General features: G+C 62.0%; 34 protein-coding genes (2 of these 34 cut by a window edge). 9 read left to right on the forward strand and 25 right to left on the reverse strand.

The genetic code is table 11. The annotated features are described in order from the left end of the window. From YQ44_RS21430 to YQ44_RS21505, 16 genes are all read right to left on the reverse strand, one after another. A protein-coding gene (locus YQ44_RS21430) for a hypothetical protein (protein ID WP_071325123.1) crosses the window boundary here: on the reverse strand, positions 1 to 179 show its beginning. The gene continues 286 nt to the left of window position 1, outside the view; only the first 179 of its 465 coding nucleotides appear in the window; it begins with the start codon at positions 177 to 179; its stop codon lies beyond the left edge, outside the window. Beyond that, the gene (dusA, locus tag YQ44_RS21435; RefSeq protein WP_071325124.1) at positions 179 to 1,174 is read right to left on the reverse strand and encodes a tRNA dihydrouridine(20/20a) synthase DusA; all 996 of its coding nucleotides are present in this window, start codon (positions 1,172 to 1,174) and stop codon (positions 179 to 181) included. Before dusA ends, YQ44_RS21430 begins: the two co-directional genes overlap by 1 nt. A 118-nt stretch (positions 1,175 to 1,292) precedes the next feature. Then, on the reverse strand, positions 1,293 to 3,125 hold the full coding sequence (gene typA / locus YQ44_RS21440; RefSeq protein ID WP_071325125.1) for a translational GTPase TypA: 1,833 nt from the start codon (positions 3,123 to 3,125) through the stop codon (positions 1,293 to 1,295). Between the two features lie 342 nt (positions 3,126 to 3,467). Further along, on the reverse strand, positions 3,468 to 4,403 hold the full coding sequence (truB, locus tag YQ44_RS21445) for a tRNA pseudouridine(55) synthase TruB (RefSeq protein ID WP_071325126.1): 936 nt from the start codon (positions 4,401 to 4,403) through the stop codon (positions 3,468 to 3,470). A gap of 2 nt (positions 4,404 to 4,405) precedes the next feature. Next, positions 4,406 to 4,822 carry a 30S ribosome-binding factor RbfA gene (gene rbfA / locus YQ44_RS21450; RefSeq protein ID WP_071325127.1) on the reverse strand — a complete coding sequence of 139 codons (417 nt, stop codon included), beginning with the start codon at positions 4,820 to 4,822 and terminating at the stop codon, positions 4,406 to 4,408. A gap of 116 nt (positions 4,823 to 4,938) precedes the next feature. Further along, positions 4,939 to 7,806, reverse strand: coding sequence for a translation initiation factor IF-2 (gene infB / locus YQ44_RS21455; protein ID WP_071325128.1), 2,868 nt, complete (start codon positions 7,804 to 7,806; stop codon positions 4,939 to 4,941). Positions 7,807 to 7,852: 46 nt separating this feature from the next. Next, a complete protein-coding gene (nusA, locus tag YQ44_RS21460; RefSeq protein WP_071325129.1) occupies positions 7,853 to 9,418 on the reverse strand; it encodes a transcription termination factor NusA in 1,566 nt (521 codons plus the stop codon). After that, positions 9,415 to 9,903, reverse strand: a complete 489-nt coding sequence (gene rimP / locus YQ44_RS21465) for a ribosome maturation factor RimP (RefSeq protein ID WP_071325130.1) — start codon at positions 9,901 to 9,903, stop codon at positions 9,415 to 9,417. The genes nusA and rimP overlap by 4 nt, the downstream gene beginning before the upstream one ends. A gap of 342 nt (positions 9,904 to 10,245) precedes the next feature. Next, positions 10,246 to 12,312, reverse strand: a complete 2,067-nt coding sequence (gene rluB / locus YQ44_RS21470) for a 23S rRNA pseudouridine(2605) synthase RluB (RefSeq protein WP_071325131.1) — start codon at positions 12,310 to 12,312, stop codon at positions 10,246 to 10,248. Next, positions 12,305 to 13,093 (reverse strand): SMC-Scp complex subunit ScpB, encoded by a 789-nt coding sequence (scpB, locus tag YQ44_RS21475; RefSeq protein ID WP_071325132.1) that lies wholly within the window; start codon positions 13,091 to 13,093, stop codon positions 12,305 to 12,307. Before scpB ends, rluB begins: the two co-directional genes overlap by 8 nt. Positions 13,094 to 13,487: 394 nt before the next feature. Next, entirely contained in the window at positions 13,488 to 14,507 is a 1,020-nt protein-coding gene (locus YQ44_RS21480; RefSeq protein WP_071325133.1) for a glucokinase, read from the reverse strand. Between the two features lie 375 nt (positions 14,508 to 14,882). Continuing rightward, complete coding sequence (locus tag YQ44_RS21485; RefSeq protein ID WP_071325134.1) at positions 14,883 to 15,845, reverse strand: VTT domain-containing protein; 963 nt, start codon at positions 15,843 to 15,845, stop codon at positions 14,883 to 14,885. Positions 15,846 to 15,872: 27 nt separating this feature from the next. Then, positions 15,873 to 17,564 carry an ABC transporter ATP-binding protein gene (locus tag YQ44_RS21490; RefSeq protein WP_071325135.1) on the reverse strand — a complete coding sequence of 564 codons (1,692 nt, stop codon included), beginning with the start codon at positions 17,562 to 17,564 and terminating at the stop codon, positions 15,873 to 15,875. Positions 17,565 to 17,573: 9 nt separating this feature from the next. Then, entirely contained in the window at positions 17,574 to 18,683 is a 1,110-nt protein-coding gene (locus YQ44_RS21495) for an ABC transporter permease (protein WP_071325136.1), read from the reverse strand. 9 nt (positions 18,684 to 18,692) lie between these two features. Then, complete coding sequence (locus tag YQ44_RS21500; protein WP_034760169.1) at positions 18,693 to 19,631, reverse strand: ABC transporter permease; 939 nt, start codon at positions 19,629 to 19,631, stop codon at positions 18,693 to 18,695. Positions 19,632 to 19,659: 28 nt separating this feature from the next. Beyond that, positions 19,660 to 21,495: an ABC transporter substrate-binding protein gene (locus tag YQ44_RS21505; protein WP_083411994.1), complete on the reverse strand. Its 1,836-nt coding sequence runs from the start codon at positions 21,493 to 21,495 to the stop codon at positions 19,660 to 19,662. Between the two features lie 621 nt (positions 21,496 to 22,116). On the opposite strand from YQ44_RS21505, the gene YQ44_RS21510 reads away from it, so the two are divergent. From YQ44_RS21510 to YQ44_RS21520, 3 genes are all read left to right on the forward strand, one after another. Continuing rightward, on the forward strand, positions 22,117 to 24,897 hold the full coding sequence (locus YQ44_RS21510; RefSeq protein ID WP_083411995.1) for a TonB-dependent receptor: 2,781 nt from the start codon (positions 22,117 to 22,119) through the stop codon (positions 24,895 to 24,897). Between the two features lie 179 nt (positions 24,898 to 25,076). Next, positions 25,077 to 27,755: a TonB-dependent receptor gene (locus YQ44_RS21515; protein ID WP_083411996.1), complete on the forward strand. Its 2,679-nt coding sequence runs from the start codon at positions 25,077 to 25,079 to the stop codon at positions 27,753 to 27,755. 376 nt (positions 27,756 to 28,131) lie between these two features. Further along, on the forward strand, positions 28,132 to 30,933 hold the full coding sequence (locus YQ44_RS21520) for a TonB-dependent receptor (RefSeq protein WP_198043794.1): 2,802 nt from the start codon (positions 28,132 to 28,134) through the stop codon (positions 30,931 to 30,933). A gap of 75 nt (positions 30,934 to 31,008) precedes the next feature. Here YQ44_RS21520 and aroG read toward each other — a convergent pair whose 3' ends face one another. Continuing rightward, on the reverse strand, positions 31,009 to 32,073 hold the full coding sequence (gene aroG, locus YQ44_RS21525; protein ID WP_071326664.1) for a 3-deoxy-7-phosphoheptulonate synthase AroG: 1,065 nt from the start codon (positions 32,071 to 32,073) through the stop codon (positions 31,009 to 31,011). A gap of 523 nt (positions 32,074 to 32,596) precedes the next feature. Between aroG and YQ44_RS21530 the strand changes: the two genes are divergently transcribed. Continuing rightward, positions 32,597 to 35,452 (forward strand): TonB-dependent receptor, encoded by a 2,856-nt coding sequence (locus tag YQ44_RS21530; RefSeq protein WP_083411997.1) that lies wholly within the window; start codon positions 32,597 to 32,599, stop codon positions 35,450 to 35,452. Between the two features lie 205 nt (positions 35,453 to 35,657). Here YQ44_RS21530 and tldD read toward each other — a convergent pair whose 3' ends face one another. The 3 genes from tldD to YQ44_RS21545 form a co-directional block, all read right to left on the reverse strand. Further along, on the reverse strand, positions 35,658 to 37,118 hold the full coding sequence (tldD, locus tag YQ44_RS21535) for a metalloprotease TldD (protein WP_071325139.1): 1,461 nt from the start codon (positions 37,116 to 37,118) through the stop codon (positions 35,658 to 35,660). Positions 37,119 to 37,226: 108 nt separating this feature from the next. Then, the gene (locus YQ44_RS21540; RefSeq protein ID WP_232250959.1) at positions 37,227 to 38,000 is read right to left on the reverse strand and encodes a carbon-nitrogen hydrolase family protein; all 774 of its coding nucleotides are present in this window, start codon (positions 37,998 to 38,000) and stop codon (positions 37,227 to 37,229) included. Positions 38,001 to 38,071: 71 nt separating this feature from the next. Next, entirely contained in the window at positions 38,072 to 42,232 is a 4,161-nt protein-coding gene (locus tag YQ44_RS21545) for a YhdP family protein (protein WP_335589234.1), read from the reverse strand. Between the two features lie 278 nt (positions 42,233 to 42,510). Here YQ44_RS21545 and glnE point away from each other — a divergent pair, with 278 nt between their 5' ends. The 3 genes from glnE (at position 42,511) to YQ44_RS21560 (ending at position 46,381) form a co-directional block, all read left to right on the forward strand. Next, complete coding sequence (gene glnE / locus YQ44_RS21550; protein WP_071325142.1) at positions 42,511 to 45,264, forward strand: bifunctional [glutamate--ammonia ligase]-adenylyl-L-tyrosine phosphorylase/[glutamate--ammonia-ligase] adenylyltransferase; 2,754 nt, start codon at positions 42,511 to 42,513, stop codon at positions 45,262 to 45,264. Between the two features lie 13 nt (positions 45,265 to 45,277). Then, entirely contained in the window at positions 45,278 to 46,054 is a 777-nt protein-coding gene (locus YQ44_RS21555; RefSeq protein WP_071326666.1) for a YoaK family protein, read from the forward strand. A gap of 138 nt (positions 46,055 to 46,192) precedes the next feature. Next, positions 46,193 to 46,381, forward strand: coding sequence for a hypothetical protein (locus tag YQ44_RS21560; RefSeq protein WP_071325143.1), 189 nt, complete (start codon positions 46,193 to 46,195; stop codon positions 46,379 to 46,381). Positions 46,382 to 46,439: 58 nt separating this feature from the next. Here YQ44_RS21560 and gap read toward each other — a convergent pair whose 3' ends face one another. Both gap and tkt read right to left on the reverse strand, forming a co-directional pair. After that, entirely contained in the window at positions 46,440 to 47,450 is a 1,011-nt protein-coding gene (gene gap, locus YQ44_RS21565; protein WP_046685413.1) for a type I glyceraldehyde-3-phosphate dehydrogenase, read from the reverse strand. A gap of 215 nt (positions 47,451 to 47,665) precedes the next feature. Further along, positions 47,666 to 49,663 (reverse strand): transketolase, encoded by a 1,998-nt coding sequence (gene tkt / locus YQ44_RS21570; protein ID WP_071325144.1) that lies wholly within the window; start codon positions 49,661 to 49,663, stop codon positions 47,666 to 47,668. A gap of 187 nt (positions 49,664 to 49,850) precedes the next feature. Here tkt and YQ44_RS21575 point away from each other — a divergent pair, with 187 nt between their 5' ends. Then, complete coding sequence (locus YQ44_RS21575) at positions 49,851 to 50,576, forward strand: 16S rRNA (uracil(1498)-N(3))-methyltransferase (protein ID WP_071325145.1); 726 nt, start codon at positions 49,851 to 49,853, stop codon at positions 50,574 to 50,576. A gap of 197 nt (positions 50,577 to 50,773) precedes the next feature. On the opposite strand, the gene YQ44_RS21580 is transcribed toward YQ44_RS21575, so the two are convergent. Further along, a complete protein-coding gene (locus YQ44_RS21580) occupies positions 50,774 to 53,839 on the reverse strand; it encodes a TonB-dependent receptor (protein ID WP_071325146.1) in 3,066 nt (1,021 codons plus the stop codon). 571 nt (positions 53,840 to 54,410) lie between these two features. Beyond that, the gene (locus tag YQ44_RS21585) at positions 54,411 to 55,199 is read right to left on the reverse strand and encodes a tetratricopeptide repeat protein (RefSeq protein WP_156894951.1); all 789 of its coding nucleotides are present in this window, start codon (positions 55,197 to 55,199) and stop codon (positions 54,411 to 54,413) included. A gap of 640 nt (positions 55,200 to 55,839) precedes the next feature. Here YQ44_RS21585 and YQ44_RS21590 point away from each other — a divergent pair. After that, positions 55,840 to 57,468, forward strand: a complete 1,629-nt coding sequence (locus tag YQ44_RS21590; RefSeq protein WP_071325148.1) for an NAD(P)/FAD-dependent oxidoreductase — start codon at positions 55,840 to 55,842, stop codon at positions 57,466 to 57,468. 18 nt (positions 57,469 to 57,486) lie between these two features. On the opposite strand, the gene YQ44_RS21595 is transcribed toward YQ44_RS21590, so the two are convergent. Next, positions 57,487 to 57,671, reverse strand: the final stretch of a protein-coding gene (locus YQ44_RS21595) for an ATP-binding protein (protein WP_071325149.1). 1,189 nt of this gene lie beyond the right edge of the window; only the last 185 of its 1,374 coding nucleotides appear in the window; its start codon lies off the right edge, out of view; its stop codon occupies positions 57,487 to 57,489.

The following is a 57,671-nucleotide window of genomic DNA, read 5'->3' on the forward strand; positions in this document are numbered from 1 at the left end:
TGCAGGCGCAAGCCATCGGGCGTCACCTGCAGCGCGCGGCACAGCGCATCGAATGCGGCCGGCGGCGCGACGGCTCCCAGATACTCGCAAAGAAAGGCGCTGCCGTCATCCTTCAGCGCGCTGACGGCTTGCAGGTAGCCATGCAGCTGCTGCGCATGGCCGTGGCCGTCGCCGCGCATCAGGCCGGCAACGACAGGCGCGCCGCCGCTTCCAGCAGCAAGCGCGGGTCGCCCGAAGCAAGTTTCTTCGAATCGGACAAGGTCTGGCGGAAACCGCGCGCGCCGGGCAGGTTTTGCATCAGGCCCAGCATGTGGCGCGTGACGCTGTTCAGCTTCAAGCGCCCGGCTTCCTTCTCCAGCTGCGCACTGATGTACGGAATCATCGCCTCGAGCACCTGCTCGCGCGTCTTCACGGGCGACTCGTCGCCGTAATAGCGCTGGTCGAACTGCGCCATCACGTAGGGGTTGTGGTAAGCCTCGCGGCCCAGCATCACGCCGTCGAGGTGCTGCAGGTGCAGGTCGATCTCGTCCAGGGTCTTGATGCCGCCATTGATAATGAACTCGAATTGCGGAAAATCACGCTTCAAGCGGTAGGCATAGTCATACTTGAGGGGCGGCACTTCGCGGTTTTCCTTCGGGCTCAGGCCTTTCAGGATGGCGTTGCGCGCATGCACGATAAACGTCTTGCAGCCGGCATCGGCCACGGTGCCGACGAAGTCGCGCACGAAGTCATACGACTCGCTGTCATCGATGCCGATGCGGTGTTTCACCGTGACGTCGATATCGACCACGTCGCGCATGGCTTTCACGCAGTCGGCCACCAGTTGCGGCTCGGCCATCAGGCAGGCGCCAAACGCGCCCTTCTGCACGCGCTCGGACGGGCAGCCGCAGTTCAGGTTGACCTCGTCATAGCCCCACTGCTCACCCAGTTTGGCGCTGGTGGCCAGGTCCTTCGGGTCGCTGCCGCCCAGCTGCAGCGCCACCGGATGCTCTTCCTCGTTGAAGCGCAAATGGCGTTCCACGTCGCCGTAGACGAGCGCGCCGGTCGTCACCATCTCGGTGTAGAGCCAGGTGTGGCGCGTGATTTCGCGGTGGAACTTGCGGCAATGGCGGTCGGTCCAGTCCATCATCGGGGCGACGGACAGGCGGCGGGAAGGCAAAGAGGAGGAAGTCATGGTGTCTACAAAAAACAGGGACTGCAAATGACAAACCCGCTGCGCGCCTCACCAGTGACGGTGACGCGGCGCAGCGGGCCGGAAGCGGCATGGCCCGCGGGCCATGCTCTACAACATATTACGCGTCACGCGACGCTTTTTTACGCTCGTGCTCTTTCAGGAAGCGCTTGCGCAGGCGGATCGATTTAGGCGTGATTTCCACCAGTTCGTCGTCCTCGATGAATTCGACTGCGTATTCCAGCGACATCTGAATTGGCGGTACCAGGCGCACCGCTTCGTCGGTACCCGACGAACGCACGTTGGTCAGCTGCTTGCCCTTGATCGGGTTGACGACCAGGTCGTTGTCGCGCGAGTGGATGCCGATGACCATGCCTTCGTAGACCGGGTCATTGTGCGACACGAACATGCGGCCGCGGTCTTGCAGTTTCCAGATCGCGTAGGCAACAGCGGCGCCGTCGTCCTGCGAAATCAGCACGCCGTTGCGACGGCCAGCCATTTCGCCACGGGTGTTGTCGACTGGCGCGTATTCGTGGAATACGTGGCTCATCAGGCCGGTACCGCGGGTCAGGGTCATGAATTCGCCCTGGAAGCCGATCAGGCCACGCGCCGGGATCAGGTACTCGAGACGCACGCGGCCCTTGCCATCCGATTCCATGTTTTGCAGGTCGCCGCGACGACGGCCCAGTTCTTCCATGACGCCGCCCTGGTTGGCTTCTTCCACGTCGACCGACAGGTTTTCAAACGGCTCGTGGCGCACGCCATCGACCATCTTGAACACCACGCGTGGACGCGAAACGGCCAGCTCGAAGCCTTCGCGACGCATGTTTTCGATCAGAATCGTCAGGTGCAGCTCGCCGCGGCCCGATACTTCGAAGATCGTGTCGTCGTCGGTTGGCGCCACGCGCAGAGCAACGTTGGCTTTCAATTCTTTTTCCAGACGGTCACGCAGTTGACGCGAGGTAACGAACTTGCCTTCGCGGCCAGCCAGTGGCGAGTTGTTGACCATGAAGTTCATGGTCAGGGTCGGCTCGTCGACGGTCAGCATTGGCAGCGCTTCAGGCGTGTCCAGTGCGCACAGGGTCGAACCGATGCCGATTTCGTCGATACCGTTGATCAGGCAGATGTCGCCGGCGACGGCTTCGTCCACCAGCACGCGCTCCAGGCCCTTGAAGTTCAGCACCTGGTTGATGCGGCCCTTGATCGGGGTAGCGCCTGGGCCATTGATGACCAGCACGTCCTGACCGACCTTGACGGTACCGCGGTTGACGCGGCCAATGCCGATCTTGCCCACGTACGACGAGTAGTCGAGCGAGGTGATCTGCATTTGCAGCGGGCCTTCCGGATTGTCGTCGCGTACTGGAACGTGTTCCAGGATGGCGTCAAACATCGGCTTCATGTCGCCGCCGCGCACGTCTTCGGTCAGGCCGGCATAGCCGTTCAGGCCCGAAGCGTAAATGATAGGGAAATCCAGTTGTTCGTCGGTCGCGCCCAGCTTGTCGAACAGTTCGAACGTCTGGTTGATGGCCCAGTCCGGACGTGCGCCTGGACGGTCGATCTTGTTGACGATGACGATAGGCTTCAGACCCAGTGCCAGCGCCTTGCGCGTGACGAAACGGGTTTGCGGCATCGGGCCTTCTTGTGCATCGATCAGCAGCAGAACCGAGTCCACCATCGACAGAACACGTTCCACTTCGCCGCCGAAGTCGGCGTGGCCTGGGGTGTCGACGATGTTGATGTGGGTGCCTTCGTACTCAACGGCGCAGTTCTTCGACAGAATCGTAATGCCGCGCTCCTTTTCCAGGTCGTTCGAGTCCATGACTCGGGTGTCGACCGCTTGGTTTTCACGGAAGGTGCCGGACTGACGCAGCAGCTGATCCACGAGGGTGGTTTTGCCGTGGTCAACGTGGGCGATAATGGCGATATTACGAATTGCGCGTTTTGTATTTGACATGGTCGTAGTAGTTACTGAAAAACTGCGGAGTGCGTACAAGGTGTACGAGATACCCGAATGCTAATCTATTTCCGGAACCGCGTAGTATAGCATGTTGCGTTGCAACGCTATCTAAAAATGCTGGCGGCTCCCGCAGTCGGGGACGGATTGTTTAAAAATGCGACACCGGGTTAGCAGTGTCGCTGATCAATATGACTTGACCATGACTTACCTATGACTTGACGGCACCGGACAAAACCGTCGCGAGCGGAAGTGAGTTGTGGCCAAGAAGCGCAGCCGTGCACATGCACAGTGAGCCTCGCAGGTCGCAAATCACGACGCGCAGCAGGTTTGCTCAGGTGTTCACTGATGCGCCGTGGCGATCAGACGCTCCGGCGCCAGGATGCTGTACTCCTGCAACTGGCCCGTGCCCAGCAGCTTGCTGTCGTGGTACACGCGTACCCGGCCCGGTTCGGCTGGCACGGCGACGTCTTCCTTGCCCAGCGCGATGCGCTGGCCATGCAGGAAGCGCTTGGCCAATTCTTCCGTCAGCTGCACGGCGGGAAAGCTCGACAGCAAGGCATCGACGGGCGCCAGCAAGCTCAACGGAGCGGCATGCGCCGTCAATTCGTCGAGCGTGACGACGCCGTCGAGGGTCAAACTGCCCACCTGCGTGCGGCGCAAGGCGTTCAGATGGGCGCCGCAGCCGAGCGCATGGCCGATGTCTTCGCCCAGCACGCGGATATACGTGCCCTTGCTGCACATCACGGACAATTTCAGGAACGGGGCTTCGTAGCCGAGGAATTCGAGCTTGTGAATGGTCACCGGGCGCGCTTCGCGCTCCAGGGTGATGCCCGCCCTTGCATACTCATATAAGGGCTTGCCGTCTCTTTTCAAGGCCGAGTACATGGGCGGCGTCTGCAAGATCGGCCCGCGGAACCGCGCCAGCACGGCCTCGATCTGCTCCTGCGTGACGTTGACGTCGCGCGTTTCCAGCACTTCGCCCTCGGTGTCGCCCGTATCCGTCGTCTGCCCCAGGTGCACCAGGGTTTCGTAGGTTTTATCGGCTTCCAGCAAATCCTGCGAGAACTTGGTCGCCTCGCCAAAGCACAGCGGCAACAAGCCCGTGGCAAATGGGTCCAGCGTGCCCGTATGGCCCGCCTTCTTCGCGTTCAGCACGCGCTTGGCCTTGATCAGGGCATCGTTGCTGGACCAGCCCACGGGCTTGTCGAGCAGCAAGACGCCATCGACCAGGTCGCGCACCCGCTTGATGCCGGGCGGTTTCTTCGGACCGGCCACTGTTATTGCTCGTCCGCTTCTGGTTTGACGTCCGGCTCGGCATCGGCCGCGCGCGTGGCGTTCGCCTTGTCGATCAGCAAGGACATTTCCATGCCGCGCGAGGTCGAGCTGTCGTGCACGAAATGCAGCATGGGCAGGGTGTGGATATGCAGGCGCTTGCCCAGCAAGCCACGGATGAAGCCAGCGGCGGCCATCAGGCCTTCGGTGGTGTTCTTGATGGCTTCCTTGCTGTCTTTCAACATCGTGAAAAACACCTTGGCGTGTGCGTAGTCGGGCGTGATCTGCACTTCGGTGACGGTGATCATCGTGCCGACACGGGGGTCTTTCAGTTCGTAGGCGATGATTTCAGCCAGATCGCGCTGGATCTGGTCTGCCACGCGCAAGCCGCGCGCCGGCATGGTTTTGCTATGTTTAGCCATGATAGTAAGTGCTGTCCTAAGTGCCGCAGGGCGCATGGGTCAAACGGTTGCCCGTTGACCAATGCGCCCCACGTGTTTGCGCGGACAACGATATGTCCGCGCCATTACTGCTGTGATTACAGGGTACGAGCGATTTCCTGGACTTCGAATACTTCCAGTGTGTCGCCAACCTGAATGTCGTTGTAGTTCTTCAGCGACAGGCCGCACTCCAGACCGGCGCGAACTTCTTTCGCATCGTCCTTGAAGCGCTTCAGGGAGTCGATCTCGCCGCTCCAGACCACGATGTTGTTGCGCAACAGGCGGACGGAAGAAGCACGCTTGACCACGCCATCGGTGACCAGGCAACCGGCAATCGCGCCCACTTTCGAGACCAGGATAACCTGGCGGATCTCGACCTGGCCGATGACGGTTTCGCGTTTCTCTGGCGCCAACATGCCCGACAACGCCGATTTGATCTCGTCGATCGCATCGTAAATGATGTTGTAGTAGCGAATGTCCACGCCATTCGACTCGGCCAGCTTGCGTGCCTGGGCATCAGCACGGGCGTTGAAGCCGATGATGACCGCTTTCGAGGCGACTGCCAGGTTGACGTCCGATTCCGTGATGCCGCCGACGGCCGCGTGTACCACTTGTACGCGCACTTCGGAGGTCGACAGTTTCTGCAAGGAACCAACCAGCGCTTCCTGCGAACCTTGCACGTCGGTTTTGATGATCAATGGCAAGTTTTTGACTTCGCCTTCGGCCATCTGGTCGAACATGTTTTCCAGTTTCGCGGCTTGTTGCTTGGCCAGTTTCACGTCACGGAACTTACCTTGACGGAACAGACCAATTTCACGCGCCTTGCGCTCGTCCGCCATGACGACGACTTCTTCACCGGCGACCGGCACTTCCGTCAGACCCTGGATTTCGACCGGAATCGAAGGACCCGCTTCAGCGATGGCCTTGCCGTTCTCGTCCAGCATGGCGCGAACACGGCCATACGACGAGCCAGCCAGAATCACGTCGCCGCGCTTCAGGGTACCGGACTGCACCAGGATCGTCGCGACAGGACCACGGCCCTTGTCCAGACGCGCCTCGACAACCAGGCCGCGCGCAGGCGCATCGACCGGTGCCGTCAATTCCAGCACTTCGGCTTGCAACAGCACTTGTTCCAGCAGATCGTCGATGCCCTGGCCCGTTTTGGCCGAGACCGGCACGAATGGCGATTCGCCACCGTATTCTTCCGGCACGACTTGTTCGGCAACCAGTTCCTGCGTCACGCGGTCCACGTTGCCACCCGGTTTGTCGACCTTGTTGATCGCCACCACCAGCGGCACGCCGGCTGCTTTCGCATGGGCAATCGCTTCTTTCGTTTGCGGCATCACGCCATCGTCGGCGGCAACCACCAGAATAACGATGTCGGTTGCCTTGGCGCCACGGGCACGCATCGCGGTAAACGCTTCGTGACCCGGGGTGTCGAGGAAGGTGATCATGCCGCGTGGCGTATCGACGTGGTAAGCGCCGATGTGCTGCGTAATGCCGCCCGCTTCGCCGGAAGCAACCTTGGCGCGACGAATATAGTCCAGCAGCGAGGTCTTGCCATGGTCGACGTGACCCATGACGGTGACCACCGGTGCGCGTGGCTTGGTTTCGAAGTGCGCGTGTTCGCCCACATCGGCCAGCAACGCTTCCGGATCGTCCAGTTCGGCGGCGAACGCCTTGTGGCCCATTTCTTCCACCAGAATCATGGCGGTTTCCTGGTCCAGCACCTGGTTGATCGTGCACATCTGGCCCAATTTCATCAAATGCTTGATGACTTCGGATGCCTTGACGGACATTTTGTGCGCCAGTTCGGCCACGGTGATCGTTTCCGGTACGTGCACGTCCTTGACGACGGCTTCCGTCGGTGCCTGGAAGTTCGATTCACGGTCGTCATGGTGCGTCGGGCGACGGCCCTTCGCGCCACCGCGCCAGCTGTCACGGCCGCCTGGGCCGCTGTTGCCGCGTGGCTTGGGACCACCGGTGGTGCCGCGTTTTTTCGCGTCATCGGACCAGGTGGACGACACATTGGCCGACTTGATGGATTTCTTGTCTGCAACAACAGGCTTCTTGTCTCCCGGCTTGTCGCCAGGTTTCTTGTCAGCAGGCTTATGCAGCGTGCCTTCCGGCGCCTTCGGCTTGACCGGTACCGGCACTGGCTCAGGGGCTTTGATGGCGCGGCGTGGCGCGTTCATCATGGCCTTGATCTGGGCGACTTCGTCGGCAACAGCCTTGCGTGCACGCTCGGTGGCTTCCGCTTTGTCGGCGGCTTCCTTGGCGGCAACAGCAGCGGCGGCGGCTTTTTTCTTCGCTTCTTCAGCGGCAGCGGCTTTTTTCGCTTCCGCAGCGGCGTCGTCGGCGACGGCCGGCGTGCCGGCGGCAGCGGCAGCAACCACGGTGGCGGCCTTGGCGGCGGCTTTCTTGGCTTCTGCTTCGGCTTCTTTCTTCGCGGCCAGTTCAGCCTGTTGCGTGGCTTTCGCCTGGGCTTCTTTTTCCGCGTCGAGCTTGGCCAGACGTTCTTGCTTTTCGCGCAGATCGGCTTCCTGGCGGGCGATCAGTTCTGCCTGTTTACGGGCATCTTCTTCACGGCGCGCCACTTCGGCGGGATCGATTACCGGTGCGGCAGGCGCGACCGGCTCAGCGGCGGCGACCGGCGCCGCTTCGTCACGCTGGACGAAGGTGCGTTTCTTGCGCACTTCCACCTGGATGGTGCGCGATTTGCCGGTTGCGTCAGCTTGCTTGATCTCAGTCGTTTCCTTGCGGGTCACGGTGATTTTTTTCTTTTCTGTGTCAGCCGCTGCGCCATGGGTGCGGCGCAGATGATCCAAAAGCTTGTCCTTATCATCTTTCGACAATGGATCTGACGTCGAACTTTTTTCGACGCCGGCAGAACGCAGCTGCGTCAGCAGCAAATCTGCAGGCATCTTCAGTTCGGTGGCAAATTGGGCTACGTTGTTACTCGCCATTCAGTCCTCTTTTCTATGTGTCGCGGAGATGATAAAGATACTCAAATTAAGCCTTTGCGGATTCGGCCAGACTCCATGCCTTGGCTTGCAACGCCTTGGCACGATCGTCGTATTTCGAGTCAACCAACTTCATCTCATCGTCGGTCACATCTTTAAATTCACTTGTAATCAGTTCACGCGCACGGTCCGCAGACAAGGCCAGGATTGCGCCAAATTCGTCGTATGCCAGTGCTGCAAATGCTTCAACGGTCTTGATACCAGCCAGACCCAGCTTGCCGGCGGTGACGCGGTCCATGCCTTCCAGACTCACCAACGCCTCGTCCATGCCTTCCAGACCCTCTTCCGAAGCGATCGCTTCGGTCACGAGCGCATCACGCGCACGGGTACGGAGTTCATTGACGGTATCTTCGTCAAACGATTCGATTTCCAGCATTTCGGAAATTGGCACGTAAGCGATTTCTTCCAGACTGGCGAAACCTTCTTCCACCAGAATATCGGCCACTTCCTGGTCGACATCGAGCTTTTCCATGAACAGGATGCGCACGGCAGCCGTTTCCTGGGCAGCTTTGTCGGCCGATTCTTCGGCCGTCATGATGTTGATCTTCCAGCCGGTCAGTTCCGACGCCAGGCGTACGTTCTGGCCGGAGCGGCCGATCGCGATCGCCAGGTTTTCTTCATCGACGACGACATCCATCGCGTGTTTCTCTTCATCGACCATGATCGACGAGACGTTCGCCGGCGCCAGGGCGCCGATGACGAACTGCGCCGGATCTTCCGACCACAGCACGATGTCGACGCGCTCGCCGCCCAGCTCACCGGTCACGGCCTGCACGCGCGAACCGCGCATGCCGACACAGGTGCCGATCGGGTCGATGCGCTTGTCGGCCGTGTAGACGGCGATCTTGGCGCGTACGCCGGCATCGCGGGCCGCCGATTTGATTTCCAGCATGCCTTGCTCGATTTCCGGCACTTCCAGCTCGAACAGCTTCATGATGAATTCTGGCGCGGTGCGCGACAGGATCACTTGCGGGCCGCGCATATTGCGGTCGATGCGCAGGATGTAGGCACGCACACGGTCGCCGATACGCAGATTCTCTTTCGGGATCATCTGGTCGCGTGGCAGGCGCGCTTCGATCTTGCCCGACTCGACGATGGCGTCGCCGCGTTCCATGCGCTTGATGGTGCCGGTGACGAGCGAATCGCCGCGTTCCAGGAAGTCGACCAGGATCTGTTCGCGCTCGGCGTCACGCACGCGCTGCAGGACGACCTGTTTGGTATCCTGGGCGAAACGGCGGCCGAATTCGACGGATTCGATCGGTTCTTCGATGTGATCATCGACTTCGATATCGGGAATCTGTTCTTTTGCCTCGAAATGCAGGATCTCCTGATCCGGCAATTGCAGGCCCGCTTCATCGGGCACCACGTGCCAGCGGCGGAACGATTCGAATTCGCCCGTTTCGCGGTCGATCGAAACGCGGATGTCTACCTCACCCTCATACCGTTTCTTCGTGGCTTGCGCCAACGCGAATTCGAGGGCGCCGAAGACGACATCTTTATCGACGTTTTTTTCGCGCGCCAGCGCGTCAACCAATAATAAAACTTCGCGGCTCATGCTTTGCGTCCCTTAAAAACCACCTGCGGCACCAAGCGTGCCTTATCCACATCGGCGAGCGTAAACTCCAACATCGCCGGACCATCCTTACCTTCAAATTCCAACGACAATTTATCGCCCACGGGTTCTTGCAGAATCCCCTGGAACGATTTCCGGTTGTTCGTACCCGGCATCGCCACGTTCAGCTTGACGATGATTTCCTGGCCTGCGAAACGGACAAAGTCTTCCAGCTTGCGCACCGGACGATCGAGACCCGGGGAAGAAATCTCGAGACGCTCGTAAGGAACGTTCTCTACCGTCAACACATGCGATAACTGGTGACTGACCGTGGCACAGTCTTCGACCGTGATCGGACCTTTTTCAGCGGCATCGGCGGCGCTGAAATCAATAAAGACGCGCAGCAGCCCGCGCTCGGCACGTTCGACATCAACGAGCTCATAGCCCAGACCTGTGACTGTCTTTTCAATTAATCCCAACTGCTGCAAGAAATTCTCCAGAAAAAGGCCTGTTTTTCAGCATTGCGGCACTGCAACAGCGCCGACGGCATGCAAAAGAACACGCACAAGTCATATATGGCCCCTTGCGGAGCCATTACAAACGGTTCAACAAAAAAAAAATGGGCATCTGCCCATCTTCTTGTATTTCCCCAACCAGATGAAAGCACCCCCCACCAAACAACCCTGCGGAGAACTTTTATTAGGCTGCAGATTATAACCTCTTATTAACTTCGCCGCAATGCCGCACACGAGGAGCGGCCCGGCTTACAACAGTTACAAGAGCGCGCACCCGGGGCAAATAATCGGGGGCGCGAGAAGCAATCCTCTGAATTAACCTTTGCTGCGACGGCGCGGCATGCCATCCATGCCGCCACGATCCATGCCGCCGCGCGGCTGGCCACCGGAGCGCGCCTGACCACCAGCACCGCCCGCATTGCGGCGCGGACCCGTGTTGGCGAAACCGAATGCCGTTTGCAGCGGATCGGGCTGGCGCGGACCGCGTTGCGGCGCGCGGCCTTCGCCGCCACCGGCCGGACGGCCCTGGCCTGCCGCACGCGGCGGACGACCCTGGCCTTGCGGCGCGCCTTCGAACGACGCCGACGAACGGGGCTGGCCACCCTGGAACGGACCTTGCGGCTGGCCACGGCCAGGACCACGCGCTTCGCCAGGACGGCCACTGCCGCCTGGGCGACCCTGGCCTTGCGGACGGGCAAACTGGCCTTGCGGCTGGCCACGGCGCGGCGCGACCGGGAATGGATCGGCGTTGCGGTTGCTCACATCGATGCGGTTGCCGTTCGGCTCATCGTCGCGGCTGGCCTTGCGTGCTTCGCGGCCCTTGGCGGCGCCGGCGGCACGGGGATCGCCCGAAGGCGGCATTTTCTTTTCGATGCCGTAGGCGGCCAGCAGGTCGCGCACGGTGTTTTCATCCATCTCTTCCCAGCGGCCGCGTTTAAGGCCGCTCGGCAGGGTCATGGCGCCGTAGCGGGTACGGATCAGGCGCGAAACGGTCAGGCCGATCGCTTCGAACATGCGGCGCACTTCGCGGTTACGGCCTTCGCCGATGACCACGCGGTACCACTTGTTGATGCCTTCGCCGCCGCCATCGGCGATCTTGGAGAATTGCGCCAGACCGTCTTCCAGCTCGACGCCGGCCAGCAGCTTCTGGCGCATGCCCTCTTCCAGCTCGCCCAGCGTACGCACGGCGTATTCGCGGTCGATGCCGTAGCGCGGGTGCATCAGGCGGTTGGCCAGGTCACCGGACGTGGTAAACAGCAGCAAACCTTCCGTATTGAAGTCGAGGCGGCCGACGGCCAGCCATTTGCCGGCCTTCATGGTCGGCAGGCGGTCGAACACGGATGGGCGGCCGTCCGGGTCATTATGGCTGACGATTTCGCCGGCTGGCTTGTGATACACCAACACGCGCGGCGGCTTCTTGCTGACGCGGCGCTGGATCAGTTTGCCGTTGATGCGCACATGGTCGCTCGGCAAGATGCGCTGGCCGATATGGGCTGGCTCGCCATTCACGGAGACGCGGCCGGAAATGATCAGGTCCTCCATGTCGCGGCGCGAACCGAGGCCGGCTTCGGCCAGCACCTTGTGCAGCTTCGGCGCGTCGTCGTCGGACGTCAGGTCGCGGCGCACGGCGGCTTTTTGCACGCGGCCCGTGCCGCCCTCTTCGCTGTCGAAAGCGTCGGAGGTGACGAAGGAGAACACGGCGTCAGCATCGCTGAGCTTGCCCGGCGCGGCCTGGCGGCCCTTGCCCTTCTTGCGGCTCTTGCCGGCATTCTTGCCGGCGCCCGGCACGTCGTTGCGCGGACCGCGCGGCAGGCGCGGGCCAGACACGAGATTGCCTTCGGCATCGAACACATCGGCGACGGGCGCGGCCGGTGCCGCATCGGCGGCCTGCGGCGCTTCGGCGCTGTCAACAGGCGGACGCGGCGGCTGGCGCAGCGCGCGCTCGGCTTGCACGCCACGCATCTGACGCGGACCGCGCGTCGGGCGCGCTTCGGCTGGCTTCTCGGCCACGGCTTCCGGCGCAGCTTCCGCTTCGGCGGCGGCGGCCTTGGCGGCGGCGCGGGCGCGCGGCGGACGCGGCGCCGGGGCGGCAACCGCTTCGGCAGCGGCTTCCGCCGCGTCGGCCACGGCCTTCAGGGCTGGCTTGGCGCGGGTTTTCTTGGCGGCCGGCGCGACATCGGCAGCGGCAGCATCGGCAGCGACGGGCGCATCGGCGGCCACGTCGGCTTTCGTGCGGCGCTTCGGCTTGGCGGCAACGACGTCGCCAGCAGCGGCAGCGGCTGCCGTATCGGCTTCGATCTGGGCCTTGGTGCGGCGCTTGGGCTTGGCAACGATGGCTTCGTCGCTGGCGGTAACTGTCTCGGGTGTATTCGGATTATTCATTCTTCGTTTCTTGGCTGTGCTGACCTGGCGCAGCGTCAACCGTTAGTTCTGGCGCAGGGTCGTGAGTGTAGGCTTCGTCCATGGGCGAAGCATCGGGGCCGGCATCAAGGCTTGCTGTCACATCTGTCACAGCCGTATTGCTACCTGCACCAAGCTGTAGGGCAACTTCATTCGTTGCCTTGTCAAAATTTTCTTGCAGGGCCGCTTCCAGGGCTTCAAGCCCATTGCCCTGCATTTCACTGATTTGCTGCAACGGCGGCAGCTGGGACAGCGAATGCAAACCCAGGTCATCCAAAAACTGCTTGGTGGTGGCCAGCAAGGCCGGCCGTCCCACCACGTCGCGGTAGCCGATCGCATCGACCCAGCCGCGGTCTTCCAGCATCTTGATCGTCTGCGAATTGACGGCAACGCCGCGAATTTCCTCGATATCGCCGCGCGTCACCGGCTGGCGATAGGCGATGATGGCCAGGGTTTCCAGCGTCGCCCGCGAATACTTGGGCGGCCGCTCCGGCGTCAGGCGGTCCAGATACATCTTCATTTCAGGACGGCTTTGAAAACGCCAGCCGGAAGCGAGGCTGACGATCTCGATGCCGCGTCCTTCCCACTCATCGCGCAACTCTTCCAGCAGCTGCTTGATCGTGTCGGCGCCAACACCGACGCCGCGCACGCGGCCATTCTCGTCCGCATCGACGAACAGCTTCTTCAAGCTGTGGATCGACAGCGATTCACGAGCGCACAGCAATGCGGTTTCGAGGACTTTCTTAGCCTCAATTGTATTCATAGCAATTCTGTGCGGATGTGTGTTGCAATTCGTATGCAGAGAAAGAAATCAAAACGTTCATTTCAACGTAACAGATGGCAGACATCGATGATGACGCCGTGCTGGGTTACTAGTTGAGGCTGTTTCCGACGCCTTGGCCGATGCGCGCAAAGCGGGACTTGCGGATGCAGTGAAAGTCCTGCGATCCATGGTGCTGGCCTTAAATAACCAGCAATGAAACGATATCCGGAGCAGCTGCTTCCCCTGTGGCGGCACATCAGCCAGGCAGGCGAGCAACAGTCGTCGTTTCATCCAACGATGCCAATTGTACCTGATAAAAAGCGGAAAAGCGCAAAACCGGGCAAAACACGCGTTTTACCCGGCCCTGGCGCGACACATCACCCTGCCCTTCGCCTTACAGGGAGGCGAGTTTCTCCGAGAGAATGGCCGATGCACCCAGGAAAGCTGGGTACTGCGCCGTGATGACAAACGTCGGCACTTGCGACACGTAGTTGGCAAAGCGGCCCTTGCGCTCGAAGCGGGCGCGGAAACCGGAGCGGTCGAAGCGCTGTCCCAGGCGTGGCACGATGCCGCCGCCTATATAGATACCGCCGAGCGCGCCCAGGGTCACGGCGACGTTGCCCGCCACCGTGCCCAGCATGCAGCAGAACGCCTCGATGACGTCGTCGCACAGCTGGGATTCGCCGGCCAGCGCGCGGCGCGTGATTTCCGCCGCCGTCAAGTCTTCGGCCGGCACGCCGGCGCGGTCGGCCAGGGCGCGGTAGATCAGTTCCAGGCCGTCGCCGGAAATCAGGCGCTCGGCCGAGACGTGCTCGTATTCGCGCCAGGCAAATTGCAAGATGCTCACTTCCGTCTCATTGAACGGCGCGAAGCTCACATGACCGCCTTCGCTTTGCAGGGCGATCCAGCCGCCATGCGACGGAATCAGGCCCGACACACCGAGGCCCGTGCCGGCACCGATCAGGCCGATGGCCGTGTTCGGACGCGCCGTGCCGGCGCCGATCTGGTGCTTTTGCTCGCTCGACAGCAGCGGCAGCGCGCGCGCCAGGGCCGTGAAATCGTTGACCACGTCCAGGGTCGTGAAACCGCACTCTTCGCGCATGGCGCGGATCGAGAACGACCAGTGGTGGTTCGTCATGCTGAGGAAGTCGCCGTCGACGGGGTTGGCGATGGCGATCATGGCATGGCGCACGGCTTGCCCGCCTGCGGCGGCCACATGCGGCAAGGCCAGGTAGGCTTGCAGCGCGGCGGACAGGCTCGGGTAATCGGCGCAAGGCAGCACTTCCACCAGGATGATGTGGCCGGTGGCCACTTCCAGGGCGAAACGGGCATTGGTGCCGCCCACGTCGGCCAGCAGGCGCGGTCCATCGGCGAAGGCGGAAGTCGGCAGTACGGGAGAAGACGAAGCGCTCATGATTTGAATTATGAAGTGGGACGCATGGGACGCCAAGCTTAAAGGATGAATGCGCCCGGAGGCAAGCAAAGTTTGTAGTTTAAGTACATCAAAACAAGCCTTTATTGGTAGTTCCACTCCAAATGCAACAGGCAGCGTCAAAGTTGCTCACGAACAATGATTTATAGTAAGTACTTGCACTCGCCAGCCATGTGAAAAGCATGCTGCACAGCAGCAGGAATTGCCTTGAAAGCAGAGTATGCCGGAGTTTGCGCAAAGCTGCTTTATACGCGACGGCGCAGGTGCGGCACTGCCGTCCGGACGGCCCGGCGACGCTGTTTTCGTATTATTACTACCGGTTTTTACGACCGGCCTGCGTGCAGGATGCGGCGTGGATCAGGATGGCAAACCTTCGCCCAGCAGGCTGGCCGGTACGGCCTGATCGGAGCGGTAGGCGGCATTCCAGGCATCGAGGCCGCCATGCAGGGGCTTGGCCCGGTGGAAGCCGTGCTGATGCAGCAGCGTGGCCACTTGCGCGGCCGTCACATCGTTAGGACAGCTGCAATACACGATGATGTGGCGGTCCTTGTCCATGGCGATCATGGCTGGTACCGGTTCCTTGCCGTTGAAGAACAAGGCACCCGGCACGGCCGGCTCCAGCGCCTGCGCCGTGGCGCTGCGGGCGTCGACCATCAACGGGTCCTCGCCCTGCTCGATCAGGTCCAGCAATTCGTCGATGCCGATGCGTTCGATCTGCAAGGCCTGGCGGAAACGCCGGCGTTCGAGGAATTTGTACAGCAGGAACAATCCCAGCAGGGTCGCCAGCACCAGCAGGGCCGTGCTGCCCATGGTGCTGAGCAAATCGAGCACTTGCTGCACGCTGGCATGGAAGATCACGCCAACGACGATGCCCGTGCCGCTCCACAGCAAGGCGCCCAGGCCCGCGTACAGGAAGAACAGGCCCGGCGGCGTGCCCAGCGCACCGGACATGGGCGCGGCCACGGTATTGAAGCCCGGCACGAATTTGGAAACGATCAGGGCTTTCGGGCCCCAGCGCTTGAACTTGTCTTCCGTCTGGCTGACGCAGTAATCGGGCGACAGCGAGATGCGGCACAGCAGGCGCAGGATGCGCTTGCCGAAATGACGGCCCGCGCGGAACCACGTGAAGTCGCTGATCAGGCAGGCGCCCAGCGCCGCGGCCAGCACCAGCGCCCCATTCATGTCGCCATCGACGGCCAGCGCGCCCGCCACCACGAGGATGGGGAAGGCGGGAATCGGCAGGCCGAGCTGCTCCACCAGCACGATGCCAAAGACGATCAGGACACCGTAATGTTCGAGCAGGTAAATGAGGTTGGGCATGGCCGCTATCTTACCGTAAAAGCGAATTTAAACCTGGACGCCTTTCGGAATGGCGCTGAGCAGGGTACGCGTGTACGGATGGACGGGATTGCGGTACAGCTCATCCGAATCGGCCAGCTCCACCACTTGCCCCTTATGCATCACCATCACCTGGTCGGCGATGTATTTGACCACCGACAAATCGTGCGAGATGAAGATGTACGACAGTCCGAATTCATCCTGCAAATCCTGGAGCAGGTTCAATACCTGCGCCTGCACCGACACGTCGAGTGCGGACACGGATTCGTCGCAGACTAGAATTTCCGGCTGCATGGTCAGGCAGCGGGCGATCGCGATGCGCTGGCGCTGGCCGCCGGAAAACTCGTGCGGATAGCGGTGGAAAGCCTGCTCCGGCAAGCCCACCTTGTCGAGCAGCCAGTACGCCTTGGCGATGCGTTCCTTGTCATCGGCGCCGATGTTGTGGATGCGCATAGGCTCGAGCAAGATCTGCCCCACCGTAAAGCGGGGGTTCAGCGAGGCATACGGATTCTGGAAAATGATCTGGATGCGGCGCTTATACGGCAGATATTCCTTGTTCGGCATGGCGATCAGGTCCTTGCCGTGGAACATGGCCGTGCCGCCCGTCGCCTGGTGCAGGCGCAGCAGGGTCAGGCCCACCGTCGTCTTGCCGGAACCGGATTCGCCCACCACGCCCAGTGTCTTGCCACGCGGCAAGGTGAACGACACGTCCTTGACGGCCTGGAACTCGCGCTTGCCGAACAGGCCCTCGCGCGTATAAAAGCTCTTGCTCAGATTATTCACCACCAGCACCGGCTCGTCGCCCGGCGTGTAGCCGCGCGTGCGCTGCTTCACTGCCACGCCGGGACCGGCCTTGCCTTCCATATAGTCGGCGATGACGGGCAAACGCCACGGGCGCTCGTCCAGGGACGGACGGCAATGCAGCAGGGCTTTGGTATAGGCATCGGTCGGCGCTTCGAATACCTGGCGCACCTCGCCCGTCTCGCGCACTTCGCCGTGACGCATGACGATCACCTGGTCGGCAATTTCTCCCACCAGGCCCAGGTCATGGGTAATGAACAGCACGGACATCTGGTGTTTCTTTTGCAGCGCCGCGATCAGGTCCATGATCTGTTTCTGGATCGTCACGTCCAGCGCCGTCGTCGGTTCGTCGGCGATCAGGAGCTTCGGCTCGCAGGCAATCGCCATGGCGATCATCACGCGCTGCTGCTGGCCGCCCGACATCTGGCTCGGGTAGGCGTCGATCTTGGTGGCCGGATCGGGAATGCCGACTTCCTCGAGCAGCGCCAGCGTGCGCGCCCGCGCCTGCTTGCGGTTCATGCCCATGTGCTGGCGCAACACTTCGGCGATCTGGAATCCCACGGTGAAGACGGGGTTCAGCGACGACATCGGCTCCTGGAAGATCATCGAAATATCCTTGCCGCACATGGTGCGCCGCTCGGCAATCGACAATTGGAGCAGGTCGCGCCCGCCGAAATGGATGCTGGAGCCGGGATCGATGATCGTGTTATCCGGCGGCAACAAACCCATCACGGCCAGCGAGCTGACGGACTTGCCGCTGCCCGATTCGCCCACCAGCGCCACGGTGCTGTTGCGCGGCACGTTGAACGAGATGCCCTTGACGGCTTCGAACGTGGTCTTCTTGTCCAGGCGGAAGGTGACGCGCAGGTCGCGCACTTCCAACAGGTTATTCTGGTCCATGAGCAACTCCTATTTCACTTTGGGGTCGAGCGCATCGCGCAAGGCATCGGTAAACAGCGAGAACGCCGTCACCAGCACGGCCATCGCCGTGGCGGCGGCCGTCAGCTGCCACCATTTGCCCAGGATCAGTTCATTCTGTGCCTCGTTGAGCATGCTGCCCCACGAGACGGTCCCCACCGGCACGCCAAAGCCGAGGAAGCTCAAAATCACTTCCGCCTTGATGAAGCCCACCACGAGGATGGACATTTGCACCAAGGCAACGTGGCTCACGTTCGGGAAGATGTGCGAGAACATCTTGCGCCAGTGCGAGGCGCCGATGGCGTCGGCCGCCATCACGTATTCGCGCGCCTTGTGCTTGATGTATTCGGCGCGTATCAAACGGTACGGCCCCGTCCAGCCCGTCAACCCCAGGATCAGCACGATGGTCAGCACGCCCTTCTGCTGCAGCACGGCCGCCACCGTCAAGATCATCAGGATCGACGGTATCGACGTGAAGATGCTGTAGAACCAGTTGAAGAAGTCATCGACGATGCCGCCGAAGTAGCCGGACACGGCGCCGAACAGCGTGCCCAGCACGACTGCCAGCAAGGCCGCCACCAGGCCCACCACGATCGACGTTTCGCCGCCCTTGATGGTTTTCTGGATGATGTCATGGCCCCACTTGTCGGCGCCGAACGGCAAGGTTGCCGCCTTGTGCGTGACGAGTTTCTTGGCCTTGCCCATGCCGGCGCGCAAGGCCGTCAAGTCGTCGGCCAGCGGGTCGGTGACGCCGTACATTTCCACGCCAGCCGATGGATTGCTGCCCATCTGGGCCCGCAGTTCGGCGATGTCGTCGGCCAACGGGTCGAGCACGTTGACGGGCGTGGGCGCGCTGCGCTCGTCCGGCACGTGGATGGCGCCATCGCCCCCCGCGTCCGCATCGGCGCCGACAAAGGTCGGCGGCGCATAGCTGACGGCCACTTCATCTTCCCAGTTCGACGCCACCAGGCCGCTGGCGGACGCCAGCACCAGCAGGAAAAATGCGCCGACCACGGCCAGCGATACCATTGCAATCTTGTCGCCGCGCAAACGGCGCCACGCCAGGGCCCACAGGCCGGGCGATGTATGAGGTTTCGACATCGTCTCTTTCTACTTCAGTTGTACGCGAGGGTCGACCGCCTGGTACAGCAGGTCGGTGAGCAGGTTGAAGAGCATGGTGGCGGCGGCGACATACACGGTGATCGCCTTGATCACCGGAAAGTCGCTGCGCTCGACGGCCAGGATCACTTCACGCCCGATGCCGGGAATGCCGAAGAAGCGCTCGAGCAGGAAGGCGCCGATCAGCAGGGCTGGCAAGTTCGACATCACATAGGTAATGATGGGGATGGCGGCATTGCGCAGCACGTGCACCCACATGATGCGGCCTTCCTTCAAGCCCTTGGCGCGCGCCGTGCGCACGTAATCCTGGTTCGCCTCGTCGAGCACGAAGGTGCGGAACAGGCGCAGCGTGGGCGCGATGGAGACGGCCAGGCCGATCAGGATCGGCAGGGTCGAATAGCGCAGCAGGTTTTCCCAGAAACTGTCGCCCCAGCCCTGCACGGGGAACAGGCCCAGCTTGTAGGCAAAGCCGTACTGGAAGACGATGATGTAGACGAGGATGGAAATCGACATGCCCACCGTGCAGGCGATCATGACGGCGCGGTCCGTCAGCGAGCCGCGCACGAAGGCGATGGCCAGCGCCAGCGCCACGCCAAAGAAGGTTTCCAGCACGGTCAGCGGGATCAGCACCATCATCGACGGGCCCAGGCGCGAAGTAATGATGTGCGACACGGATTCGCCCGTGGCCCAGCTCTGGCCGAAATCAAACGTGACGATCTGCTTGATGAAGATCCACAGCTGTACATAGTATGGCTGGTCGACGCCGAGCTGGCGGCGGATGTTGGCGATGCTTTCCGCACTAGACATCTTGCCGGCCAGGATGTAGGCGGGGTCGCCGCCCACCCAGTTGAACAGGATAAACACCAGCAAGACCACGCCCAGCATGGTGGGCAGCATCTGCCACAGGCGGCGCAGGATATAAGCAAACATAATGATTCCTTGTCGTTATAAGCTGCGCTTATTTTTTAGCGGGGTCGGCAGCAGGCGCCGCTGGCGCAGCGCTGCTGTCGATATCCATATACGCCCATTCCTGGAACAGGATCGGGTGCTTCTTGTAGCCTTGCACCGTCTTTTGCGCCAGCATGTTGCGGTAGCGCGCGTAGCCGATCAGGGCGCCCGCGTTCACTTCCAGGCGGCGCGCCATCTTGTGGAACAGCTCGTCGCGCTCGGGGCTGGCCGGCATGGCCTGGCTGGCCGCATACCACTTGTCGTATTCCGGATCCTGATAGCAGCCATTGTTGTTCTGGTGCGTGTTCGGGCCATAGAACAGCTGCATGAAGTTGTCGCCGTCCGGGTAATCGGCCAGCCATGGCGCCGTGCGCGTCTGCATCTTGCACTGCTTTTCCGTTTTTAAAATGTCGGAAAAGATCATGCGGTCGTTTTCCATGCGGATGCCCAGCGAGTTGTAGGTCTTGCGCCACATTTCCGCCTGCAGCACGCCATTGGCTTCGTTGCGCGAGGCGTAGCGTATCAGCAGCGGCTTGCCATCTGGCAAGGTACGCCAGCCGTCGGCGCCCTTCTTGTAGCCGAACTTGTCCAGCAGTTTGTTCGCCAGCACGGGATCGTATTGCAGCAGGGATTTGTAGTGCGGATCGTAGCCGACGACGCCGGGCGGGATCGGATAGTCGAGGCGCTTGGCCTGGCCATTCCAGATGATGCGGATTTCTTCGTCGATATTGTGCGCCATGGCAATCGCGCGGCGCAGCGCGATCTTTTCCTTGCCGAAACCGCCCAGCACGGGATCTTCCATGTTCCAGTAGTAATAGCTGATTTCCGGATCCAGCAAGCGCGACAGTTGCACGCCCTTCTCCGCCAGTTCGGGACGCAGCTTGCCGTTCAGCAGCGCTTTCGGCGCCAGCGGGCCATCGAGCCAGAACACGTCCGTGCCGCCGCTCTGGAACGACAGCCAGCGCGACTGGTCTTCGATCATCACGGAAATTTCGATGCGGTCGATGGCGGGTATGCGCTTGCCCTGCATCTGGCGCACGATGCGCTGGTCGTCCGGATCGTCGCCGGCCATGAAATTCCACGTTTCCGGCAGGTGCTGCGGGTTGCGGTTCAGGACGATGCGGTTGCCGCGCGTCCATTCACCGAGCGTGTAGTAGCCGGTGCCGACGGGGTTGGAACCCACCTCGCCCTTCACGTCGCCATATTTTTCCACCACTTCGCGCGCCAGGGCGGCCGTCGGCACGTAGGCGAGGATCATGGGGAAATTGAAATCGGTCTTGGTCAGCGAGATGCGCAGGGTGTACGGGTCGAGGATTTCCAGGCCGGCCACTTTCTTGCTGTAGTCGAGCTTGTTCGACTTGGCCGCGTCCTTCGCCAGGTCGTCCAGGCCCACTACCTTGCCTTCGAACAGCCAGCTGTGCGGCGACGCGAGGCGCGGATCGAACAGCCGCTTCCACGAATAGACGTAATCGGCCATCGTCAGCTCGCGGCGCTTGCCGCCGAACGCGGCGTCGGGCGTGAACAGGATGCCTTTTTTCAGGCGGATGGTATAGGTCTTGCCGTCGGCCGACACTTCCGGCATGGCGGCCGCCGCGCCAGGCACCACCTTGACGGGGCGCGCCAGGTAATCATAGGTGTACAGGGTGTCGAAGACGGCCTGCGTGATGTGGTTCGAATACAGGTCGCGCGCGGTGGCCGGATCGAAGCCCGTCTCGGCGGCCGGCAGGATATAGCGCAAGGTTTTGACCGGCGCTGCCGCGGGGGCAGCGTCAACGGCAGTGGCCGCCAGCGGCAGGGTGGCCAGGCAGGCGAGCAGCGCCACGCGCCGCATCCATGGTGACTTCATGTAATACCCTTCATCTCGATTATCTGTCGCACCGTATTGGTGCGCTTGTACTGGCTTCCTCCTGGGATACAGGAGTCCACCGCCAAAACCAGTCCATCCTCGCAAGATCTGTGCCTTGTTTCCCGGTAGCGGCGCCGCTGCGCAGGCGCGCTGAAAAAGGCGTAACGATAACGCATATTTTGCGCGCCGGGCAAAAAGCCGCGGCACTTCCCTGGCGGGCGGCAACAGCCGCCTGTATCGCCCGGCTTATTTTGTGCACCGCAACATGACGGTGCCGATACACAGATGAGGCCGCCTGACAGAAACCGGGACAGCCGCGAATGGCGGCGATGGCCGGCGCGCGGAGGAAAGCGTATATCGCAACGCAACATTTGCATAATTACTAATTACGAAACACCGCAACATGAGAAAAAACACTGTTGTTTCCATGATGAAAGGTCACATGTGCGCGTTGACAAGGTTTCACGGCAAATGGTCATATCAGTGGCGGCAATTCACATTTGCCGCATTCGCCACAGCGATTGCCGACGCAGCAATCTTTTTTAGACCAGCGCGGTTGCGCCGCAGGACGGCCAGCCGAGCGTACTTTTCGGAGTTCTGAGAATGATGATGGAAACAGTTATGTCCCGCTCCGTGCGCCTGATGTTTTCGGGCAGCGTGGCAGCGGTCAGCCTGGGCCTGATGGCTGCGCCGGCAATGGCGCAAGACGCCAATGTGCAACGCGTGGAAATTACCGGCTCGAGCATCAAGCGCGCCACGGCGGAGACGGCATCGCCGGTGCAGGTGATCACCCGCGACGACCTGATGAAATCAGGCAAGGCCACCGTGGCCGAATACCTGCAAACCCTGACCGCCGATGGCGCCGGCTCGCTGCCGACGGGCTTTGGCAACGGCTTCGCGGCCGGCTCCACGGCCATCTCGCTGCGCGGGCTGGGCGCCACCTCGACCCTGGTCTTGCTCAATGGCCGCCGCATGGCGCCGTTCGCGCGCGCCGACGATGGCCAGAAAAGCTTTACCGACCTGTCCACCGTGCCGATGCAGATCGTCGAACGCATCGAGATCCTCAAGGACGGCGCCTCGTCCACGTATGGCGCGGACGCCATCGCCGGCGTGGTCAACATCATCCTGCGCAAGGATTTCGAAGGCCTGACCCTGAAAGGCGACACGGGCATATCCGGCGACAGCGACGCCAAGCAGCACCGCGCTTCGCTAACCTTCGGCAAGGGCAACCTGGACACGGATAAATACAACTTCGTCATCAATGCCGAATACACGAAGTCGGACATGCTGATGAACAAGGACCGCTCCGACCGCAAATGGATAGGCAAGGGCGACCTGCGTCCGTATGGCTATGCGATCAACACCCAGTTCGCCGGCGGCTACATCAACGGCACCAACGATGCGAACGCCTCGCCGGTCGGCCTGATCCGCGATCCCGTCACCAACAATTACGTGGCCCTGCCCGGCTGCTCCGCCCTGTCCTCGTCCTCGCCGCAAGATCCGAAGGGCGGCTGCCTCTGGCATCATGACCAGTTCCGCTCGATGCAGCCGAAGATCGAATCGGTCAACCTGTACACGCGCGGCACGTGGCAAGTCAACGCCGACACCCAGGTGTATGCGGAAGCGGGCTACTCGAAGCGCGATACGGCCTTCACCCTGATCCCGCCGTCGATCACGCCCACCATCGCCTTCCCGCCCAATGCCGGCAGCCCGACCGGCGTCATCAACTATGGTTCCGGCGCCGGCACGACCATCGTGCTGGCCGCCAACCATCCGCAAAACCCGTACGGCGTGCCGGTGCGCGTGCGCTACCAGGCCTTCGACGTGGGCGCGAGCACGCGCAAGGCCAACAACGAGTTCAACCGCATCGTGCTCGGCGTCAAGGGCAATGCCATGGGCTGGGATTACGATGCCGGCTATACGCACTCGGAATCGAAGCTGCACCTCGACTACAGCAACATGCTCAACATGGCCGTCGTCAAGGACGCGCTGGGCAATCCGAACAGCCAATATTTCCCGTACTACATCGGCGCGCAGGCGGGCAAGAATCCGGCGTCGCTGTACGCGGCCATGGTGACGAACGCCACCTCCGATTCCACGACCAAGCTCGACATCATCGACTTCAAGGCATCGCGCGAGCTGATGCAGTTGCCGGGCGGCGCCATGGGCCTGGCCGTGGGCGCGGAACACCGTCGCGACAAGCTCGACAATCCATCGCTGTCGGGCACGGAAAACGGTTCGATCAACTCCAGCTATGTGGCCGCCAAGGGCGACAGCAAGGTCTCGGCCGTGTTCCTGGAAGTGCTGGCGCCTGTGATCAAGACAGTGGAACTGTCGGCGGCCTTGCGCTACGACAAATACGACCGCTTCTCGTCGACGACGCCGAAACTGGGCGCCAAGTGGACGCCGCTGAAAACCTTCGCCTTGCGCGGCACGTATTCGGAAGGCTTCCGCGCACCGGGACCGGCCGAAAGCAACGCCAATTCGCAATCGACCGGCACCTCGACCGTGAGCGATCCCGTGCGCTGCCCCGGTGGCAAGCAATTGCCTGGCGCCAATGCCAGCGACTGCGAACTGCAAGTGGCGGCCGTCAAGATCGGCGACCCGAACCTGAAGCCGGAAAAATCCAAGGGCTACACACTGGGCCTGGTATGGGATCCGTTCAACGATACCAGCCTGTCGCTCGATGGCTGGAAGATCAAGCGTGAAAACGAGATCAACCCGCTGCCGTACAACGAAGCGGCGGCGCTGCCGACGGCCATCCGCGCCGACAACAACCTGACCATCAATGGCGTCGTCACGCCGAACACGGGCACCTTGCTGATCACCAAGGCACCGTACCGCAACTCCAGCTTCACGGAGATCAAGGGTATCGACCTGGACATCAAGCAGCGCGTGCGCCTGGGCGAATACGGCCGCGCCACGTTCGGCATGACGTGGACACATATCGCGTCATGGGTGCGCGCCGAATCCTCCACCGTGCGCTACCAGTTCGCCGGCACGCATGGCAATTGCGATACGTCAAACTGCGCCGGCACGCCGAAGGACAAGATCAATGTCACCGGCTCGTGGGACCTGGGCAACTGGAATCTCAGCGGCATCGTGAACTACCGTTCGGATATGAAAAATATCAAGTTTGAAGGCGATCCATGCGCTTCCAAGCTGGCCAACGGCACGCCGGCGCCGAACGGTTGCAAACTGGCCTCGTTCACCACGCTCGACCTGTCGACGCGTTGGAACTACAGCAAGCAGTTGCAGTTGTATGCCTCGATCAACAACGTGACCGACAAGATCGCGCCGCTCGATCCGCTGACCTACGGCGGCATGAGCTACAACCCGATGGATGCCAGCGGCGCCATCGGCCGCTACTTCAAACTGGGCGCCAGCTACAAGTTCTTCTAAGCCGGCACAGCCATCATGACGCGGGGCGGTGAGCAATCACCGCCTTTTTTTTCGTCCGCGACCGTGGCGCGCGCCCGCTCATCCACACACTGCTTGTGCCAGCGCAAACCTGAGCTGCTGCGTGCCTGTAAAACTCCCTTGCAGGCCACTTGGCCATGACCACGCCACAGGAGTGTCAGATGATGCAACCCCGCAGCCCCTCCCCCACCTTGCGCCTGCTGTGCGCAGCCTTGCTCGGCGCGCATGGCCATGCGGCCGTGGCGCAGGACAGCGGCGCCGCCGGCGGGGCGCCCGCCATGCAGCGCGTCGAAGTCACCGGTTCCTCGATCAAGCGGCTCGTCGCGGAAACGGCAACGCCGCTGTCCATCTTCAAGGCCGAGGACTTCGCCAAACAAGGCCTGACGACGGCGCAGGAAGTGCTCGGCAAGATCCCCGCGAATGCGTCGAGCATGGGCAGCGGCAATGCCGTCGGCGGCAATACCAGCGGCTTGCCCACGGGCGGCCAGGCCAGCGCCGACTTGCGCGGCCTGGGCGGCGACAAGACCCTGGTCCTGCTCAATGGCCGGCGCATCGCCAACCATCCTTACGACGGCGCCAGCGTCGACCTGAACATCATCCCCCTTGCCGCCCTCGAGCGCGTCGAAGTGCTGCGCGACGGCGCCTCGGCCATCTACGGCACGGACGCCATCGGCGGCGTCATCAACTTCATCACCAGGCGCTCCGTCAACGCGACGACTGTAACGGCCGAGGTCATCGCGCCCCAGCACAAGGGCGCCGACGAACACCGGCTCAACCTGTCGACGGGCGTCGGCCAGCTCGACGCGGATGGCTACAACCTGTTCGGCGTGGCCGATTACCACAAGCAAAAAGTGCTGACCTCGCAAGACCGCGCCTTCTCGCAGACCGGCGTCATTCCCGCGCGCGGCCTGTCGATTACCAGCGGCACGACTTTCCCCGGCAATTATTTCGATGCGGCCGCCAACGGCGGCGCTGGCCTGGCCGGCAATCCCTCTGCGGCCAGCGGCTGCCTGCCGCCGCTGTCGGTGCCGGCGGTGCCGGCCAGCGGCACTTGCCGCCAGGATTACACGCGCCAGATCGACGACTTGCCCGCGCAGGAGCAGCTGGCCGTCTTCGGCAAGGGCGCCTTCAAGCTCGGTGGCGGCCACCTTGCCAGCGTCGAATATTTGCATGCGGAAAACAAGGTCAAGGCGCGCACGGCGCCGCCGCCGCAGACGGCCCTGAGCCTGCCTGCCAGCAGCAAATACTATCCGGGCAACGCGGGCGGCGTGCCGGCCCAGCCGGGCCTGTCGGGCCAGCCCCTGAGCGTCAACTGGCGCCCCGTCGAGGCAGGCCAGCGCCAGATCGATTCGCACGGCAAGGCCGACCGCCTGGTGCTGGCGCTGGAAGGCGAACTGGCCCGCTGGGATTACAGGACTGGCCTCAGCCATGCGATCAGCAAGTCGTCGGAACAATTTACGGGCGGCTATGTACAGGACGCGAGTTTTGCCGCCGGCGTACTGAACGGCATCCTGAATCCGTTCGGCCTGCAGGACGCGGCCGGCAAGTCTTACCTCGACAGTACCGCCCTGCGCGGCGAAGTGCAGAATGCCAGGGTCACCACCACGGGCATCGACATCAAGGGCAGCCGCGAGCTGATGCCGCTGGCCGGCGGAGCGCTGGCGCTCGCGCTCGGCGCCGAATGGCGGCGCGAACGGGCCGACTTCAACGTGAATCGCGACATCGCCGGCCAGGCCGCCAGTTCAGGCTTGTCCGGTTCGCTGTCGAAGAGCGGCTCGCGCACCATCGCAGCCGTCTTCGGCGAACTCAACTTGCCCCTGCTGCAGGACCTGGAAGTGCAGCTGGCAAGCCGTTTCGACCATTACAGCGACGTGGGCAGCACCACCAATCCGAAGCTGGCCGTGCGCTACCAGGCCAGCAGCGCGCTGGTGCTGCGCGGCTCGGCCAGCACGGGTTTCCGCGCGCCCACCTTGTTTGAAAAGAATGCGCCGCCATCGCGCAACGATACCAACGATTCCTATGACGACCCCATCCTGTGTCCGGGCGGCGCGCCGCAGCCGGGCGCCAATCCCCTGCGCGACTGCGACTTGCAGCAATTCAAGCTGCAAGGCGGCAACGACAAGCTGAAGCCGGAAAAATCCACCACCTTCGCCGTCGGCGTGGTGCTGGAACCGGTCAAGCAAGTGACCGTTGCCATCGATTACTGGAACATCCACTTGAAGGACAAGATCGCCGCGCTGCCGGAACAATCGATCTTCGGCAACTACGAAAAGTACAAGGCCTTGTTCCTGCGCAATCCCGATGGCTCGCCGTATGCGATTCTCGACCTGAACGACAACCTCGGCGAAGTGAAAACCGACGGCATCGACGTCAGCCTGAATGCCCGCCTGGGGCGCGGCGCGTTTGGCAATGTCAGCCTGTCCGTGGACGGCACCTGGACCCGCAAGTATGACTACCAGAACGAGCGCGGCGGGGAATTCATCGCCAACGTGGGCCGCTATGCGGACAACAACCCCGTATTCCGCTGGAAACATACGGCGGCGCTGAACTGGCGCAAGGGCAACTGGGGCGCGACCGTGTCGCAATCGTTCAAGTCGCGCTACACAGACCAGAACCAGGTGGCGCCGCAGTACCGGCACGACGTGTCGTCGTACAGCCTGCTGGGCGTGTCGGCCAGCTATGCGTGGCGCGGCTTGCTGCTGATGGCGGGCGTGAAGAACCTGCTGGACAGGGAACCGCCGTTCTCGAACCAGGGCACGCTGTTCCAGAAAGGCTATGACCCGCGCTATACGGACCCGGTCGGTCGCGCGTACTACCTGCGCGGCAGCTATACGTTTTAGGGGAAAATCGGCAGGAAAGCAATGAAACAAGGCAGCGCTGGCAAGCGTGTGCCAGCCAGGCTAAAAGCGGCGCCATCAGCGATGATGTGCGCCGTTTTATTTTACCCGCCTGAGCATGGCTGACAAGTGTTCACGATATTTTATTCCTGAAGTAATGCAAAAAAAATAGCAATTTGTTGCATTTCGTCCAAAAAGTCTGCACGAAATTGACAATCTGAATCGCGAATGTTTTGATGAGGACCCTGAAAATTTACAGAATTTTCATTGGTGGAATTTGAAAGTGGCAAATAAATTGTTGGTGAGCAACAAGTTATTTCAAAATAAATGCCATCTTTATCACAATAACAAGGAATTTCAGATGATGATAGAAAATGTAATGTCGCGTTCGCTGCGCCTGATGTTTGCTGGCGGTATCGCCCTGGGTATGCATGCAGCGTATGCGCAAGAAACAACGGATGGCACCATGCAGCGCGTGGAAGTCACGGGTTCGAGCATCAAGCGCATCGCTTCGGAAGCGTCGCTGCCGGTGCAATCGTTCAACCAGAAAGACATCAAGAAAACCGGCGTCAGCACGGTCACCGATTTCATCCAGCAAATCCCCGCGATGCAGGGCTTCTCCGTGGCCGCCGATTCGGTCGGCGGTGGCGGTGGCGGCGTCACCACGGCGTCGATCCACGATATCGGCGCAGCCTACACGCTGGTGCTGCTGAACGGCCGCCGCATTGCGCCGTCCAATTCGGGCACCACCATCGACCTGAACTCGATCCCGCTGTCGGCCATCGAACGCGTGGAAGTGCTGACCGACGGCGCCTCGGCCCTGTATGGCGCCGACGCCATCGCCGGCGTGGTCAACTTCATCCTGAAAAAAGGCGCATCGCCGCTGGAAATCAATGCCAAGTACTCGCGTCCTGAAGAGTCGGGCGGCGCCAGCAACTCGTTCTCGATCAGCAAGGGCTTCGGCGACATCGACGACGACGGCTACAGCATCTTCGTGTCGGCCAGCCATGACGAACAAAAATCGCTGAAAGCATCGCAGCGCAGCTTCGCCAAGAGCGGCATCATCAATTTCAACGATCCGAAGACCGGCAAGGCACTGCAATTCATCAACGGTTCCTCGCGCTCCGCGCCGGCCAACGCCACCGTCGATTACAACGCCATCGATCCTGCCACGGGCAAGACCGTCAGCAAGTCCGTCAACCTGAATCCCTATGCGCTGGCCAACGGCGGCAAATGCGCCGCCAGCAATATGGACTTCTATGGCGACGGCAACTGCTATTTCGATTCGCCGTCGACCATCGAAATCAATCCGGAATCGAAGCGCGACTCGCTGTTCAGCTCCGGTAGCGTCAAGCTGGGCAATACCGGCTTCCAGGGCTTCTATGACCTGGCCTACACGGAAGCGCGCATCATCGCCAGCATCGCGCCGTACCCGGCCGATTTCTCGGTCCCCGTCGGCTCGCCGCTGTTCAATAAATACCTGGCACCGGGCCTGACGCCGGAGCAACTGGCCAACGCCACGGGCGCCATCGCCAAATACCGCCTGTCGGAAATGGGCAACCGCGTGTACGACTATGGCACCAAGGCCACCCACATCGTCGCCGGCATCGATGGCAACGCATTCGGCTGGGATATCAACTCGGCGGTGACGTACTCGAAAAACAAGCAGACGCAAGACTACGTGAGCGGCTTCCCGCTGTCGGACAAGTTTGACGCGCAAGTGGCCGCCGGCAATATCGACCCGTTCGCCTACCCTGTCGGCGCCATGCCCGATTCCATGCGCCAGGCCTTGCTGGGCACCGGCTTCAGCGGCACCTACAACACGCAAACCGTGGAGATGAAGGGCATCGACGGCCGCGCTTCGCGTCCTGTCTTCTCGCTGCCAGGCGGCACCGCCATGCTGGGTATCGGCGCCGACTACCGCAACACCTCGTACAAGGTGCAACAGGCGAACGTCGCCAAGCAGGCGCAGATCCTGTTTGACAATCCGCAAGTCGACAGCGAATATGCGCGCGACAACGCCGGCGCGTATGCCGAGCTGATGTTGCCGATCTCGAAGAAACTGGAAATGACGGGCTCGCTGCGTTATGACCAGATCGGCGCCATCGATGACAAGCTGACGGGCAAGACCGTGGGCAAGAAAGAAAACGCCACCACCTGGAAAGTCAGCGGCAAGTACTCGGCCGCCAAGAACCTGATGTTCCGCGCCGCTGCCGGCACCGGCTTCCGCGCCGCCAGCATGCAGGAAATCGCCGGTCCATTGGAAGACTGGGGCGTTACCGGTGGTAACTATCAATGCCCATTGACGGCCGCCAACGGCATGGCCGGTCACCCGCTGGCCAGCTATTGCAGCGGCGTGGGACGCCAGCAATTCGAAGCCTTCCAGGGCGGCAATCCCGACCTGAAGCCGGAAACGTCGAAACAGTGGAGCATCGGTACCGTGTTCGAGCCGATCGACAGCCTGTCGATGTCGTTCGACCTGTGGAACGTGGAAATCCGCGACCAGGTGACGGCCGTGTCGGAAGGCCTGATCTTCAACGATCCAGCCAAGTACGCCAACCTGTTCACCACCAAGCACATCAGCTCGACGGGCAAGGACGTGCTGGCCATCAAACTGCTGCCGATCAACATCGGCAAGGTGGAAAACCGCGGTATCGACTACGACTTCACCCACAAGATGAAGCTGCTGGACGGTCGCCTGACGAGCCGTCTGATGGGTACCTATCTGCTGCGTTCGCGCTACACGACGCCAGGCACCGATGATCAATGGGAAACCAGCCTGAACCGCTACGGTTCGAACGACAAGGTCAGCTTCCGCAACATCATCCGCGCCAGCACCACGTATGAGACGGCCAAGTTCACGCATACGCTGAGCGCCAGCTACCGCAATGGCTACACGGACAAGGAACAGACGGTCGACGACTGCGCTGTCATCGTGGCCGGCAGCCCTGGCGAATGCTATGGCATCCAGCTGGAAGTGCCGAGCTACACCACGTTCGACTTCCAGACGGCTTACCGTCCGCTGAAGAACGTGGAAATCACGGGCGGCATCCTGAACCTGTTCGACCGCAACCCGCCGTTCACGCTGCGCAACACGGGTTCGCATCAAGTGGGCTACAACCCGTCGTACTCGAGCGCCCTGGGCCGCCAGTTCTACCTGAGCGGTTCCTACAAGTTCTAAGCTGACTGTGAGCTGAGAATTGAAAAAGCCCGGAAAGCTTAGCTTTCCGGGCTTTTTTTCATGCCGCGCGCCGCCTTATTCCGCGTCGCCCTGCAGGCGGCGCTGTTTCACGGCCGCCGCCAGGTTTTCCAGCACGGCCACGCTGGCGCTCCAGTCGATGCAGCCATCCGTGACGGACTGGCCGTAGATCAATTCCTTGCCCGGAATCAAATCCTGGCGGCCGGCCACCAGGTGCGATTCCACCATCACGCCAACGATGCGGCCATCGCCCGCCGCCACCTGGCTGGCGATATCGGCGCACACGGGGATCTGGTTTTCCGGTTTTTTCGAGCTGTTCGCATGCGAGGCGTCGATCATCAGGCGCGCCGCCAGGCCTTGCGCGGCGATGGCCTTGCAGGCGTCGTCCACGCTGGCCGCGTCGTAGTTCGGCGTCTTGCCGCCGCGCAAGATGATGTGGCAATCCTCATTGCCATTGGTCGAGACGATGGCCGAGTGGCCGCCCTTCGTGACGGAGAGGAAATGGTGCGGCTGCGAGGCGGCCTTGATGGCTTCCACGGCGATTTTCACGTTGCCGTCCGTGCCATTCTTGAAGCCGACCGGACAGGACAGTCCCGACGCCAGCTCGCGGTGCACCTGCGACTCCGTGGTGCGCGCGCCGATGGCGCCCCAGCTGATCAGGTCGGCGATGTATTGCGGGCTGATCACGTCGAGGAATTCGGTACCGGCAGGCAAGCCCAACTCATTGATGTCGCGCAACAGTTCACGCGCCATGCGCAAGCCGTCGTTGATGCGGAAGCTGTTGTCCATGTACGGATCGTTGATCAAGCCCTTCCAGCCCACCGTGGTGCGCGGCTTTTCGAAGTACACGCGCATGACGATTTCCAGTTCGCCGGCAAAACGCGCGCGCTCCTTGACCAGCAGGCGCGCATATTCCATGGCAGCCTTGGTGTCATGGATGGAGCAAGGCCCGATGACCACCATCAGGCGGTCGTCCTGGCCATGCAGGATGCGGTGCAGGGCGATGCGCGCACTGGCGGCGGTCTGTTCGGCTTGTTCTGAGCAGGCAAATTCGCGGATCAGGTGGGACGGCGGAGTCAATTCCTTCATTTCGCGAATACGCAAATCATCGGTGCGGGGCATCATTTTCTCCAAAATTTGAACAAGGGTAAAACATCTGGGTAAAAAAAAACCGCCATCAGTGGCGGTTTTTTAGAATTTGCTGGGATCTCGTTTTTGCTGCTACGTGAACCGTCCGCTACTCCACCGCCTTTGGGTTGGAATTGCTAAAGTAAAAATAAGCGGTAAAAAAGTGGCGAGCGAACATGCGAGTCATCCCTGAGTGATGGCTGACTATAAACCTAAATTGCAAGGGTTGGCAAGCATATTTGTCGGCAAAGCCGCATGCTGCTGCCGTTTTACACTGCACAACACGCAAAAAAGCATAAAAAGTTGCGCGCGGTGAATCTCGCTGTGAACCCGCGCCGTGCATCTGAATCCGGGCACCACCGCTGTGCCCGTCGTGGCAGCCACGCCACGCCAGCCATTCTATCGACGACAAGCGGCGCACTCATTGATCTAGATCTAATCCCGGCGTCGCCGCACGGACAAAACTCAAGGACGTATTGATGATCTCTTTGACTGCCTGACCTTTCCGGAGAACCGCATGATGCCTACACCATCCTTACCGTCCGCCGCCTTTTCACCACCGCGCCTGGGCCTGGCGCTGGCCAGTGCATTGCTGAGCCTACCCGTCCTGGCGCAGGACAATGCCGCGCCCGCCCCCCTGCAACGCGTGGAAATCACCGGCTCGAACATCCGCCGCGCGCAAGCTGAAACGGCATCGGCCGTGCAGACGCTGAACGCGGCCGATATTGAAAAATCGGGCAAGTCCAGCGTGGCCGAATTGCTGCAAACCCTGGCCGTCGACAACCAGGGCTCCGTGCCCACCACCTTCGGCAACGGCTTCGCCGCCGGCGCCTCCGGCGTGTCGCTGCGCGGCCTCGGCACGGCCTCGACCCTAGTGCTGCTGAACGGCAGGCGCGTGGCGCCATACGGCCTGGCCGACGATGGCCAGAAAGTATTTGCCGACCTGAACATCATTCCCCTGGAAGCCGTGGAAAGAGTGGAAATCCTCAAGGATGGCGCCTCGGCCATCTACGGTTCGGATGCGATCGCCGGCGTCGTCAACGTGATCCTGCGGCGCGACTACCAGGGCACGGCCATCAAGGGCAATTACGGCAAGACCAAGGAATGGGATGGGCGCGACGCACGCGCCGCCATCACGCACGGTTTCGGCGACATCGACCGCGACCGCTACAACGTGCTGCTGAACCTTGAATACAGCGAAAAGGCCGCCATCTGGAACCGCGACCGGGCCGGACGCGGCGCCGTCGGCCGCAGCGACTTGCGCGACCTGGGTTTCAGCGCGCAGGAAACCCTCAGCGGCGCGGGCGCCATCACCACCAACAACGCGGCCGGCAGCGCCGTCAACGGCAATGTGCGCAATCCCGACACGCTCGACTACTACAACCGCGGCAACCTGGCCGGCGTGGGCTTTACGCGCACCTTTCCCGGTGCCGCCTGCGGCAACTTCACGAGTCACCCGCAGGGCGACCCGGGCGGCGGCTGCCTCACCGATGCCGCCCAGCAGTATGGCCAGATCCAGCCGAAGCAGAAGAACGTCAATTTCTTCGGCCGCGGCGCCTGGCAGCTGACGCCGGCCCTGCAAACCTATGCCGAACTGAACGTCTATCACAGTGAATCGAACTCCGCCACCACGCCGTCGGGCATCAGCGGTTCAGTCGGCTATCCGGGCGGCCCCGTCAGCAATGCGGGCGTGTCGCTGGGCGCCAGCCACCCGGACAACCCGTATTTCGGCACGGCCGCGCGACTGCGCTACCTGGCGGCCGATGTCGGCCCGCGCCTGTCGCAAGTCGATTCCACGTTCACGCGCTTTGTCGCCGGCATCAAGGGCACGGTGGCGGGCTGGGACATCGACAGCGCCCTGCTGTACTCGCAAAACAGGGTATCGAACGACCTGGACGGCTATCTGCAGCGCGACGTGGCCTTCGCCCTGCTCAACCCGACGGCCGCCAACGTGGCCCTCGCCAGCCAGAATCCCGCCTACGCCGCCCTGCCGGCCGGCAGCGTGTGGCGCATCGCCGAAAATGCGGGACTCAATTCGGCCGCCCTGTATGCGGCCCTGTCGCCGCGCATTTCCAACGATGCCAAGACGCATATCGCACAGATCGACTTCAAGGCCAGCCGCGAAGTAGGCAAGCTCGACGGCGGTGCCCTGGGCCTGGCCGTGGGCGCCGAGTTCCGCCACGAGTCGACGGAACTCAAGCCCACCACGGGCACCGAGCGGGGCAATATCATCGGCCTCGGCTATTCCGCCTACAAGGGCAGCCGCAACGCCTCGGCCATCTATGCCGAGGTACTGGCGCCCGTCCTGAAAAGCGTGGAACTGTCGGGCGCCCTGCGCGCCGACCATTTCACCGATGTGGGCAACTCCTACACGCCGAAAGTGGGCGTGAAATGGACGCCGGTGCGCGAACTGGCCTTGCGCGGCACCTTCGCCAAGGGTTTCCGCGCCCCCAGCGCGGCGGAAAACGGCGTCGGCGGCCTGGCCGCATTCGCCACTGCCAGCGATCCCGCGCGCTGCGCGCTGGGCGTGGCAGCCGCGTGCGACCCGGCGTCAATCGCCGTCATCACCTCGCCCAACCCGAACCTGTCGCCCGAGCGCTCGCGCAGCTATTCCGTGGGCGCCGTGTGGGACCCGCTGCCGCGCAGCAGCATTTCCGTCGACCTGTGGCAAATCCGCCGCAAGAACGAAATCAACCAGGAACAAACGGACACGGCCATTGCCGAAGGCCATGTGGCGCGCGACCCGTCGACGGCGACCGGCATTCCCGGCGATCCGGGCGCCATCACAGCCGTGCTGGCCAACTATGTGAATTCGGCGCAAACGACGGTGCGCGGCATCGACATCGACGCGCGCCAGCGCTTCAACCTGGGCGGCGATTACGGCAACCTGGTGTTCGACCTGAAGTGGACGCATTTGTACAAGTGGCTGCGCACGGAGCAGGATGGCACGCAGCGCGATTTTGCCGGCACGCATGGCAATTGCGACATCTCAAACTGCATGGGCACGCCCGATGACAGGATCAACCTGGGCGCCACCTGGGAGCGCCAGAACTGGCGCGTCTCGGCCAACGTCAACTACCGCGCGCCGCTCGACAACATACTGTTCAAGAATGACCCGGACGGCTGCGCCACGCATTTCGCCGATGGCACGGATGCGCCGCGCGGCTGCCGCATCGCCTCGTTCACCACGGTGGACTTGACGGCCCGCTGGCTGGCCACGCCCAAGCTGGAAGTGTTTGCGACGGTGCAAAACCTGCTCGACAAGATCGCCCCGCTCGACCCGCTCACGTATGGCGCCACGGGCTACAACCCGCTCGACTACGCGGGCGCGGCGGGCCGGTTTTTCAGTGCGGGGGTGAAATACAAATTCTGAGAAACGGGGGAGAGACGCGTAGGTCGGATTAGCAGGGGCCGCCACGAGCAATCCGGTGACGGCATTGGCGCGGCCGGTGGTGGTGTCGGGTTACGCGCTGTGCGCCAACCCGACCTACGCGAGCGCAATATCAAAAAAAGCAGGTCGGATTAGCCCGGAGGGCGTAATCCGACAATCAGGTTGGCCTGGAAGTGTCGGGGGAAGATCAGGCCGTGCCGCCAACGGTAATGCCGTCCAGGCGCAGGGTCGGCTGCCCCACGCCCACGGGCACGCTCTGCCCTTCCTTGCCGCACACGCCCACGCCCGCATCGAGGCGCATGTCGTTGCCGATCATGGAGACGCGGTTGAGCACGTCCGGGCCATTGCCGATCAGGGTGGCGCCCTTCACTGGGTAGCTGAGCTTGCCGTTTTCGATCATGTACGCTTCGCTGGCCGAGAACACGAACTTGCCGTTCGTGATATCGACCTGTCCGCCGCCGAAGTTGACGGCATACAAGCCGTTTTTCACGGAGGCGAGGATCTCGCCCGGATCCTTGTCGCCGGCCAGCATATACGTATTCGTCATGCGCGGCATTGGCAGGTGGGCGAACGATTCGCGGCGCGCATTGCCCGTCACGGGCATATTCATCAGGCGCGCGTTCATGGTGTCCTGGATATACCCTTTCAGGATGCCATCCTCGATCAGGGTCGTGCACTGCGTGGGGTTGCCCTCGTCATCGATATTCAGCGAACCGCGGCGGCCAGCCAGGGTGCCGTCGTCGACCACGGTGACGCCTTTGGCCGCCACCCGTTCGCCGATGCGGCCGGAAAACGCGGACGAGCCCTTGCGGTTGAAATCGCCTTCGAGGCCATGGCCGATGGCTTCATGCAGCAGGATGCCGGGCCAGCCCGGCCCCAGCACGATGGTCATGGGGCCGGCCGGCGCCGGGCGCGCCTCGAGGTTCACCAGCGCCGAATTGACGGCGTCGGCCGCATATTGCTCGAGCACGGCGTCGCTGAAATAATCATAGCCAAAACGTCCGCCGCCGCCGGACGACCCCGTTTCGCGGCGGCCATTCTGTTCGGCGATGACGGTCACGGAGACGCGCACCAGCGGACGGATATCGGCCGCCAGCACGCCATCGCTGCGCAGCACCAGCACCACGTCGTATTCGCCGGCCAGGCCCGCCATCACCTGCACCACGCGCGGGTCCTTCGCGCGCGCCATCTTTTCCACGCGCTCGAGCAATTGCACCTTGGCCGTGGCGTCGAGCGAGGCGAGCGGATCGTTGGGCAGGTACAGGGAACGTCCGCCCTGCGGCTGCATCTGGCCCGCGATCTTGATTCTGCCGGCGCCCACGCGCGCTATCGTGCGCGTGGCCGCCGCCGCTTCCAGCAGGGCCCGCTCGGAAATGTCGTCCGAATACGCAAACGCCGTCTTGTCGCCGGACACGGCGCGCACGCCCACGCCCTGGTCGATGGAAAAGCTGCCCGTCTTGACGATGCCCTCTTCCAGGCTCCAGCCCTCGCTCTTGGTGGACTGGAAATACAGGTCGGCATAGTCGACCTTGTGCGTAAACATCGTGCCCAGGGCTTTCAGCAGCTTGTCTTCGTCCAGGCCGAACGGCGTGAGCAGGATGTCGCGCGCCACGGCCAGGCTGGACAGATTGGGTTCAAATGGGGTCATGGCTCTTTCTCACAATTCAATTCTTTTACAGTGCCTGACAGCAGCGTAGCGCTCGGCAGTGACTGATGGCCGCACAGCGCGACGCCCAGCAGCGCATGCCAGGTACTCTCACATGGTGCGGTGGGTCAGGGCAGGCAGCGATTCGCGCACGCCGGCCAGAAACAGCGGATCGATCTCGCCGCTGACCACGCCCTCGCCCTCGGGCAGCACGGCTTTCACTTCGCCCCAGGGGTCGATCAGCATGCTGTGGCCCCAGGTGCGGCGGCCGTTCGGGTGCAGTCCGCCCTGCGCCGAAGCCAGCACATAGCACTGGTTCTCGATGGCGCGCGCGCGCAGCAGCACTTCCCAGTGGGCGCTGCCCGTCGTGTGGGTAAACGCGGCCGGCACGACGATCAGCGCGCAATCGCCCATGGCGCGGTACAGCTCGGGGAAGCGCAGGTCGTAGCAGACGGACAGGCCGACGCGGCCAAACGGCATCTCGATCGAGCGCACCTGCGCACCGGGCACGATGGTGCGCGACTCATTGTACGACTCGGTGCCGCGCGTAAATCCGAACAAATGGATCTTGTCGTAGCGGCCAGCCGGCGCTCCTTGCGGGTCGTACACGAGGGTGGTGTTCAAGACCTTGCCTTCCTGGCCAGAAATCAGGGGCAAGGTGCCGCCGATCAGCCAGATGCCATGCTCGCGCGCCATCTGCGCCATGCCATCCTGGATGGGGCCATTGCCGGGCTGTTCCGCGTGGGCCAGCTTGTCCGTTTCCTGCTTGCCCATGATGGCCCAGTATTCGGGCAGCACCACCAGCTCGGCGCCACCGGCGGCGGCCTGCGCCACCAGCCGGCGCGCCGTGGCCAGGTTGTCTGTCACGGAAGGGGAAGAAATCATTTGTATTGCTGCGACTGTATGCATCACCTCACCTCTACGTTCGTACTGGCAGCCCACTGGCCGCGCAGCGCCTATTTCGCCACGGCGTCCTGCGCCGCCGCTGCCGGCGTGGCCACAGGCTCCAATTTACCACCATCGAGCTTGGTCACCACGGGCGCCTTCCATGGACCGGCGATCCGCATATGGTAAGTCAGCGCCTTCATCACGGGGGCGCGCAGGAACAGCTGGGCCAGGAAACTGCCCAGACCGATCACGGGATTGACGGCCAGCGCGTACACGAGGGGGCCCGTGCCCAGGTTGAATTCCGGGATCACCACCACGTGCAGGTTCGTCGTTTCATTGGCGATATCGGCCGTGCCGTCCATCAGCACGGTGGCGGCCACGCCATGCATCTTCAGGTTGTCGGTGCTCACCACGCCGCGCTTGATGCTGGCGTTGGCCGTGATGCCGTCGAAGGCCAGGCCTTCCGAAAACACGTCGTGGAAATCGAGCTTCAGCAAACGGGGCAAGGCTTGCAGGCTGAGCACGCCCAGCAGCTTGGCCGCGCCCGGATCCTGCTTGAGGAACTGGCCCGACTCCACATTCATTTCGATCTGCCCCGACAAGGTGGGAATATCGAGCGAATACGGCAAGCCATTCCAGGCGATGTCGCCGTTCAGGCGTCCCTTGCCGCGGCGCACCGTGTCGGCAAAGCCGAAACGGTCGAGCAACTTGCCCGCGTCGACGATATCGAGGCCGAAACGCAGGCTGGTCGTGCTTTGCCCATCCTTGATGACCCATTTGCCGTTGCCGCTCAGGGCGCCATCGGGATTCGACAGTTGCAGCTTGCCCACGCGCCACTCGCGCCCGCCGGCCGCCATGGTGTTATAGGCCTGCAACTCCAACCGGCCAATCTTCTTGTTGAACAGCTCAAATTGCTCGGCAACGATATCGAGCGAGGGGATCGATTGGGCGCCGCTCTTGCCTTCCAGCAAATTCTTCACGTCGTTGGCAGCCGATTCCGGGATGATCAGCGACGACAGGCGGGCCGTCATCTTGCCCAGGCCGGACGGCGTTTCCAGCCACGTCACATAGCCCGATATTTGTTTCGCATCAATGTTGGCCTGCCACACATCCTTCTGGTGCGTGGCGCCCACCACGACGTTTTCCAGCTTGCGCTCACCCAGCATCAGTTCGCTGGCGCGGGCCGCCATCATGTCGGGCACCACGTATTGCGCGATATCGGGCGCATCGTCGGCACCGCCGGCGTCGGCCGTGGCCGCGCCGCTGCCGGCGATCTCGCTGCCGGTGGCGATCCAGCTATCCACGTCGAGCGACTTCAGGCTGACGTTGAGCATCATGCCGCTGTCGGGCTCGGGCGCAGGCACGTTCACGCCGATGCCGCCGCGCACCAGGCGCCACGCTTCCTTGCCCTGCTTCTGGCGCTGGTAGCGGGCGCCGATGCCGGAACCGAGCGCGATGCGGATATCGTCCGTGCGCAAGCCTGCCGCATTGGCCGCATTGCCCGTCAGCGTGAATTTCACGGGCAGGCTGTCGCCGGCCGCCTTTTTCAGGGGCGCGGGGAAGTCCAGGCCCAGGCCCGTCAACGGCGACTCGACATTGACCACCACCTGGTGGTCGCGCGCCGTGATCAGGCCGCTGTAGCGGGCGCCGCCATTCAAGTGCTTCGCCAGGCGCTGCAGCACGGGCGCCGGATAGGTCTTGCGCAAGCCGTCGATGGTCATGTTGCCGGCGATTTTCACCTGGATGGAATTGTCGGGCTGGCTGCCGCCCGAGATGGCCAGCGGGCCGCCCAGCAGGCTGCCGTTCAGGCCATTCAGGTTGACGCCCTTTTCATTGAATTCGATCTTGCCCTGCGTGCCGAGCACGGGCGGCATGTCGTGGAACAGCACCACGTCGTTGCCCGCCAGCTGCAAGCTGCCTTGCACCGTCGACTCGAGCATGCGCTCGATGGGCAGATGCAATTTGAGGGCCAGCCGGGCGTTGCCCGTCGCCGTCGTTTCATCCGTGAAATGCTCGATCCAGCCCAGCACGGGGCTGGCCGTCACGTATTTGAGGAATTCCTGCATCGGGCCGGCCGCGTTGCCCTCGATATCGAGCAGGGTGTCGAAGACGGTCAGGTCGGGAATCACGGCTTTGACATTCGTCAAGGCAACGCCGCCCGTGGTGGCCGTGTCGCCGCGAATTTCCATGCGCGCGCGCTCGAAGACGAAGCTGCCCTTGATTTTCTCCGCCTGCGGCCACAGGGGCGCCTTGCCCGCCAGCGGCCCGTTTTCCGCGAATTCGCCGGGCGCGTAGTTCAGGGTGCCGTTCTCGATCTTGCCGGCCACGCGGAATTCGCCGTGATTGCGCTGCGCGGGCGTATCGGCCTTGAACGGGAAATGTTCGAGTTCGCCGCGCAGGCGCAGGCTGACGTCGTGCGCCATGCCGCCTTCGAGCGCGCCCGTCAGCCAATGGCGCAGGTGCTCCGGCGTTTGCAGCGGCAGGTAGCGGCCGATGGTGTTGATCTGGAAATTGTCGATCGTCCCCGTCAAGTCCACCTGGCCCAGGTTCTTGCCGTCGAGCGGCATGCGGTGCGTGCCCTGCAAGGCGACGCGCAAGCCCTGCTGATTGAAGTCGAGCTTGTCCAGTTCGACTTTGAGCATATTCTCCGCTTCGAACGTCCAGCGCGCCTGCATGTCGAACTGTTCGAACGGCATGGCCGGTTCGCTCAGGTAGGTGGGCAATTGCAGCACCAGGTCTTGCGCATCGATGGCGATGCTGCCGCCCTTCTCGCTGGCGTCGATGCTGCCGGTCAGGCGGTCGAAACCGGGAATGGCCGGTGCGGCCGCCTGACCGGGGCTGGTCGCCGTCTTCGCCACGGCCAGGCGCGCCGGCTGCGCATTCAAGCCCAGCTCGACGAGCCGACCGCGCAGGCGGTAGCTGGCCGGGGCAGCCATGTCGCCCTGCCACTGGGCGGAAAAATCCTGCAGGCGTCCGCGCGGCGCCAGGGCATCGAGGCGCTGGCGCTGCTGTGTGCCCAGCGGCAACTTGTCGGCCAGCGCGGCCAGGGTCTGCAAATCGAGGGACTTGGCCGTGATCTCCGTCTGCGCCGGCTTGCGCTTCGTGGCGGCAATAAAACGCTCGGACAAGGTCGTCGGCGGCAGGCTGAGGCCATCGCGTGTTTCCAGCGCGAAATTCGTCAACTCCACCTGATGGCCGTTCGCGCCGAAGGTCGGTTTGCCATCGGGCGCGTCGGCCGACAGGGTTTCCTTGGCCGAGATGCGTCCGCTGACCGTCAGCAGGTCGAGCGGGGCAATGTGTTCTCCCAGCTGCGCCTGCACATCCGTCAAGCCCACATCGGCCGTGAAGCCGGCCAGGCGCGCATGATCGAGGCTCAGCCAGGCGCGCAGGGCGCCCTTGCCCTGGCTCAATTCAAACGGGTAGTCGAGGTAGCGGCGCCAGGCGGCCAGGTCGGCGTCTTTCAGGTCCGCGTACAGTTCGCCTTTCCACATCGACATGTCGGAGATGCGCTTGCTGAAAGGCGGATGCGTGAAGTGAGCGCGCACATCGATGGGTGCGGCCAGGCTGGCGGGCGGCTTTGCCTGCAAGCCCAGGCGGTGGCTGCGCCAGCGGTTGCGCAACAGCACATTGACCTGCTCCAGCGCCAGCTCGGGCGTGCCGCGCGCTTCGTCCGTCCAGCGCACCTTGCCGTCGCGGATGATGATGTCGTGCTGCGACAGCAGCCAGTCGGCGCCCTTGCCATCGCTGCCCTGCCGGCTGTCGACCAGCACGCCAGCCACATACAGCTGGCCATCCTTGCTGCGCCGCACGTCCAGGTCGGGCCGCGTGATTTCCAGGGTCTCGAAGCGCAGGGAACCGAGCACGCTCCACCACGAGAGGGTGGCCGAGACGCTCGGCAGGCTCAGCGCCTGGCGGCCCGTCTGGTCGCGCAAGGTCACGTCGCCGAGGAACAAATTCGGCCGCACGCCATGCCACGAGGCATAAATACGCGCGATACTGACGGGGTTGCCCAGCGCGCGGCTGGCCGCCCGCTCGATATCGCCTTTGTAGTAATCGATATTCGGCAGGATGGCGTAGCGCAGGAACAGGAAGAGGACGGCGAAGGCGAAATACGCGAGCAGCACCAGCTTGATGGCAAAGCCGAGCACATGGTGGGTGGCCAGGTTGGCCATGCGATAGGCGGCACGCAGCCGCTGCCAGCGCAGGGCCAATGGCACATGTTCTGTCACGCTTGCTTCTGGCGGTTTTTGCATCAATAAGCTAATAAACTGGCCCGGCGTCAAATAATGGCAAAAATCGTCTGAATTCGCGGCGTGCCGGCACGCCCGACTGGCGCGCGCCTGCATCCTTGCGCTTGCGTCCGCACGGCAGCTCCCTTACCATCGTCCGGGAGAGCGCGCACTGCCCGGCAGCATTATCGCCGGCGGCACAATTTTACCGCATCCCCCGCCGTTCACAGCCAAGTTAACGACGAACCTGACACGAAGTACCTACCGAAACCGCCACCATGAGCCACACGCCCCTGATCTCAGCCTCCCGATTCCACCAGCGCTGGCTCAATGCCGCCCCCGAACGCGCCGCGCAGCTGGCCGAACTGGTGCGCGCACCGCTGGACGGGCTGGACTTTGCCGCCGCGCTGGCCGCCCAGGCCGACGCCGCCACGCCGCCACTGCCGGCCGAACGGGCCATGCGCCGCCTGCGCAACTTGCTGGTCTGCGGCTTGATCGAGCGCGACCTGGACGGCCAGGCCGACTTGCACGAAGTCGTCACGGCCATGACGGGCTTTGCCGACTTCGCCATCCGCACGCATGTGGACGCCATCATGGCCGAGATGGTGGCCCTGCACGGCATGCCCGTCGGCGAAGAGTCGGGCCAGGAGCAGGAGTTGATGGTGTTGGCGATGGGCAAGCAAGGCGGCGGCGAGCTCAACGTTTCATCCGATATCGACCTGATCTTTGTGTATCCCGAGGATGGCGACACGCAAGCGACCATGCCGGGCCAGCGCAGCCTGTCCAACCACGAGTTTTTCATTCGCATGGGCAAGAAGCTGATCGCCGCCCTGGCCGAGATCACGCAGGACGGCTTTACCTTCCGCGTCGACATGGCGCTGCGCCCGAACGGCAACTCGGGGCCGCTGGCCGCCAGCCTGGGCATGGTCGAGCAATACCTGATCGTGCAGGGACGCGAATGGGAGCGCTACGCCTGGGTCAAGGCGCGCGCCGTGACGGGCAAGCCGGACGATATCGCCGCGCTCGACGCCATCGTGCGCCCCTTCGTCTTCCGCCGCTACCTCGATTTCGGCGTCATCGACGCCATCCGCACCATGCACGGCCAGATCCGCGCCGAGGTCAACCGCCAGGAACGCTTGCATCCCGACCGCAGCAACAACGTCAAGCTGGGGCGCGGCGGCATCCGCGAAATCGAATTCCTCGCGCAAGTTTTCCAGCTGATACGCGGCGGACGCGATGCCGAGCTGCGCGAACGTTCCACGCGCGCCACCCTGCGCACGGTGGCGGAAAAAGGCTTGCTGGAACCAGCCATCGTGGAACAGTTGCTAAATTCCTACACTTTCCTGCGCAACCTCGAGCACCGGCTGCAGTATCTTGACGATGCGCAAACCCACACCCTGCCCGCCAGCGAGGCCGACCGCCTGACCGTGGCGCAGATGATGGGCCTGCCCGACACGCCCACCCTGCTGGCCCAGCTGGAAGCGCACCGCGTATTTGTCGCCGGCCAGTTCGACGAGATGTTCAGCGACAAGAGCAGCGGCGCGGCGCCAGCCGACACGGGCATCGACCCGCAAACGTCGAACGAGTGCGCCGCCTCCGACCAGCAGGAAGCCATCGAGGCGCGCTTTGCCGCCCTGGGCTTCCATGAGCCGGCCGCCTGCGCGCGACGCCTGCTGGCCACGTGGCAGGCGCCGCGCCTGCAATCGTTGCCCGAGGCGAGCCGCACGCGCCTCGTCGCCCTCGTCAATTCCGCCCTGCCCCTGATCACCGATTGCTCCGTTTCCAACGGCAACGCCAGCCAGCTGGCCACCCTGGGCCGGCTGCTCGATTTCCTGGAAGCCATCGCGCGCCGCTCCGCCTATCTGTCGCTGCTGACGGAATACCCGCATACGCTCGAGCGCGTCGTGCGCATGGTATGCGCCAGCGGCTGGGCCGCCACCTTCCTCACGCAGCACCCGATCCTGCTCGACGAGCTGCTCGACGAGCGCATCCGCAACACGGTGCCCGACCCGGCCGCGCTGGCGCTGGACTTGCAGCGCCAGCTCGACGACGCGCCCGGCGACACGGAGCGGCAAATGGATATCCTGCGTGAAATGCACCACGCGCAGCTGTTCCAGTGCCTGGCGCAAGACCTGGCCGGCGACCTCAGCGTGGAAAAACTGGCCGACTACCTGTCGCAGCTGGCCGACATCATCGTCGCCGCCACCGTGCAAGCCGTCTGGCAAACCTTGCCAACGCGTCACCGCGAGGTGCCGAAGTTCGCCGTCATCGCATATGGCAAGCTGGGCGGCAAGGAACTCGGCTATGTCTCCGACCTCGACGTCATCTTCCTGTTCGACGACGACGACCAGGAAGCGCCCGGCCTGTACGCCAAGCTGGCGCAGCGTTTCATCACATGGATGACCTCGCACACTTCGGCCGGCATCCTGTTCGACATCGACATCGCCCTGCGCCCCGACGGCGCCTCGGGCATGCTGGTCTCGAGCGTGCAGGCATTCGAGCGCTACCAGAGCAGCGCCGCCTGGGTGTGGGAACACCAGGCCCTCACGCGCGCGCGCTTCTGCGCCGGCGACGCCACCATCGGCAAGCACTTTGAACGCATCCGCGACACGATCCTGCGCAAGGAAAGGCCGGAAAACGGCCCGCTCAAGGGCGAAGTGGTGGCCATGCGCAAGAAAATGCTCGATGCACACCCTCCCCGCCCCGGCAACTTCGACTTGAAGCAGGATCCGGGCGGCATGATCGACATCGAGTTCATGGTGCAATACCTGGTGCTCCAGCATGCGGCGCAGTATCCGCAGCTGACGGCCAACTCGGGCAATATCGCCCTGCTGCGCCTGTGCGGCGAGCTGGGACTGATCGACGCCCGGCTGGCCGCGGCTGTCGCCGACGCCTACCGCGCGCTGCGCAAACTGCAGCACCAGCTGCGCCTGCAGGGCCAGGACCTGGCCCGCGTCGAGCCGGAACGCGTGCGCGTGCATGCGGACAACGTGATGCGCCTGTGGCAAGCCATGTTTGGCGCCGCGGCCTGAGGCTGGCCCGCGCATGCCGCTACGCTACCTGTCCCGCCTGAGCGGATCGGCGCGCGACACGCAAGCCAACCTGCAACTGGGCTGCGTGCTGGCGCTGGTGGCCGGCGCCGTGAATGCGGGCGGTTTCCTCGCCATCGGCGGCTATACCTCGCACATGACGGGCATCGTCTCGGGCATGGCGGACGACTTGGCGCTGGGCAACGTGACGGTGGCGCTGGCCGCGCTGGGCGCCTGGCTGGCCTTCGTCAGCGGTGCCGCCGTCACGGCCATCATGGTGAACTGGGGCAAGCGACGCCGGCTGCACAGCCAGTTTGCCGCCAGCCTGCTGCTGGAAGCGGCCCTGTTATTGCTGTTCGGCCTGGCAGGCAATTACCTGGCGACCATGCCGGACGTGCTGGGCCCTGTCACCATCTTGCTGCTGTGCTTTGTCATGGGCTTGCAGAATGCCATCATCACCAAGATCTCGGGCGCCGTCATCCGCACCACGCACGTGACGGGCCTGTCGACCGATATCGGCATCGAACTGGGCAAGATGGCGTATTACAACCGGCGGGAACTGCCGGACCGGGTCGTCAAGGTCAACCGCGGCAAGCTGAAAACGCACAGCCTGCTGATCAGCTGTTTCTTCCTCGGCGGCGTCAGCGGCGCGCTGGCCTTCAAGCACATCGGCTTTCCCGCCGCCACCATCGTCCTTGCCGGCGTGCTGATGTTGCTCTCCGGCGTGCCCGTGCTGCGCGACCTGCGCCTGCTGTGGCGCTTTTACCGGCGCCACCTGCACGCCTGGCGTTAGCAGGAATATTTTTCTTTATGGCAATCAATCACTGATTTTAATGCTAAGATTTTTCTGCGCTGGGCAAGCGGATCAAGCCTGCCATGGCGGCCTTTTGATTCGACACCCTACCGTTGTCCAATTCTGAAAGCGAGAAACATGATTTCCATTAAAAGAGCCCTGTTTGTCTTTGCCATCGCCGTCGGCGCCGCCGCCTCATTCTCCAGCACGGCCGCCGTGCGCGCGTGGGTGCCGTCGGAAAGCTGCGACTACATCCTCAACATGTGCTACCAGGGCGTCGAAGCATCGTGCGAACAGTGGCGCAACCAGTGCGAGCCCAGGGAATAGGCAGGCGACAGACGAAAAAAAACGCCCGCGAGGGCGTTTTTTGATGGACAGCCAGAAATTACTTGGCCGACATCAGGGCAACGGTGGTGTCGAGCATGCGGTTCGAGAAACCCCACTCATTGTCGTACCACGACGATACCTTGACCAGACGGCCCGACACTTTGGTCAGGGTCGAGTCGAAGTTCGACGACGCCGGGTTGTGGTTGAAGTCGATCGATACCAGCGGTTCGGTCTGGTACGTCAGGATGCCTTCCAGGGCGCCTTCCGAAGCGGACTTCATCAGCGCATTGACTTCTTCCACCGTCGTGTCGCGCTTGGCGATGAAGGACAGGTCGACCAGCGACACGTTGATGGTCGGCACGCGGATGGCGAAGCCGTCCAGCTTGCCATTCAGCTCAGGCAGCACCAGGCCGACGGCGGCAGCAGCGCCGGTCTTGGTCGGGATCATGCTCATGGTGGCCGAACGGGCGCGGCGCAGGTCTTCATGCATCACGTCGGACAGCACCTGGTCGTTGGTGTAGGCGTGCACGGTGGTCATCAGGCCCGTTTCGATGCCGATGGCGTCGTTCAGCGGCTTGACCAGCGGTGCCAGGCAGTTGGTGGTGCACGAGGCGTTGGAAATGACGGTGTCCGTCGATTTCAGCACCGAGTGGTTGACGCCGAAGACGACGGTGGCGTCCACGTCCTTGCCGCCTGGCGCGGAGATGATGACTTTTTTCGCGCCGCCCTTCAGGTGGGCCGATGCTTTTTCTTTGGTTGTGAAGAAGCCCGTGCACTCGAGCACGACGTCCACGCCCAGCTCGCCCCATGGGATTTCAGCCGGATTGCGCTGTGCAAACACGCGGATCGGATCGCCGTTCACGATCATGTTGTCGCCTTCGACGGTGACCGTGCCCGGGAACTTGCCGTGCGCGGTGTCGTAGCGGGTCAGGTGGGCGTTCGATTTGGCATCGCCCAGGTCGTTGATGGCAACGATCTGGATATCCTGTTTCTTGCCGCCTTCGTAGAAAGCGCGCAACACATTACGGCCGATGCGGCCGTAGCCATTGATTGCAACTTTGATCGTCATACTCTGCTCCTGATTGAATAGAAAGTACTTAGCACATTAAAAAATCTGCTCGCCGCCGCGCCCATCTGCGGGACGCTGGCGGCGGAAACGAGTAGGTCGCCCGACCAACCGTAGCGAATGGCAGCGATCTGTGGCCGGGAAGCGGAACGGTGCTTGAGCACAGTGAGCATCGGAGGCCGCACATCGCGACGCGCAGTCGGTTTGGTCAGGTGATCTTAGCCGGCGATGACGGCCTTGACCTTGGCTACGACATTGTCGACCGTGAAGCCGAAATGCTTGAACAGCACGCCGGCAGGGGCCGATTCGCCGAAGGTGTCGATACCGACGACGGCGCCTTCCAGGCCCACGTATTTGTACCAGAAGCTGGTCACGCCCGCCTCGATGGCCACGCGCGGCACGCCCTTCGTCAGCACGCCGGCCTTGTAGGCGGCGTCCTGGCGGTCATACACGTCGGTCGACGGCATCGACACCACGCGTACATTGATGCCTTCGGCAGCCAGCGCGCTGGCGGCGGCGACAGCCAGTTCCACTTCGGAACCGGTGGCGATCAGGATCGCCTTGGCGTCGGCCACGTCGTTCAGCACATAGCCGCCGCGGTAGATGTTCTCGATCTGTTCGGCGCTACGCTCCTGGTACGGCAGATTCTGGCGCGAGAAGATCAGCGTCGACGGGCCGTCCTTGCGGCGCACGGCGGCACCCCAGGCAGCGGCCGACTCGACGGTGTCGCATGGACGCCAGTTGTCCAGGTTCGGGATCAAGCGCATCGACGAGACGTGCTCGACCGATTGGTGCGTCGGGCCGTCTTCGCCCAGGCCGATCGAGTCGTGGGTGAACACGAAGATCGAACGCAGCTTCATCAGGGCAGCCATGCGCAGCGCATTGCGGCTGTAGTCGGAGAACGTCAGGAACGTGGCGCCGAACGGGATGTAGCCGCCGTGCAGGGTGATGCCGTTCATGATGGCGCTCATGCCGAATTCGCGCACGCCATAATTGATGTGGTTGCCAGGCTGGCCCGAACGCACGGCCACGCACTCTTTCCAGTTGGTCAGGTTCGAACCGGTCAGGTCGGCCGAACCGCCGAGGAATTCCGGCAGCGACGACGCCAGCGCCTGGATGGCGTTCTGGCTGGCCTTGCGGGTGGCGATGTTTTCTTTCTTCTCGACGCAGGAAGCGATGGCGGCCGACAGCGCCGTTTCAAACGCGGCCGGCAAGTCGCCCTGCATGCGGCGGGTCAGTTCGGCCGCTTGCTGCGGGAATTCGCGGCTGTAGGCAACGAAACGCTCGTTCCAGTCCGCTTCCAGCAGGGCGCCTTGCTGCTTGGCATCCCAGGCCGCGTACACGTCGGCCGGCATCTCGAACGGTGCGGCATCCCAGCCGATGTATTCGCGCACGGCGGCGATTTCCTTGTCGCCCAGCGCGGCGCCGTGGACCTTGTCGCCGCCCTGCAGGTTCGGCGAACCCTTGCCGATGATGGTCTTGCAGCAGATCAAGGTTGGTTTCGACGCGGTCTTGGCGGCGGCGATGGCTGCAGCCACGGCGGCAACATCGTGGCCGTCGACGGCGCGGATGACGTTCCAGCCGTACGCTTCGAAGCGCGCCGGGGTATCGTCCGTGAACCAGCCTTCCACTTTACCGTCGATGGAAATGCCGTTGTCGTCGTACAGGGCGATCAGCTTGTTCAAGCCCAGGGTGCCGGCCAGCGCGCACACTTCATGCGAAATACCTTCCATCAAGCAACCATCGCCGACGAAGGCGTAGGTGTAGTGGTTGACGATATCGTGGCCAGGCTTGTTGAATTCAGCGGCCAGCAACTGCTCCGACAGGGCCATGCCGACGGCGTTGGCGATACCCTGGCCCAGCGGGCCGGTGGTCGTTTCCACGCCGGGCGTGATGTCGACTTCCGGGTGGCCCGGGGTTTTCGAATGCATCTGGCGGAATGCCTTGATGTCGTCCATCGACAGGTCGTAGCCGGTCAGGTGCAGCAGCGCATAGTGCAGCATCGAGCCGTGGCCGTTGGACAACAGGAAACGGTCGCGGTTCTGCCATTTTGGATTCGCCGGATTGTGGCGATAATGACCACTCCACAAGGCAACTGCGATCTCGGCCATGCCCATCGGCATGCCTGGATGGCCGGAATTGGCCTTTTGTACAGCGTCCATTGCCAGTGCGCGGATCGCATTGGCCATTTTGGTAGTCGGGAGCGTAGTTGTCATGGTGGTGTGGTCAGTCGCGAGTTTGGGATTCGTTTGCAGCAGCGCAGACAAGGAAGCCGGCTGCTTTCTGTAGTCAACTATTTTACCAGACTGGGGGGCCGCAAATTAGAATTGCGGCGTACTGGCCAGCCAACTCGCTATACTTTACTGTCTTTTTACCCCACTTTCATCCCCGTTGAGGATTTGCATGCCGCGTTTTTTCTGCCCCCAGCCGCTCGTCGCCGGCACCACCGTCTCCCTGCCTGAGGCCGTCGCCCACCATATCCAGGTCGTGCGCCTGGCGCCGGGCGACCTGATCACCCTCTTCAATGGCGAAGGCGGTGAAGTGCAGGCCAGCCTGGCGAGCATCGCCAAGCGCAGCGTGACGGCCGACATCCAGGCACACGTGGCGCGCGAGGCGGAACTGCCGTATGCGGTGACCCTGGCGCAGGCGCTGCCGGAAGCGTCGAAGATGGACTGGATCATCGAAAAAGCCATCGAGCTGGGTGCGGCCGGCATCGTGCCGCTGTCGGCGCAGCGCTGCGTGGTGCGCCTGTCCGCCGAACGGGCCGAGAAAAAACTGGCTCATTGGCAAGGAATCATCGTCTCCGCCTCGGAACAGTGTGGCCGCAACCGCCTGGCGCAGCTGGCACCGTTACAGGATTTCAATAGCTGGAGCAGCCAGCAGGATTTACATAAGCGCATCATCCTGACGCCGCGCGCAGACCAGTCGCTGGCCGAGTGGGCGCGTCACCAGCCGCCGCAGGCGATTACGGTGATGGTGGGACCGGAAGGCGGATTTTCGGCAGCGGAAGAAAAAGCCGCGCTGGCCGCCGGCGCCATCGGCCTGTCCATGGGCCCGCGCATCCTGCGCACGGAAACGGCGGGCCTGACGGCGCTGGCGACGCTGGCCGCATTATGGAGCGGGATGTAGGAAAAACGCGGCCAGGCAGGCCTGCGCCATGCGCGGCTGCCCCCTCCAGTCCAGGCTACATGAGCGACCAGGCCAAATGGCACTGACTGCATTACCTGGCCGAGACGGCCAGGCAAAAAAAACCGCTGGCTTGCGCCAGCGGTTTTTTTCTTTTCCCCACCTGCCGTGAAACACGGCAAGGGGTAAAAACAAGTCAATTAAAACTTGTAGTTGTACTCGGCGGTCAGACGTACGGAACGCGGTGCGGTGTAGCTGATAACGCGGCCGTAAGTTGGGCTGACGTTCAACGAGCTGTCCACGTTGTACGTTTCGTCCAGGGTCTGCACGGTTTGCTTGTTGAGTACGTTAAATACGTCAACTTTCAATGCCAGGCCTTTCAACAGCTGCGGACGGTAGGACAGGTTCATGTCCAAACGCGTATCCCAAGGCAGGGTGCCGCGGGAACCGCGTGGTGCTGCAGCGCCATCGCAATAGAAGTACACCGAGCCGTAGTCAACTTCGCCAGGAACGTTAGGGTTCCAGCCGAAGCAGTTCTTCGGACGACCCGAAGCCAGCAAGGCATTCGCGCCGACAGTCCACTCAGGGTTCAGTTCATAGAAACCGAAGGCCTTGATTTGGTGCTCGCGGTTATTTGGCAGCAAGCCGTTGGCGCCAACCATCAACTCTGGATTATCCCAGGTCGACGTTGCAGCAACGTCGGTTTGGGCATTGTCCGAACGGGTTTGACCTTCGGTATTACCTTTGCTACGCGACCACGTGTAGTTCACACGGCCATACCAGCCATCACGCATCGGATGCTCGGCAAACAGATCGATTGCCGTGTACGTACGTTTCGCATCGTCAAAGCCCAGTTGAGCCTTGGTCAGGTGAACTTTCGTGTAGTTGCTGCGGGTGCCAGCATAGTCGACCAGGAAGGTGTTGTCTTTGCCTGGGTTGAACGATGCGCACGAGAAGCCGGAGAAGTTCGACGTATCGATCTTGTTGTCGACAGCGTAAGCGTCGATCAGACGGGTATCGCAGTAGTCATCGATGGTGGCTTTCAATTTACGATAAGTGACTTTCGCGCCAAAGTTCAGGCTAGGCGAAAACGCTTTTTCGAAACCGACAGTCAACTCATCCTGGTAGGTTGCCTTGATATCCTGGGCAACAACGGTTTTTGGATCCTTGTATTGACCCAGTTCGTTGTTGACCGAGTATACCGGCGCCAGCGATTGCAGGCCCGTAGGCTGACCGTACGCGTCGGTACCCGTGTAGGTGTAGCCTTCACGCGTCAGCGTCGAACGGCTGCCGCCGCGAACCGCGAGGTGGGTCGGGATTTGCAGCGCGTAACGACCGGCGCTACCGAACACTTTCAACGATGCATCACCGTTGACGTCCCATGCCGCGGCAAAGCGTGGCGAGACCATGTTCTTCACTTCCAGGAAGGTGTCGCCGTCGCCGTTGACGTTTTTGAAGCCTTCGTTACGAATGCCCAAGGTCAGCAACAGGTCCTTCGTGGTTTGCCAGCGGTCTTCCAGGTATTGTGCGCTTTGCTCGGAACGGGCATCGGTCACGCTGGAGAACAGGCGTTTGCTGACCCAGTAACCCTGGGAAGCCAGCAGGCCAGGATTGTTCGAGGTCTTCACGGTGCTGCCACCCAGCTGCAGCGGCACGGTACCGTCGCCGACGCCGTTTTTACGGGTTTGGCCGTATACCCAGATACCGCCGCCGCCATAGATTTCACCGACGTTGGTCGAGGTCAGCTTGTTGTCATCCAGACCGCCGCGGATGGTGTGGTTGCCAATCTTGTATTCCAGATCCAGACGGGAAGACTTGATCTTGCTGGCCGAGTTGTTGGCAGCAACGGCGCCGTTCAGGGTTTGCGGGCTGCTGTAGTTCAGGCCAGGCGCGCGCACGTTGCTCGCTGCGCTGATCTGGAACAGGTCCGCTGGTGCGGTGCCGATCGGATCATAAACAGCCGAGTTTGGCGTTTTGCTTTGACCATACAGGGCATTGACCGTCAGGTTGTCGGTCAGGTTACCCGTGTAGCGAAGAATTTGCGTTTCTGCACCAACCGATGGCGAGAAGTCTTCGCTGTTCTTGTAGTGCTGCGATGCGGTCTTCGCAAGACGACGGCTGTTCGTATAGTCGTAGCCATACAATTGACGGTCGGTCTTCGCTTCATCGCCCATGAACGTCATTTCCAGGCGGTGATTGTCCGTGATATTCCAGTCAAACTTGGCCAGATAGCGGTCGATCGTGTGCTGGTTCGATTGCCAGCCGGTGGTGGCATTCGATGCCGAGGTACGGGTACCCAGTGCGGCGTCGGTATCGAGATTGCGCGATTCAAACGCGGCAAACATGAACAGTTTGTCCTTGATGATCGGGCCGCCTACGTAGGCGCCATACGTCTTTTCCGAGCGCGAGCTATCGCTGCGACGCAGGTACAAGGTATTGTCGGTCGCCGCGTTCGACGCTGCGCCCGTGTTCGGGTAGTAGTAGTCTTTTGGCGTCGAGCGCAGGCCGTTAGGTTCGATGGCTACCTGGGCACCGAATTCCCAGGTGTTGGTGCCGCTCTTCGTCGTGACGTTGACCACGCCGCCAACCGAACGGCCAAACTCGGCGCCGAAGCCACCGGTCAGGATCTGTGCCTGGGCGATCGCGCCAAATGGCAGTTCCGAAGCACCCAACTGTGTCAGTGGGTTGGTAACAGGGAAACCGTTGATGTAGTACGCATTTTCCGAAGCGCCGCCGCCGCCGAACGATGCGCCGGCAGAGTAACGGGAGTCGGCACGCGTCGTGTTAGGCGCCAGCTGAATGATCGCGGCAACGTTTTGGGCGATAGGCAGTTTCGCCAGTTCTTTGGCGGTAAACGTCGCGCCATTGTTCGAGCTCGACACGTCGATACGGCTACGACGGCCGGTAACCTGCACTGCCTGTACCGCGCTGCTGGCGAACGATGCATCAACGCCCTGGCCCACGATCACATCGGTTTCGACGGTGTTGACAGTCTTGCCGTCACGTACCAAGTCAATCTTGTAGTGGCCAGGAGCCATGCCCGATGCAAAATAGCGGCCCGCGCTATCGACCGCAACGGTACGTTTGGTGCCCGTACCAATATTATGCAAGACAACGGAAGCGCCAGCAGCTGCGCCGTCAACCGTACCGTAGATATTACCGGCAGCGTTAGATTGCGCCATTGCGGCAGGAACGACAGCTGCAGTCATCGCGGTCGCACTAAATGCAATCGCCAATGCACGCACTAAGACAGTTTTTCTAAACATGTGATTTCCTAATTATAGTTAAGCTTTTCTCGTGGATCAGCTTGGATAGAATGCATACAACAAATCACGGTCAATATTATTTTAAGTCCCGATTTTCCCCACTCCCGTCATTTTATGACAGGTCATATAGTCCGATAGCCGGTCCCCTAGCTAGCTGACTAGACAACATATGGAAACATATGCAAAGCTTAACTGTCAACAAAGAGAACGGAATGGTGCGCAGAAACAACAAACCTGCACAAAAAAGGTCAGGAAAAATAAACGCGTCCAAAAATGGTGCGGCAATGCACAATTTTGATGCGTGGAAAAGGCATAAAAACGCATATGCAAATGCGCTTTTTTGAGCTTGGCTAGCTCTTGTATAGTGAGGAAAAGCGGGGGCTGCGGCGGAGGGGCGGTGTTATGTGCAAGTGCGCAAATAGTGGCCGTCTACCCGTCATGCAGCACCCGACGCCTGGCGGATCGGGTGAACACTGACGGGTAGCGGACGCAATGCGCCGACGGCGATCATATGGCCAAATATTTCTTTTTGGGAATATGATTCAAAATTGACATATTATCATTGCGATAATTATTTCTTTTTATACGCAATACTTTTCATATCTTTCAGGTGACGCAGGTTTCTCGATTCCTGGTCATTATCATTTTCCAGCTTTAACAGCTGGGCTTTATGTTGTTCATTGCTGTTAGAAACAAATTCTTCCGTATCCTTTTTCCAGCGAATATTATCGGCGATGATTACATCCGCCACCGTCTGGCCATCACTTGCTATTCCTTGATAGGTTTTCGAAATCAGCGCGTCGGCCCTGACGAATTCCTCGTTATTCATCAGTTTGATGATATCGGGCGGAATCGTATTCGTTACCGGCATCGCCGCATTCAAATTCTTCACGAAACGTCCGTAGCAATCCACCCAGGCATTGACGGCGGCATTAACCGAATTAATTTCCTCATTTTTAGTCGATACCTTGGGAATTACAGGCTGGGTGCAATTAAATTTGCCATAGGCGGCAGCGGCGCCATCGAAGTTGGTCGTGTAATAAGCGATATCGGCCTTGCGGGCGCTGCGCTGCTGCACCAGTTCAAGCGATGCCGCCGCTTCCGGGTTGCCGCTGGCAGCGGCCTGCTTGAGCCAGTGCCTCGCCTGTGCAGCGTCCTCTGTCGTCCCTTCGCCAAAGCCATACATTTCACCGAGCTGCAATTGCGCGGCACTGTTGCCCTGATTGGCCAATTTCGTGAACTTCTGGAACGCCGTTGAAAAATCCTTCGCTTCCCATGCCTTCTGAGCATCAGCAAGCTCATCTGCATATGCAGCCCCGAATGCCATCATTAAGCAAAAGCTGAGTGTTATTTTTTTCATCTTGACGTCCACTAGGAAGTTGATCGGGATAAAAGATTTTTAGCTGGCGAGCCGGCCTCCCCACGAAGCCAGTAGCAGTTTCCAGAAGGAAAAATCAAGCCAGACACGAGCATTAATCCTAGCTCAGAAATATGCGCTCCGCAATTAGTAAGTTTGATAAAAGGATCACATTTTGCGACACTGTTAAATAAAAAAGACAACATTATCGATACGACAGGTTCGACAGCCGGATCTCCGTGCGCCAGCGGCACTATCGGCAGGCGCAGCAAAAAAACGCCACACTTCACCTCGTTTTGTTAACTATTTATATTGTTTTCACACAAGCCCACTGTCCATGGCAGCCCAACGATGACAGCAGCACCATGCATGACGCCCGACCGGATGGCCGCGAACCGCCTGCCATCGCCGAGACACTCTGCAAATGGCGGCGCTAAGGGTAAAATAGCGTCTGGACCGCGCGTTCCCCTCCCTGGCAAAATCTTGCCGTACCGATGCAATGTGAAACCGAGAAGAAAAATCTGTGCGTCAGCACGGCTGCGTATCCGCCGGCGACGGCTTGCAAGGGGCGACAGGCTTTGTCAGGCAGTCCGCGCGTGCTTTATTCATGGGGCCTAAATAGCCCCCCACCTAGGAATCGACTATGTTACGACTCAACGAAGTAAAACTCCCCCTCGAACACGACGAAGCGGCCCTGCCCGCCGCCATCCTGGCCCGCCTTGGCATCGATGCCGGCGACCTGCTGGGCTTTACCGTCTTCAAACGCAGCTATGACGCGCGCAAGCGCAGCGCCGTGGTGCTGATTTACTCGCTGCATGTCGAGCTCAGGAACGAGGCGGCCGTGCTGGCGCGCCTGCAGCACGATGCGCACCTGATGCCGGCGCCCGACACCGACTACAAATTCGTCGCCGGCGGCGAACAGCTGGCCGGCCACAGCAATCAGCCGCGCCCCATCGTCATCGGCACGGGCCCCTGCGGCCTGTTCGTGGCGCTGATCCTGGCGCAGATGGGCTTGCGGCCCATCATCCTCGAGCGCGGCAAGCAGGTGCGCGAACGCACGGTCGACACCTTCGGCTTCTGGCGCAAGCGCGAACTGAATCCGGAATCGAACGTGCAATTCGGCGAAGGCGGTGCCGGCACCTTTTCGGACGGCAAGCTGTACAGCCAGATCAAGGATCCCAAGCACTACGGCCGCAAGGTCCTGACGGAATTCGTCAAGGCCGGCGCCCCCGAAGAAATCATGTATGTGAGCAAGCCGCATATCGGCACCTTCCGCCTGGTCAAGATGGTGGAAGAAATGCGCGCGAATATCGAGCAGCTGGGCGGCGAATACCGCTTCAGCAGCAAAGTGGTCGATATCGACATCGTGCCAGGCAGCGATGGCGGCCAGGTGCGCGGCGTAGTGCTGGACAATGGCGAAACCATCGCCAGCAACCACGTGGTGCTGGCCATCGGCCATAGCGCGCGCGATACCTTCGAGATGCTGCACCGCCGCGGCGTGTACATCGAGGCGAAGCCATTCTCGATCGGTTTCCGCGTCGAACACCCGCAGTCGCTGATCGACAGCTGCCGCTTCGGCCCCAGCGCCGGCCACCCGATTCTGGGCGCGGCCGACTACAAGCTCGTGCATCACGCCAGCAATGGCCGTTCCGTCTACAGCTTCTGCATGTGCCCGGGCGGCACCGTGGTGGCAGCCGCCTCGGAGCCGGGCCGCCTGGTGACGAACGGCATGAGCCAGTACTCGCGCAATGAACGCAACGCCAACAGCGCCATCGTCGTCGGCATCACGCCGGCCGACTATCCGGGCGACCCGCTGGCCGGCATCGCCCTGCAGCGCGAGCTGGAAGAACGGGCGTTTGCCCTGGGCGGCGGCAATTACGATGCGCCTGGCCAGCTGGTGGGCGACTTCGTCGCCGGACGCGCCTCGACGGAATTCGGCAGCGTGGTGCCGTCGTACAAGCCGGCCGTGCACCTGACGGACCTGGCGCCGTCCCTGCCCGAGTATGCGATCACGGCCCTGCGCGAAGCGTTTCCTGCGTTCAACAAGCAGATCAAGGGCTATTACAAGGCCGACGCCGTGCTGACGGGCGTGGAAACGCGCACCTCGTCGCCGATCCGCATCAAGCGCCGCGACGACGACCTGCAAAGCCTGAATACGCGCGGCCTGTTCCCCGCCGGCGAAGGTGCCGGCTATGCGGGCGGCATCCTGTCGGCCGCCGTCGATGGCATCAAGGTGGCCGAAGCCGTAGCCTTGTCGATCGCCGCCGCTTAAAGCGCTGGCAAGAGCAGATCAGGCGGCCAGCGGCAGCCTGATCTGTATATGGCAGCCCGGCGTGCTGTCGATGGCGCACACCTGGCCGCCCAGTTGCTGCACGATCGTGTAGACGATGTGCATGCCCAGGCCGGAGCCACCCTGGCCCCGCTTGGTGGTGAAAAACGGTTCGAACATGTGCTCGCGCACGGCGGGCGCCAGGC

The sequence above is a fragment of the Janthinobacterium sp. 1_2014MBL_MicDiv genome (assembly GCF_001865675.1).
Lineage (GTDB): Bacteria > Pseudomonadota > Gammaproteobacteria > Burkholderiales > Burkholderiaceae_D > Janthinobacterium.

Coding starts and splice junctions, on each gene's coding strand:
- dusA (WP_071325124.1), bottom strand. CDS start 1,174: ATGACTTCCTCCTCTTTGCCTTCCCGCCGCCTGTCCGTCGCCCCGATG.
- typA (WP_071325125.1), bottom strand. CDS start 3,125: ATGTCAAATACAAAACGCGCAATTCGTAATATCGCCATTATCGCCCAC.
- rbfA (WP_071325127.1), bottom strand. CDS start 4,822: ATGGCTAAACATAGCAAAACCATGCCGGCGCGCGGCTTGCGCGTGGCA.
- infB (WP_071325128.1), bottom strand. CDS start 7,806: ATGGCGAGTAACAACGTAGCCCAATTTGCCACCGAACTGAAGATGCCT.
- nusA (WP_071325129.1), bottom strand. CDS start 9,418: ATGAGCCGCGAAGTTTTATTATTGGTTGACGCGCTGGCGCGCGAAAAA.
- rluB (WP_071325131.1), bottom strand. CDS start 12,312: ATGAATAATCCGAATACACCCGAGACAGTTACCGCCAGCGACGAAGCC.
- scpB (WP_071325132.1), bottom strand. CDS start 13,093: ATGAATACAATTGAGGCTAAGAAAGTCCTCGAAACCGCATTGCTGTGC.
- YQ44_RS21480 (WP_071325133.1), bottom strand. CDS start 14,507: ATGAGCGCTTCGTCTTCTCCCGTACTGCCGACTTCCGCCTTCGCCGAT.
- YQ44_RS21485 (WP_071325134.1), bottom strand. CDS start 15,845: ATGCCCAACCTCATTTACCTGCTCGAACATTACGGTGTCCTGATCGTC.
- YQ44_RS21490 (WP_071325135.1), bottom strand. CDS start 17,564: ATGGACCAGAATAACCTGTTGGAAGTGCGCGACCTGCGCGTCACCTTC.
- YQ44_RS21495 (WP_071325136.1), bottom strand. CDS start 18,683: ATGTCGAAACCTCATACATCGCCCGGCCTGTGGGCCCTGGCGTGGCGC.
- YQ44_RS21500 (WP_034760169.1), bottom strand. CDS start 19,631: ATGTTTGCTTATATCCTGCGCCGCCTGTGGCAGATGCTGCCCACCATG.
- YQ44_RS21505 (WP_083411994.1), bottom strand. CDS start 21,495: ATGAAGTCACCATGGATGCGGCGCGTGGCGCTGCTCGCCTGCCTGGCC.
- YQ44_RS21510 (WP_083411995.1), top strand. CDS start 22,117: ATGTCCCGCTCCGTGCGCCTGATGTTTTCGGGCAGCGTGGCAGCGGTC.
- YQ44_RS21515 (WP_083411996.1), top strand. CDS start 25,077: ATGATGCAACCCCGCAGCCCCTCCCCCACCTTGCGCCTGCTGTGCGCA.
- YQ44_RS21520 (WP_198043794.1), top strand. CDS start 28,132: ATGTCGCGTTCGCTGCGCCTGATGTTTGCTGGCGGTATCGCCCTGGGT.
- aroG (WP_071326664.1), bottom strand. CDS start 32,073: ATGCCCCGCACCGATGATTTGCGTATTCGCGAAATGAAGGAATTGACT.
- YQ44_RS21530 (WP_083411997.1), top strand. CDS start 32,597: ATGATGCCTACACCATCCTTACCGTCCGCCGCCTTTTCACCACCGCGC.
- tldD (WP_071325139.1), bottom strand. CDS start 37,118: ATGACCCCATTTGAACCCAATCTGTCCAGCCTGGCCGTGGCGCGCGAC.
- YQ44_RS21540 (WP_232250959.1), bottom strand. CDS start 38,000: ATGATTTCTTCCCCTTCCGTGACAGACAACCTGGCCACGGCGCGCCGG.
- glnE (WP_071325142.1), top strand. CDS start 42,511: ATGAGCCACACGCCCCTGATCTCAGCCTCCCGATTCCACCAGCGCTGG.
- YQ44_RS21555 (WP_071326666.1), top strand. CDS start 45,278: ATGCCGCTACGCTACCTGTCCCGCCTGAGCGGATCGGCGCGCGACACG.
- YQ44_RS21560 (WP_071325143.1), top strand. CDS start 46,193: ATGATTTCCATTAAAAGAGCCCTGTTTGTCTTTGCCATCGCCGTCGGC.
- gap (WP_046685413.1), bottom strand. CDS start 47,450: ATGACGATCAAAGTTGCAATCAATGGCTACGGCCGCATCGGCCGTAAT.
- tkt (WP_071325144.1), bottom strand. CDS start 49,663: ATGACAACTACGCTCCCGACTACCAAAATGGCCAATGCGATCCGCGCA.
- YQ44_RS21575 (WP_071325145.1), top strand. CDS start 49,851: ATGCCGCGTTTTTTCTGCCCCCAGCCGCTCGTCGCCGGCACCACCGTC.
- YQ44_RS21580 (WP_071325146.1), bottom strand. CDS start 53,839: ATGTTTAGAAAAACTGTCTTAGTGCGTGCATTGGCGATTGCATTTAGT.
- YQ44_RS21585 (WP_156894951.1), bottom strand. CDS start 55,199: ATGAAAAAAATAACACTCAGCTTTTGCTTAATGATGGCATTCGGGGCT.
- YQ44_RS21590 (WP_071325148.1), top strand. CDS start 55,840: ATGTTACGACTCAACGAAGTAAAACTCCCCCTCGAACACGACGAAGCG.